Raw genomic sequence first — 43,172 nt, 5'->3', positions numbered from 1 at the left:
TGAGTTTTTCAGAACTTTATACGATAAAGGTGATTTTATTGAGGAAGTTACGGAGCAATTGTATGATGCAAAAGCGGATCAATTCTTGGCAGACCGCTTTGTTGTTGGGACTTGCCCGAAATGTGGAAATGAAGAGGCTTATGGTGACCAATGCGAAAAATGTGGTTCAACATTAAACGCTACGGATTTGATTAATCCAAAATCGACAATTACGGGAGAAACGCCTATTTTGAAATCAACTAAACACTGGTTTTTACCTTTGGATCGTTATGACGAATTCTTGAAAGAATGGATTCTTGTAGGACATAAAAATGACTGGAAACCGAATGTTTACGGACAAGTAAAATCTTGGATTGACGGCGGATTAGAGCCTCGTGCGGTAACTCGTGACTTGGATTGGGGAATTGATGTCCCAGTTGAAGGTGCCGAAGGAAAAAAATTATACGTGTGGTTTGATGCACCAATTGGCTATATTTCTTCTACCAAAGAATGGGCTCAAAGAGAAGGAAAAGATTGGGAACCATACTGGAAAGATCAGGATACAAAACTGGTTCACTTCATTGGGAAAGACAATATTGTTTTTCATTGTATCATTTTTCCTGCAATGTTGAAAGCGGAAGGAAGTTATATTTTGCCGGATAATGTTCCTGCAAATGAGTTTTTGAATTTGGAAGGAAACAAACTTTCTACGTCAAAAAATTGGGCAGTTTGGTTGCACGAATATTTAGAAGAATTTCCGAATCAGCAAGATGTTTTGCGTTATGCTTTAACATCGAATGCTCCAGAAACAAAGGATAATGATTTTACTTGGAAAGATTTTCAGGCGAGAAACAACAATGAATTGGTAGCGATTTTTGGAAACTTCATCAATCGTGTGGTGGTTTTAACCAACAAATATTACGAAGGAATTGTTCCAAGTCCGAACGCACTTTCTGAAGTAGACGAAGCAACTTTGACCGAATTGAAAGCTTATCCAGCTGTAATTTCGAGTTCTATCGAACGATACAGATTCCGTGAAGCTTTGGGCGAATTGATGAATGTTGCCCGTTTGGGAAATAAATATCTTGCCGATGAAGAACCTTGGAAAATGATCAAAACGGATGAAGAGCGTACCAAAACCCAAATGTACGTGGCATTGCAAATTGCTGCCGCTTTGAGTGCCCTTTGCGAACCTTTCTTGCCATTTACAGCTGCCAAATTATCCCGAATTCTTAAAATTGAAAATCTAATTAATTGGGATACCGTTGCCGACAATTCTGATTTGATTCTTTCGGGACACCAAATTGGAGAAGCGGAATTGCTATTTGCTAAAATTGAAGACGAAGAAATTCAAAAACAAATAGACAAACTGGAAGCTACCAAAACCGCCAATGATGCTGAAAATAAAGTAGCAGAACCGCAAAAAGACTTAATTCAGTTTGAGGATTTTGCTAAAATGGATTTGCGTGTGGGAACGATTCTGGAAGCCGAAAAAATGCCGAAAGCCAACAAATTATTGATTTTAAAAGTGGATACTGGAATTGACGTTCGCACGATTGTTTCGGGAATTGCCGAAAGTTTTAAACCGGAAGATATTATTGGCAAACGAGTGACTGTTCTTGTAAACTTGGCTCCAAGAAACCTTCGTGGCGTGGAAAGTCAGGGAATGATTTTGATGACCAACAACGCCGAAGGAAAACTGGTTTTCGTAAATCCGGATACTTCGACTTCGCTCAGTACAGGTTCTGATGGGGTTGGAAATGGGGAAACTATAAATTAAAGAAAATTAACCGCAGATTATTTAAAAAAATTAAATTTAAAATCTGTGAATCTGCGGTAAAATATATTAAGAAATGAACCTAAAAGTAATTGCTTTCGACGCCGACGACACTTTGTTTGTAAACGAACCTTATTTTCAGGAAACGGAGGAAAAATTCTGCGCCTTGATGAGTGATTATTTGTCGCACCAAGGCATTTCGCAGGAACTTTTCAGGGTTGAAATCGATAATTTGAAAATTTACGGATACGGCATCAAGGCCTATATCCTTTCGATGATCGAGGCAGCGATGAAAATTTCGAATAACACCATTCCTGTTGAAATCATCGAGAAAATCATTGAATACGGCAAAGAATTGCTCGAAAAACCCATTGAATTACTGGACGGAGTCGAGGAAACTTTGCAAGCTTTGCACGGAAAATACAAACTCGTTGTTGCCACCAAAGGCGATTTGCTGGACCAACGCCGAAAATTGCACAACTCGGGTTTGGGAAAATATTTTCACCATATTGAAGTGATGTCGGACAAACAGGAAAGAGATTATTCTGATTTGTTGAAACGTTTGGAAATACAGCCCGAAGATTTTTTTATGATTGGCAACTCCCTAAAATCGGATGTTTTGCCGGTTTTGGCCATTGGCGGTTATGCCGTTCACGTTCCGTTTCACACGACTTGGGCACACGAAAGAATCGATTTCAAGGTGGAGCATGAAAACTTTTATGCTTTCGAAAAAATAACCGATGTCTTAAAAATAGTGTAATCGTGAAAACTTTTTTAGACATAGAAAACTGGCCCAGAAAGGAACATTTTTTGTTTTTCAAACAATTCGAGGAACCTTTTTTTGGATTGACCGTCGAAATAGATTGCACCAAGGCGTACGCAACTGCCAAGGAATTGGAAACCTCTTTTTTTGTGTATTATTTGCATAAAACGATGGTTGCGGTAAACACGATTGAACCCTTTCGATATCGCATAATTGACGATGCAGTTTGCGTTTACGACAGGATTGAAGTCTCGGCAACCATACTGCGTGCAGACAACACTTTCGGATTTTCGTTGATTGAATATGCTCCTGATTTCGATGTTTTTGCCAAAAATACGTTCGAGGAAATCGAAAGAATTCAAAACACGACCGGTCTTTTGACCCGTGAATTTCCAAACAACAATTTGATTCATTTTTCGGCAGTTCCGTGGATCAATTTTACCTCACTTTCTCACGCCAGAAGTTATACGTTTCCGGATAGTTGCCCCAAAATTTCTTTTGGAAAAATGATGGTTGGCGAAGATGGCAAAAGAACGATGTCGCTGTCAATTCACGCGCATCATGGGTTGGTGGATGGTTATCACGTGGGGCAATTTGTGGATTGTTTTCAGGAATTGATGAATAAATAGTCTGCATTTGCTTTTTGATAAATTGAATGCAAAAAATCCACTATTTTTAATTAAACAACCTTTATTTTAAAAGAATTCCTAGAAGTGAAATCTTTTCGTAAAGCCGTAGTTTGCTTTAAATTATTTTTTTTAACTTTACTAAAAACTTACAAATATGCTGTCAAAAAATATAGAAGTCGCTTTAAACAAACAAATTAGAATTGAGGCCGAGTCTTCTCAAATTTATTTATCAATGGCTTGCTGGGCCGAAGTGAATGGCCTGGAAGGAATCGCTAAGTTTATGTATGCGCAATCTGACGAAGAACGCTTGCATATGCTCAAGTTGATAAAATACGTAAACGAACGCGGAGGCCACGCCCAAATCACTGATTTGAAAGCGCCCAAAACCACCTACGAAACCTTCAAAGGAATGTTTGAAGAATTGTACAAACATGAAATTTTTGTTTCAAATTCGATTAACGAATTGGTGCACATCACTTTCGAAGAAAAAGATTATGCCACTCACAATTTCTTGCAATGGTATGTTGCCGAGCAAATCGAGGAAGAAGCCACTGCCAAAACCATTTTGGACAAAATCAACTTGATTGGCGATGACAAAGGAGGATTGTACTTGTTTGATCGTGACATTCAACAAATTGCCGTTGCCGCAAGTGCTGCCGCGCCAAAATAAATACAACTTTACAACAGAAACTAAATGCCTTAAAGAATTCATTTTCTTTAAGGCGTTTTTTTTAATAAAAAACAACGAAGCTTATTTAGAATAGATAAAAATAATATATCTTTGTATTGGTTTTTAATTCTTTACAAAGTGAGCAAGAAAGAAAAGGAAAAAAAGAAGAAAAAGAAAAAAGACAAACTTGAGAAAATCAAGAAGGCCGAAAAGTGCAAGTCTACTTGTTGCGAAAAATACAAAAAAAGCGAGAAGAAACGTTGCGACCGCTGTCCTATGTTTGATTTATTGAAAGTTGTATCCTGATACAAAACAAGAATGCCCTCCAATTAAGAGGGCATTTTTTGGTTTTAAATTATTGCAAAACGTATAAATTTGAAATTATCACAAAGCGTTTAAAAGTGAAATAATATCGTCTCCGTAATGGGCCGTCTTATTTTCACCAAAACCTTTGACAGTTTTAAAATCCTGAAGAATTTGAGGTTTTTGGACAGCAATGGAAGCCAATTCCGAATTATGACAAATCATGTAATGGGGCAACATTAATTGCTGTGCCTTGTCACTTCTCCATTTTTTCAAAGCCGCATAAATTTTCTTTTCTTCATCTGTTAATTCCCTTTCTACAACCGTGGATTTTATTTCTTTTTTAGGTTCAAAAAAAACTACGGCCGACCAAAAATCAACAGTGGTAGTGGTTACAAAATTAGTCGAAGTAAGTTTGATTTCGACAGAATCAAGAAACTGGTTCATCCTGTTTTGATCTTCCAGGCAATGCTCTTTATCGAGGCGAATATTAAAGACTTTAATGTTCATGGCTGCGATTTTTAAAAATTATTTGCTGCCCAAAAGCAAAATATCATTTGCCACGACTTCGGTAACATATCTTTTTTCTCCATTTTTGTCAAGATAATCACTGTAGGTCAGTTTTCCTTCTATACAAATTTCCTTGCCTTTGATAACATATTTTTCGATGATTTCGGCAGTTTTCCCCCAAGCTTTTACTTTGTGCCATTCGGTTTTTTCAACTTTATCTCCGTTCTCTTTGTAATAAACTTCATTGGTTGCCAATGTGATGTTGGCTACTTTTTTTCCTCCATCAAAAGTTTTGATTTCTGGCTCTTGTCCTACGTGACCGATTAACTGTACTTTGTTTTTCATTGCATTCATGGCGTGTAAAATTTAATTGTTAGTGTATAATTTGTTGAATCGTTCGTTCCATTCAACAGGGCAAAGATGCGACCGCTTTCAAAACTTATTCGGTAGATAACTGCTTACTTTCGGTTGTAACTATTTGTAACCGTTTGTAAATGGAAATTATTTGTTACATTTGATTGATTTTAAAAGATTTAATGACTATTCAATGAAAAAACATTTCGACCTAGAAAAGCTGAAATTCCCGATTGGAAAATTTCACAGACCAGACCCCATAACCGAAAATAATTTGAAAACCTGGATAGCAACCATTGAAAATTTCCCTTCCAAAATAAAAAAACTGACTCAAGAACTTTCTGTCGAAGAACTGAATTGGATTTACCGACCAAAAGGCTGGTGCATCAAACAAGTCGTGCATCATTGTGCCGACAGCCACATAAATAGTTTTATCCGATTCAAACTGGCCTTGACCGAAGATGTTCCTACCATAAAACCCTACGAAGAAGCACTCTGGGCTGAACTCGCCGATGGGAATTCGGACACTATTTTGCCATCCCTTCAAATCATCGAAGGTGTTCACGCTCGTTGGATTTTTCTTTTGAAAAGCTTTGGAGAAAAAGAATTAAAAAGACAATTTTTTCATCCAGAACACCTCAAATTAGCTAGTTTAGAGGAAACCATTGGAGTATACGCCTGGCATTGCAACCACCATTTGGCACATATTGAACAAGCCTTGTCGCACAAAGACCAATTTTAAGAAAAACGAAAAAAAATGGACAAAACCTGCCTGGAATGTGGAGACAAAATTGTGGGTCGCGAGGACAAAAAGTTTTGCAGCGATGGTTGTCGCAATGCCTACAACAACAAGATTAATAAAGACAGTACTAATTTTATGCGCAACGTGAACAATAAATTGCGCAAAAACTACCGCATTCTATCGGCATTGAACGTCGATGGAAAAGGAAAAACCACCAAATCAAAACTATTGAGCAAGGGATTCGATTTTGAATTTTTTACCAATATTTTGGAAACCAAAACTGGAAACACCTACTATTTTGTTTACGACCAAGGTTATCGTGTTCTGGAAGACGACTACTATTTACTAGTCAAAAAAGAAATTTAGACTCCCCAATCTACTATTATGAAAAAAAGTTATTCTTCTGTTTTATCCCTTTTATTTATCCTTGTCATTCTTGGATTTACATTCTTCACGATGATGCCGCAATGGACATCCGATGATGATGCGCCACTTTCGGAATTTTCGACCCAAAGAGCTTTGGAACAGGTCAAAAACATATCCCAAAAACCGCATTTTGTAGGCTCTGAAAATCACGATGTTGTGGCCAATTATTTGATAAAAGAACTGCAAAACATGGGTTTGCAAACTTCCATTCAAGAAGGATTTGCTTTTTCGGATTGGGGCACTTTGACCAAATGCAAAAATATTCTGGCTCGAATAAAAGGGACAAATAACAACAAAGCCTTGCTCCTGCTTTCGCATTATGACAGCGCGCCACATTCCTATTCAAAAGGCGCCAGCGATGCAGGTTCGGGCGTGGCGACCATTCTTGAAAGTATTCGTGCTTTTACTTACAACAAAAAACAACCCAAAAACGACATCATTATTCTATTCTCGGATGCCGAAGAATTGGGGTTGAACGGTGCGGCACTTTTTGTGACCCAGCACCATTGGGCAAAAGAAGTGGGTTTGGTCTTGAATTTTGAAGCCCGAGGAAGTTCCGGCCCAAGTTATATGTTGATGGAAACCAATGCTGGAAATGCCGGATTGGTCAACCAATTTTTGGCTGCAGGCGTCAAATATCCCGTGTCGAATTCCTTGATGTACAGCATTTACAAAATGTTGCCCAACGATACCGATTTGACCGTTTTCAGGGAACAAGGCAATATTCAGGGCTACAATTTTGCTTTTATCGACGGACATTACAATTACCACACGGCGCAAGACGACAGCAAGCATTTGAGCAAAAACACCTTGGCGCATCAAGGAAAATATATGATGCCGTTGCTGGATTATTTTTCAAATGCCGATTTGAATTCAACACAAGCCACCGAAGACGACGTTTATTTTTCGATTCCATTTAGTTTCATAAGTTATCCTTTTAGTTGGGTTTGGCCAATGGTGATTATCGCTTTTGTGTTCTTTTTGTTTTTGGTATTCATCGGAATGGGCAAACGTCTTTTGTCTTTTCCAGAAATGGTCAAAGGGTTTGTTCCGTTGTTGGGTTCAGTATTCGTTTCGGGATTCATCACGTTTTTGGGATGGAAATTATTGCTGATACTCTATCCACAATACAACGATTTGCTCAACGGGTTTACCTATAACGGCCACGATTACATTGCGGCTTTTGTCCTGTTGACTTTGTCGATTTGTTTTGCTTTTTACCAAAAATTCTCCGCCAAAAAAGTGACGATGAACCATTATGTGGCACCCTTATTCCTTTGGATTCTCATCAATGGATTACTGGCTTTCTTCCTTAAAGGTGCTGGATTTTTGATCATTCCCGTTTTTGCAGGATTGCTAGCGTTGGCTTTCTTTGTGTTGACCCAAAGGTCCAAATGGATTTTGAATCTCTTTTTGGGTATTCCCGCCTTGTTGCTTATTGCACCATTTATCCAAATGTTCCCTATTGGTTTGGGCTTGAAAGTCTTGTTCGGAAGCGCCATTTTAACGGCCTTGACTTTTGGTTTACTGCTACCGGTTTTCGGTTCGTTTATGCGAAAAGGAACGGCGTCAATGATTTTGTTGGTACTTGCCATTGGATTTTTTGCTAAAGCGCATTACAATTCCGGTTATGAATTGGGCAAAGCCAAATCCAACAGCTTGGTTTATGTTTTGGATGCCGAAAAAAACAAGGCAACTTGGGCGACTTACGACACTAATTTGGACGATTGGACCAAAACCTATTTAGGCCAAAACCCAAAAGACGCCAAAGATTTAAACAACAATCCGCTGAAAAGTAAATACAATTCCGGTTTTACTTTTATGGCTGACGCGCCCATTAAAAACCTTTCGAGACCCGTTGTCGAATTTCTAAAAGACAGCGTTGTTGGTGAAAATCGCTATTTGAAAATACGAATTACGCCAACCCGAAAAGTGAATCGTTACGATGTTTTTGCCAATGAAGCTTTGGCGATTCAAAATTTCAAGGCCAATGGCTTGTCTTTATTGGGACAAAAAGGTTCCAAATACGAGCGAAAAGGCAAGAAATTGTTGAGTTATTATGTGGTGGATCAACTTCCGCTGGAAATAGAATTCAGCATTGTCGCTTCTAGTGTTTTAGATTTGGATTTAATGGAAAGTTCCTTTGATTTGATGAACAATCCGTTATTTAAAATGGCAAAAAGAGCCGATTGGATGATGCCAACGCCTTATGTTTTGAACGATGCCGTGATAATTAAAGAGAAAATAAAACCTTCGACGAAAACGGTTAAACCAATAACTTTAAAGGTTAGAAGTGTAATTCCAGAAGATAGTTTAGCGATTGTTAAAGACACATTGATAAAATAAAAATGACACAAATTAGTATTCTGGGTTGCGGTTGGTTGGGTTTGCCTTTGGCAAAAGTTTTGCTTAAAAATGGATTTTCCGTAAAGGGTTCGACGACTTCTGTCGAAAAACTTTCAGTATTGCAAAACTTGGGAATACAGCCTTATTTAATTGCACTTTCAGAAAATGAAACAACTGGAAACCTCAGCGATTTTCTAGAAAATTCGAAGATTTTAATAATTGACATTCCTCCCAAATTGAGAGGCATTTCAAAGGAAAATTTTATTTCCAAAATCGAAAACCTGGTTCCATTTATAGAAAAATCGACAATTGAAAACGTGCTTTTCATTAGTTCGACATCGGTTTATGGCGAAGACAACTTGGTTGTGATTGAAGAAACAAAACCAAATCCCGAAACCGAAAGCGGCAAACAATTGGTGCAAGTTGAACAACTTCTGCAAAGCAATTCGAATTTTAAAACTACCATTTTGCGCTTTGGCGGATTGATTGGCGAAGACCGACATCCGATAAAATTCTTGGCAGGAAGAACAAACATTGATAATCCAAATGCTCCCATAAACCTGATTCATCAGGAGGATTGCATTGGCATAATGCTGGAGATTATTGAGTCAAATTCTTGGAACGAAACCTTCAATGCGGTGACGCCTTTTCATCCGAGTCGGAAGGAATATTACACCCAAAAAGCCATCGATTTGAATCTAGATTTGCCTGAATTTAATACAGAACATCAAGGTTTCGGCAAAATCATTTCGAGTTCAAAAATTGAAACTGTTTTGGGATATACTTTTGTAAAACCGAAATTATAGAACGCTGCTGAATGATTAGCCCAGTTTTTCCGCTTTGCCAAAATAATGTTGGAGTAAATTGGCCAATTCTTCTTTTTTAATGGGCTTCGAAATATAACCATTGCAGCCGGCTCCTATGGTTTTTGCTTTGTCTCCTTCGAGCGCAAAAGCGGTTTGAGCCAGAATGACAACCTCCGAATTGAATTTTCTAATTTCCTTGGTGGCTTCATATCCATTCATTTCGGGCATTTGAATATCCATCAAAATCAAATCGATATCTGGATTATTTCGGCAAATCTCTACTGCTTCCACGCCTGTTTGTGCCGTTAGTATTTCCTTGCTAAATAACTCAATAACTTTTAGAATAAGCATTCTGGATATTTTGTCGTCTTCGGTAACCAGTATTTTGAGATTTTTAACCTCGCAATTGGCTTGATGAATTGATATGTTGTTTTGTGTATTATCTTTTTCTTCTGGCTTGATGGTATCGGGAAGCGTAAAATAAAACGTTGATCCTTTTTCGGGTTCGCTTTCGACCCAAATTTTGCCGCCCAACAATTCTACATAAGCTTTTGCAATGGCCAAGCCCAAACCCGCTCCTTGTCGAGCCATTTTGTCGGTAAAATCAGCTTGAACAAATCGTTCAAATATGGCTTTTTGCCTGTCCTTTGAAATACCGATTCCTGAATCTTTTACAAAGAATTCAATCTGGTTGTCTTTTTTTTCATATCCAAATTCAATTGTTCCTTTGACAGTGTATTTGATGGCGTTTTTAACCAGATTGATAAGAATGGCATATAGTTTTTCGCGGTCTGACCTAATGATGGTTTCCTCTTTGTCGAAAGAATTTTTAAGTAAAAGTTGTAATCCTTTGTCTTGGGTTTCAGGTCTAAAAAAGGTGTTTATGTACTGCATTTGTTCATCAACGTTTGTTGCGGAAAGGCTGACATTCATTTGTCCGGCCTCAATTTTTGAAATATCAACAATGTCGTTGATGATGTTGAACAAACGAGTTCCACTTTTTTCGATGATTTCAATATAATTTCTCTGTTCTTCGGGACTTAAATTGTCTTCTTTCAACAATTGGGTAAAACCCATTATTCCGTTCATGGGAGTCCTTATTTCGTGGCTCATATTGGCCAGGAAAGCCGATTTTAATTTATCGCTTTCTTCCGCTTTTACAATGGCTTTCTGTAATTGTCCGTTTGTTTCTTTTAATTTTTCTTTGGAATCAATCAACTTTTTATAGTTTTTGCTGAGCGATTTGTTCATGCGTTCGTACTCCTTGTTTTTAACAGACAAGTCTTGATTTAATTGCTCGGCAATAATTCTCGCACGCTGTTTGGTTGCAAGTAATGAATAGGACAATGCATATAATAACAAACTTATTATTAAGCCGCCAATTGCTATGATTAGTGTTTTGGTCGAAAAGAAAAATGCACTTTCAACTGGCTGCGAAAAAACTAATGTCCACTTTTTATTACTAACCACAATAGGATGTATCTGCTTTCTAAGCTTTGTTTCATTGCCACTATTTACTCTATTTTTTTGGCTGTCAAACAAGAGCGTTTTTTGAGAAATGACATCACCATCATAAACTTGCAAATGAATATTTGTTTTGTCAATTAAATACCTGCTTCCCAAAATACTTTTCATTAAATCGTCCATTCGAAAAGCACTAAAGACCCAGCCAATAATAGCTCCTCGACGCTCTTCAACTGTGTTTAACGGCACATTTTTGTATACCGGAACATAAATTAATGTTCCGGCCTGGACATTTTTTTTTGTTTCTAAACGCAGCGTCACTTTTCCTGAAAACACCGGCATATTTTGATCTCGGGCTTGCTCCATCGCTTTTCGCCTAACAGAGTCCGAAAACATGTCGAAACCAAATACTGGAGCGTTTCGTGCATCAAACGGCTCAAGATATATTATGGGAGTATAAACTTCTCTTACACCCTCTGGCAAAACAGTATATTTAGGAAATCCTTCTTTTCGAATGGCTAAAATGTGTTTTTTTAGTTCTTCTTTTTTTATAATGGGGGAAAAACCAAAACCCTGAACGCCCATAAATTTTACATTTCCGCCTGAAAACTTATTGAAACGTTTCCATTCACTTCGGGTAACTGAATTAGATGCTTCAAAAAAGGAGGAACTGCTAATCAAAAATTGGTTTTGTATATTAATTCGGGTGAAAATTTTTGATTTAACCTCATTACAGATTAGGGCAAACTCATTTTGAAGCTTGATTTCTTCTTCTTGTTTGAAATAATTGGAAACACCAAAAGTTGAAGCAAGTCCAATAATCAGGACTGCAAAAGACTTCCATATAGGATTAAAATTTCTTACAGAGATTTTTTTATACATCTTGAATTTGATATTTCATTCTTTTGTCTCCAATGAATCTAAATTCTTGTTTTGAATTTGTTTGAAAGAAATAAAAGCCAATAAGACACTGTTTTAAAGACTTTTCGTCTCAAAAATAATACAAAATTTCACACGACCACTACAAAAAATCACAATATTTTTAAAAGATTTAAACCTAAGGTCTTATTCGGGAAAACAAGAAAAAGTAGCAATGTGTAATATCCTAAAAAGCCCGCAATTTGGCCTAACTTTTTCAAAAGTTTAATTATGAAATCCCTACTTTTGGAAAAACAATTTTGAGTTAAAAAAATCGAATTTATAAAGTGAAAACTAAAATAAAAAATGCTGTTTCGTCCAGGATTAATATCATTGGATTACCCGTTCTGGCATTGTGCTGGGTGAGTTTTTTTTGGGGAACCACTTGGCTTGCTTCAAAAGAAGGCGTGAAACACATGCCGGCTTTGCAACTTGCAGGAATTAGGCAATTCATAGGTGGTTTCCTTTATGTTTCTTTCTTTTTATATAAAAAAGCACCTTGGCCAAAAGGCAAACAATGGAAAGCCATTTTTATCCTGAGCATTCTTAATTTTGTGTTGAGTAACGGACTAAGCACTTGGGGCGTGAAATACATTAGCAGTGGTTTGGGTGCTATTATTGGCGCTATTTTTCCGCTGTGGATTGTATTGATTACTGTTTTTAGAGGAGAAAAAATGGCCCGATTATCAATTCTTGGATTGGTCGTGAGTTTCGGAGGAATTTGCGTCATTTTCTACGATCATCTGGCCGATTTTTTGAAACCTGATTTTAGATTTGGGATTTTTATTTCTCTGATTGCAACCTTAACTTGGGCTTTTGGAACTTTATATACTCGAAAAAAAGCAGCGAGTTTTAATCCTTATTTCAGTTTAGGATTACAGATGCTGATTTCAAGTTTTATCACTTTAGCGATTGTTGGAGCTACCGGAACGGGAGTAAACATGAGTTCAATTCCAATAAATTCTTGGTGGGCAATAGGCTATTTGGTAATCATTGGATCTGTGTTAACCTTCATTGCTTACATTTACATGATTCAAAGGCTTCCGGCAGAAATAAGCAGTATTTATGCCTATATGAACCCAATTGTTGCGATTTTATTAGGCACAATGATTTTTGGCGAACCGCTCACAATGGCGATTGCAATTGGAGGCGCCATCACATTATGTGGTTTGTATTTGGTAAATTATTCCATTCGGAAAGCTCGAATTTAATGCTATCGTAAATCAATTAATTTAAACATTATGAAAATGAAAAAAATTGTTTTAGTTCCTGCACTACTGTCTTTCTTGGTCATTTGCGCCCAAGAAAAGAAAAATGTCGTTATTCCCAATGAAAATTTGATAACCGAGAATATTGCCGAAATCCCCAAAGAACTCGCTAATCAGGTAAAAAAATATTCCGAAACCCGTGGTGCCTCTTTGGCAGAAATTCATCCAACAAAAAACGAAATTATCATCAGTACTCGTTTTGGTTCGACACCCCAGTTTCACCGTGTTTCAAAGCCAATGGGAGCCAGAACGCAAATAACTTTTTTTGACGAACCCGTCAGCGGAGCTTCTTACGAACCTTTAAAAGGTGACTATCTGGTTTATTCCAAGGATATAGGCGGCAACGAATTTGGACAATTATACAAACTCGATTTAAAAACGCTGCAATCCACGCTTTTGACCGACGGTGGTCGTTCACAAAATGGAGGCGTAACTTGGCGAAAAGACGGAAAAGGTTTCTATTATTCTTCAACCAAAAGAAATGGAGGTGACCGTGACATTTATTATATGGATCCCAATAATCCAAAATCCGATAAATTAATCTTGCAAGTAAAAGGCGGCGGATGGGGAATATCTGATGTTTCAAACGACGGCAAAAAACTTTTAATTGGCGAATATGTTTCGGCCAATGAATCACACATCTGGTTATTGGACACCGAATCCGGAAAATTATCCGAAGTTACGGATAGGAAATCAAAGGGAATCATTCAATCTGGCGCTTCGTTTTCGGATGCAACTGATGAAATATGGTTTGTAACAGACAAAGACAATGAGTTTGAACGTCTTGCCACCATGAATTTAAACACAAAAAAAGTAAACTATTACACTTCAAAAATCCCTTGGAATGTTGAAAATTACAATTTGTCAGAAGACAAAAAATCAATCGTTTTTATTACCAATGAAGCGGGATTGAACAAAATGTATTTAATGAATGCGCTTGACAAATCATACTTGGCCGTAAAAAATATTCCCATAGGATTAATTGGTGGTGCCAATTTCACAAAAGACAAACAAGCGTTGTTCTTTACCCAATCTACCGCACAATCAGCATCGGATGTTTACAAATTAACCCTTAAAACCGGAGTTATTCAACGTTGGACAGAAAGCGAATTAGGCGAGATGCAAACATCCGATATGTCTGTTCCAAAATTTATCGAATGGAAAAGCTTTGACAATCTCAAAATATCCGGGTTTTATTATCCTGCTGCTGCAAAATTCACCGGAAAAAGACCCGTTGTAATCAATATTCATGGTGGACCGGAAGGTCAGTCGATGGCTTCGTTCTTGGGTTCCAATAATTACTACACCAATGAAATGGGTGTTGCCATAATTTTTCCTAATGTGCGTGGTTCATCTGGTTTTGGAAAAACATTTATTGCCAAAGACAATGGTTTTTTAAGAGAAGATTCTGTAAAAGATATCGGCGCTTTATTAGACTGGATTGCACAACAACCCGAATTGGACAAAGATCGAATCATGATTATGGGCGGAAGTTATGGCGGTTACATGACTTTGGCAACAGCCTTTCATTATGCCGATAGAATCAAATGTTCCGTGGATATTGTTGGAATCTCCAACTTTAATACCTTTTTGAAAAACACCGAAGAATATCGAAGAGATTTAAGAAGAGTGGAATATGGCGACGAGAGAATCCCAGAAATGGCGGCCTTTTTTGACAAAATGGCTCCTTTAAACAATATTGAGAAAATCAAAAAACCAATGTTTATCATTCAAGGCACGAATGACCCTAGAGTTCCCGTAACCGAGGCCACACAAATGCGCGACAAATTAAAAGCACAGGGAAATACCGTTTGGTATCTGGAAGCTAAAGATGAAGGTCACGGATTTAAAAAGAAATCCAATGTCGATTTTCAGCGGTTGGCGGTGATTCGCTATATGCAGGAATATTTGATAAAATAATTCAAAAAAAAATCCCAAGTTCACTTGGGATTTTTTTTGTCAAACATTCTATATTACCAGATTTTTACGCGTTTATCAGCATCAAGATACATTCCGTCTCCTGATTTAATGTCGAAAGCTTTATAAAATGAATCCACGTTTTGTAAAGGAACATAAGCGCGGTACATTCCCGGTGAATGCGGATCGGTTTTTACCAGATTTTTTATGGCTTCGTCACGCATTTTGGTTCTCCAAACCGTGGCCCAAGAAATAAAGAAACGTTGTTCCGGCGTGTAACCGTCAATCAGTCCAGGGTTTCCATTCTCTTTCAAGTAGATTTGTAATCCATCGTAAGCAGCATTTATTCCACCTAAATCTCCAATGTTTTCGCCCAAAGTAAATTTTCCGTCCACGAAAGTTCCCGGCAAAGGTTGCAAAGCGCTGTATTGATCGGCAAGTGCGCCCGTCAAAGCTGCAAATTGTTTCTGGTCATCAGCCGTCCACCAATCTTTTAAGTTTCCATCGGCGTCATATCGTGCTCCAGAATCGTCAAATCCGTGAGAGATTTCGTGACCAATTACGGCTCCAATTCCTCCATAATTTATAGCTTCATCTGCTTGATAATTGTAAAATGGCGGTTGCAAAATCGCTGCTGGAAATACAATTTCGTTATAAGAAGGATTGTAGTAGGCATTTACCGTTTGTGGCGACATTCCCCACTCTGTTTTATCAACAGGTTTGTACAATTTGTCTATGTCTTCTTTAGTTCTCCAAAGGGATAAGTTTTTGGAATTCTCAAAATAAGTTCCTCCTTCTTCCGGGCTTTTTAAAGTCAAGGCCGAATAATCTTTCCATTTGTCTGGATAACCAATTTTGATTTGAGATTTGTGCAATTTTGCAATGGCGCTTGCTCTTGTTTCTGCTGACATCCAAGGCAAATTATTAATGCGGTTTTCAAAGGCAATAAAAATGTTCTTGATCATTTTTTCGGCTTTGACTTTGGCTTCGGCCGGAAATTTTTTCTCTACATATAATTTTCCCAATGCTTCTCCAGTGGCTCCATTAATGACCTGCAAAGCTCTTTCGTCGAGCGGTCTTTGTTGTGTTGCTCCAGTTAATGTTTTGCCATAAAACTCCCAGTTGGCTGTTTCAAGAGTGGTTGACAATCTTCCTGATGATCTGTTTAACAAAGTCCAACGCATGTAGGCTTTCCAGTCTTCGACTTTGTTTTCTTTGAAGATTGTTTCTAATGCGGCCATGTATTTAGGCTGCGAAACAATAAGCGAATCGGCTTTTGTCAATCCTATTTTTGTCAAATAGTTTTTCCAATCTATGGAAGGTGTTAATTTTTGCAAATCCGCAACCGTCATCGGATTATATGATTTTCTTCGGTCTCTTCTTTCCACTCTGTCAAATCTTGGTTTTGACATGTCAGTTTCCAATGCCAAAATTTTATCGGCATCTGCTTTTGCTTGGGCTGGTTTTTCGCCTAAAAACTGCAGCATTCTAGTCACGTGCAAGACATATTTATCTCTCTTTTCTTTAGAATCCTTGTCATCGGAAACATAATAATCACGGTCTGGCAAACCTACGCTTCCGGGACCAATGCCAATCACGTTCCTGTTACTGTTCTTGGCATCTGGACCAATCCCGACACCAAAAAATCCAAGACCTCCAATGGGATCCATTTCAATCAATAAAGCCTGCAAGTCCTTGGTGTTTTTCACCGCATTAATTTTTGCCAAATACGGTTTCAACGGTGACAAGCCTTGTTTGTTTCTGCCAACGGTATCCATGATGGTTTTGTACAGGTTTATGGCTTTCCCTTGGTCTGTATTTGATTTGTATTTTGGGTTTTTTGAAGCTTCTGCCAAAATTTCTAAAGCATCCTTATCTGTTTTTTGACGCAATTCATTAAAACTACCCCATGTAGTCTTGTCAGCAGGAATTTCTGTTTTATCAAGCCAACTTCCGTTTACGAATCTAAAAAAGTCGTCGTTTGGCTTAATCTTTTTATCCATGTTGGCAACATTGATTCCCGGTTCTTGCTTTACGGGAGCATTTTGTGCTTGAATAATTGTAAGTCCCATGATTGCGGGAATAACAAAAATGAATTGTTTTTTTAATTGTATTTTCATCTATTTTATGGTTTGGTTCTTGTCACAAAACTATCCATAAATTTCAACAATCGTGTTAATGTTTGTTAAAAAAAATTATTTGCCGGTTTAAAACAAGCGTCCTTTCCGTATTTTTGCCAAAATTATCTTTATGCAATCCCTTTTTTATAAATATCGAATATTCTTTGGGGTTTTATTGGTGTTTTCCATCATTGTGATTTCCTTGTTTTATTCGGCACTGAAACCCAAAAAAACACTTCCCATTTTCAATCCGTCTGACGTAAACCCAGAATTGGTGGACACTACGGTTCAATATGTAGCCAACAAACATTTCATTTCCGATTTTTCGTTCACCAATCAAAACGGGGAAACCATCACCCAAAAAGATTATGAAGGCAAAATTTATGTCGCCGATTTTTTCTTCACGACTTGCAAATCCATTTGTCCGAAAATGACGACGAATTTAGTTGACGTTCAAAAAGCTTTTCTTCATAATCCAAAAGTGAAATTACTGTCCTTTTCCGTCATGCCCGATGTAGACAGTGTTTCGGTTTTAAAGGAATATGCCAAAATAAACGGCGTGGTGGACTCCAAGTGGAACTTGGTTACCGGAGACAAAAAAGCGATTTACACTATGGCCCGAAAATCCTATTTGGCCGTAAAACAAGGGAAACCAGACGAACAATATGACATGGTTCACACCGAAAATTTTGTCCTCGTTGATTCCAAAAAACGGGTTCGCGGTTTTTATGACGGAACGAATAAAGCCGAAATTCAACGATTGATTGAAGATATTAATTGGCTCTGCGAAAACTAAAATAACCAAAATGATATTTGTCATTTATTATTCTTTTTTTTACTGTACTTTTGTAATCTAAATTCAATCTAAATAAGAATTTGAAAACTACGATTGCCAGCTTAAAAAAAGGACAAAGAGCCATCATCAAAGATTTTGATGCAGATATCATTCCGTTAAAATTATTGGAAATGGGTTGTTTGCCGGGGAATAAAGTCGAATTAATTCAAATTGCCCCGTTGGGCGATCCCTTATATTTGGACATTAATGGCTCCCATCTTGCCATTCGCATCGAAACTGCTCGTGAAATTGAAGTTGATATCATTAATAAATAACTCCAAATGAGCAAGCAAAACATCAATGTCGCCTTAATTGGAAATCCAAACGTGGGAAAAACTTCGGTTTTTAACCAGCTTACCGGCTTGAACCAACAAGTGGGGAATTATCCCGGAATTACGGTCGAAAAGAAAGTTGGTTTTTGTAAATTACCCAACAACATCAATGCAAACGTAATCGATTTGCCGGGAACCTATAGTTTGAATGCCAGTTCCGCCGACGAAAATGTGGTGATTGAACTTTTGCTCAACAAAAACGACAAACTCTATCCCGATGTAATAGTCGTAGTTTCTGAAGTGGAAAACTTGAAACGCAATTTGTTGCTTTTTACCCAAATAAAAGACTTGGAAATTCCAACCATTCTGGTCATCAACATGGTTGACAGAATGAAACACAAAGGAATTTCATTGGACATTCCGTATTTAGAATCCCAGTTGAAAACTAAAATCGTTTTGGTAAGTTCTCGAAAAGGAACTGGAATCGAAGAATTAAAAAACGCGATTACCACATACAAAACCATTTCTACAGAACCGTGTTTGAACGCTTCCTCCGTTGATGAAGAATACTTCGACACACTTCGAAAAACGTTCCCAAACCAATCTTTGTACAAACTTTGGTTAGTGATTACCCAAGACGTGAATTTTGTGGATTTGAATAGAAAAACCCTCAAAAACAATTCGTTTACAAAAACAGATTCCGAGCTAAAAAGATTGCAACAAAAAGAAACCATCAAACGCTACCAATTTATAAATGGCACGCTAAAAGTGGGTCAAAAGGTGGATTCCGCTTCGGCTACTGATTTCAGGAGTAGACTGGATTTATTGCTCACGCACAAGATTTGGGGATATCTTATATTCTTTGTGATATTGTTCGGTATTTTTCAATCCATATTTGAATGGTCAAAAATACCAATGGATTTTATTGATCAAACCTTTGCCAGTTTAAGTTCATTGGCAAATGACAACTTGCCGCCAGGAGCTTTCACCTATTTAATCGCACAAGGAATTATTCCAGGGATTGGAGGGATTTTAATTTTTATTCCCCAAATTACTTTTCTGTTTTTGTTCATTTCCATTCTTGAAGAAAGCGGTTACATGAGCCGCGTGGTCTTTTTGATGGACAAAATTATGCGCAAATTTGGGCTGTCAGGCAAAAGCGTTGTGCCACTAATTTCAGGAACCGCATGTGCCATTCCGGCGATTATGGCCACACGAAATATTGAAAACTGGAAAGAACGATTGATCACGATTTTGGTTACACCCTTTACAACTTGTTCCGCAAGATTACCGGTTTATGCCATCATTATTGGGCTGGTAATTCCGGATGAATATGTTTTCGGGATACTAAATTTGCAAGGCTTGACACTGATGTTGTTGTATCTTATTGGTTTTGGAATGGCAATATTTTCGGCTTATGTCCTCCACAAAGTGTTGCAACTGAATTGCAAGACTTTCTTTGTGGTCGAAATGCCCAATTACAAGTTGCCCATGTTCAAAAACGTGGCGATAAACGTTATCGAAAAAACCAAAGCTTTTGTTTTTGGAGCGGGGAAGATTATTCTTTCCATATCAATAATTTTATGGTTTTTGGCTTCCAATGGTCCAGGCAAAAAGTTTGGCGATGCTGAAACTATTATCAAATCGAAAACAGAAAACAGTGGTCTTTCAGAGATAGAATTGGAGAACAAAGTGGCTTCCTATAAATTAGAAAACTCCTATATCGGGCTGATGGGAAAAACTATTGAACCCTTAATTTCTCCTTTGGGTTACGATTGGAAAATAGGCGTTGCCATTATCAGTTCGTTTGCCGCGAGAGAGGTTTTTGTGGGCACATTGGCCACCATTTACAGCGTTGGCGGAAGCGACAATGAAACCACGATAAAAAACAAAATGGCCTCCGAAGTCCATCCTGAAACTGGGGAAAAAATATTTAATTTTGCTTCCGGAATTTCGCTGTTGTTGTTTTATGCTTTTGCAATGCAATGTGCGAGCACCTTGGCCGTTACCAAAAAAGAGACCAATAGCTGGAAATGGCCTTTGGGTCAATTGATTTTTATGAGCAGTTTTGCTTACTTGACAGCCTTGCTTGCCTATCAAATTTTAAAATAAACTTTATGTTACAAGAAATATTAGCATACATAACCCTTGCAATTGCCGTTGTTTTTTTATTCAAAAAATTCTTTATCAAAAAAAAGAAAAAATCGGATAAAAACTGTGGCGACGATTGCAATTGTCATTAACCCACTTTCACGAATAAGTTCCCTGCAATTTTATTGGAAATCGTCAACTCTTTGGAATCTACTTTTATTTTTAGGGACAAATCGAAACTTTCTTTTCCAATAATTTCAATTTTTGAACCCAATGCAATTTCCTGTTTGTCCAAGTATTTCAAGAAATCTGCCGACGAATCTTTAACACCAACACAAACTCCTGTTTGGTTTACCGCCAATTCGGAAAGCAAATGCTTTTCTGTTTTTATAATCTGTCCGTAAGCGTTTGGAATTGGATCACCGTGTGGATCTTCGGTAGGATTGCCTAAAAAATCATCGAGTTTGTTGATGAGTTTTTCTGATTTTATGTGTTCTAGTTCTTCGGCAATGTCATGTACTTCGTCCCAAGAAAAATCCAATTTATCGACCAAGAAAACTTCCCACAAACGGTGTTTTCTAACAATCATTTTAGCGGACAATTTACCCTTTTCGGTAAGGGAAACTCCTTGGTATTTTATGTAATTGACCAAATCTTTTTCGGCCAATTTCTTGAGCATGTCAGTCACTGAAGAAGCTTTGGTTTCCATCTTTTCGGCAATGGCATTCGTGCTCACTTCCAATTCTGAACTTGTGGTCAGGTGATATATGGTTTTGAGATAATTTTCTTCTGAAAGAGTCATTTGATGGCAGATTTAAAAAATCAAAATATAAAATAGTGATAATTAATACTTTTTTAATTTTTAACGATAAATAACGGAATGGAAATCTTGTGACGCAACTTGTCTACGGTTGTCCCAAAAATCAAGTCCTTGAAACCAGTGTGACCGTGGGTTCCCATCACCAAAACATCAAATTCTCCTTTATTGATGATTTCCGGTATGACTTTATTTGGCTTGCCAAAGCCTAATTTAGTTTTCACATTGAATCCTTTTTGCGAAAGCATTTCTTTGTATTCTTTCAATAACTTTTCGTCAATCAAGGTTTCGTGGTCATCAATATTTTTACCGTAAATCATCGCGCCAACGGTTTCCACGACGTGAATCAAAGTGTATTTCGCTTCCATTCCGCCCAACTCAAAGGCGCTGTTTATGGCAATTTCATCGGCGGAAGAAAAATCCACCGAAACGGCAATATTCTTTTTATTATAACTTCCCGATTGAGAAAATTGTAGTTTTAAACTGTGTGGCGAATGATTTTGAATGTCGTGTTTTGCCTTGGTAACAAAAGGTTTAAAAACAATATACAACAGCAAAATCAAGAATCCAATGGCCAATGGAACAACCGTAAGCCACAATACAATTGGATTTTCGGAAGTTTCCAGCCAGTCCATAATTTCATTGAACACTAATTTTACATTGAGCGAAACAATAATCAAGGCCACAACCCAAGCGATAATTTGAGTCGTTTTACTTATGTGAAAACCTTTCATTTTAGATTTGTCGCTCACAAAATGTATCAACGGAATTATGGCAAAACCCAATTGCAAACTCAAGATAACTTGGCTCAAAATCAATAGTTTTCCCGTTACGCTTTCGCCAAAAATAGAAATTACGATAACTGCGGGAACGATGGCAATCAATCGCGTGATTATTCTTCGAACCCAAGGCTGGATTCGTAAATTCAAATAGCCTTCCATGATGATTTGTCCGGCCAATGTTCCCGTGACGGTAGAACTTTGTCCGGCTGCGATCAAGGCAACTGCAAATAAAATTGGAGCCCATTTTGTGCCCAACAAAGGTTGCAAAAATTGATGCGCATCCTGGATTTCGGCAACTTCAAACATGCCGTTTTTATAAAATGTGGCTGCCGCCAAAATCAAAATGGCCGCATTTACAAAAAAAGCCAAATTTAAGGCAATGGCCGAATCAATGAAATTGTATTTTATGGCTTGCTTGATTCCTGTAGTGCTTCGGTCAAATTTTCGGGTTTGAACCAAGGAAGAATGCAGGTATAAATTGTGCGGCATTACCGTGGCTCCAATAATTCCTATGGCAATGTACAAAGCGGCTTCACTTGGCATCGAAGGAATCAAGCCATAAATCACTTTGTCCATTTCGGGTTGTGCAAAAATCATTTCGAAAATAAATGAAATCCCAATAATCGTGACCAAGACAATGATGAAAGCTTCCATTTTTCGGATTCCTTTATTAATCAGGAACAATAATAAAAACGTGTCCAAAACCGTAATCAAAACGCCTTCAACAAGTGGAATTCCAAAGAGTAAATTGATCCCGATTGCCATTCCCAAAACTTCTGCCAAATCACAAGCCGCAATGGCGATTTCAGCCAGAAAATAGAGAACATAATTGATGGGTTTTGAATACGTTTCCCTTGAAGCTTGCGCCAAATCGCGTTGGGTGACAATCCCGAGTCGAGCGCTAAAACTTTGCAGCAACAAAGCCATAATGTTGCTCATCAATAAAACCCAAAGCAGGGAATAACCAAACTGGCTTCCGCCGGCAATGTCCGTTGCCCAATTGCCTGGATCCATATAACCCACGCTTACCAAGTATGCGGGACCAAAAAATGCGAGTATTTTTCTAAAAACGGAAGTTTTATTTTGTGTCTGAACGGATTGATTTACTTCTTCTAAAGATTTGTCCATAGCTGAAATTGAATTACAAAAACAAATATAAGAATAAAAATTACACAAGGGTAATTATTTTTTTAGCTTTGTCTAAATTTTAATTTAAAGAATGAAAAATGGAAAAACTCTAATTCATAATTTCTTTCTTTGGGCTAATTCTTATCAATTTAAAATTTAATTAGAATCATTCTATAAAACTATAACAAAACTTTATAATTCAAACTTACAACTTGATTTTAAACTTTGTAACTTTGCAACTTTCGAATTTTAATCTTTAAATAAAAAAATATGTATCCAGAAGAAATGGTAAAACCAATGCAGGCTGAATTGACAGCGGTTGGTTTTCAAGATTTACATAGTGCAGAAGATGTTGATGCTGCCATAAAAGCAGAAGGAACAACATTAGTGGTGGTAAACTCTGTTTGTGGTTGTGCTGCCAGAAATGCACGTCCGGGAGCAGCAATGAGCTTGGACAATGCCAAGAAACCTGATCATTTAATCACGGTTTTTGCAGGAGTTGACAAAGATGCCGTGGCTGCCGCAAGACAACACATGTTTCCTTTTCCTCCATCTTCGCCAAGCATTGCCTTGTTCAAAAACGGAGAATTAATTCACATGTTGGAACGTCACCACATCGAAGGTCGTCCCGCTGAATTGATTGCAGACAACTTGAAAGACGCTTTCAACGAATATTGCTAAAAGCAAATTAGAATAGAACAAAAAACCACGCCGATTGCGTGGTTTTTTTATGATCACAAATAATCAAGGTTTCTTTTCTATACCGGATTTGAAGCCTATTAATTGTCTGTACTTTAATTCAGATTCTTTCAGTTCTTCTTCTAATTGTTTGTATTTGCTGATGTCTTTTATGGTTACAACGGCGGCAACTACATTATCGTTTTGGTCAACTAACGGTCTCCCGCTAATAAGCACCCGTTTCTTTTCCTGTTTGACTGGATCCCAAAGCACCACGTCAACATCATCTGTGGACTCGCCGTTAAAAGCACGTTCCATAGGCAGATTTTGAGCTGGAAAAACTGTTTTTTGGTCTGGCGAATAAACCTCAAAATGATTGACAAAGTTGGCCGAAATTTTATCGTCCTCATTGATTCCAAAAAATGCATTGGCCATGTCATTGGCCAAAATTATTTTTTTATTGGCATTGGCCACAATAATTCCCTCGCCAATGTTCTCGACTATCAATCTTAATTTTTCCTCGTTTTCGAATAACTCATTCGTTGCTGATTGCCGCTCGTTTTCTAATTGAACCATCTGGGTGACATCGCGTCCAACTGAATAAAAAAGTCCTTGTTTTGTATCAATATTACTGTTCCAATCGAGCCATTTAAAAGTGCCGTCTTTGCAAAGAAAACGCGTCCTGAAATTAACAATTGGATTGCCTTCCATATGTTTGGCCAGCACTTCGTTGGCTGCTTTCAAATCATCGGGATGAATTAAATCCATGAATTTCATTCTGTCCATGTCATTCTGGTTGTAGCCAAGTGTTTTCGTGAGAGCAGGATTAATTTTAATAAAGTGTTCCCCTTTTGCAACCGTGAGAATGTCAAATGACATATTAAAAAACATATCGGCCATTTTCAGTGATTCTTCATTTTCTTTTTGTTTGGTGATATCCTTGGCTACAGCATACAAAAGTCCTGTTGAAACATCTGGAGATGTTGACCATAAAATCCATTTCAAGGAGCCGTCTTTACAGAGGTATCTGTTTTCAAAATTAATAGTTAGAGCTCCTTTTTGAAGTTTGGCAACTTCATTCAGGGTAATTTCAACATCATCGGGATACACAAAGTCCAGAAAAGGTTTGCTCAACAATTCTTCCTCGGCATATCCAAGTGTTTTGGTAACTGACGGATTAATTTTGATAAATTTATCAGAGGCAATAATCATCATGTCCAAAGACATGTTAAAAAATTTGTCGGCTGCTTTTAATGATTCTTCCAGTTTTTTTCTTTCGGTAATGTCTGTTGAAATACCTGCAATGGCATAAACTCTTCCTTCTGCATCATACAAAGGAAATTTAACGGCAATATAAGTATGCGAACCGTCTGGTTGCTCAATTGTCTCTTCGGTTTTTAGTTCCCGTAATGCTTTTACCACTTCAAGATCGGAATTTCGATAGGCGTCAGCGACTTCTTTTGGCAAGAAATCATGATCGGTTTTGCCTATTATTTCTGAATTGGAAATATGGAATAATGATTCGTATTGTTTATTAATCAATAAATACTCTCCATTTATTTTTTTGATAAAGATGGGATTTGAGGTATTGTCAATAATGGACTGAAGCAATTGCTTGTTTTCGGAAAGCTGGTTTTGTGAAATGTTTTTGGCACGCAACTGGGCACGAATGATAAAATAAACGATGATTAACAAAATAATGGAGAGTCCAAATAAGGAAATTTCAAGCCAATCCAATTTTGCATCCAAGGTTTTATCCCTTTGCTTGTCCAAACGCGTGATAAAAATCCATCCCGAAGCAACGACAACCAATAAATTGATGATGAATCCCAGCAGTATTTTCTTTTCAAGGGAAATTTTCATGGCTTTGTGCTTTAAAACGCATTACACATCAATCATAAAGAACTTAAAGTTAGTCAATTATATTGAAATGTGTTCGAAAATTTCAAAAAATAATTTTTTCAATTCGAAAAAAATTATTTTGAATTCACTTTAAAAGCCAAAAAAAAGCCTGTTCGTTTTGAACAGGCTTTTTAAATTATAATGATTCTACCAGCACCCAAGCATCAGGATTTTCGGTTTTTTGAATTTCCTGTTTTGCTTTTTCGGCTTCGGCAAAAGTGGCGTAACTTCCGTAAAGAACTGGAAATAATCCGTGTTTATTTTGTGGAATTCTGCGTGCTTTATAACCTTGACTGGATAATTGTTCAAATTTCTTTTGAGCATTTCTTTCGTCTCTAAAAGCACCGGCCATAATGTGGTAAGACATTTTTTCTTCTTTCACCGTAAGAGTTACGGCTGGAATTGGATTTTTGATAAAGAAAGTGGCTTCTTGAATTTTGTTTTGAACTTGTTTTTGAACTGATTGCTCTACAATAATCGTTTCATTGGCAATTTGTTGTTGGTAAACCGGATAAGCAATAGCCCCTGTCAAACCTAATCCTAAAACAAAAACAGCTGCATATTTCAAATAAGCACTTGTTCTTCTTCTTTCCGGAATAAAATCGATTACTTCTTTTTCCTCGAGAGCTTCTATTTTTTGTTCAAAAATTTCTCTTTTCACCATTGGCGAAACAAAGGCGCTCAAACCAAAAGAACTAGTCAAATAATTGGTCTGGTCGTAAGGAGTGAAAATCAAATTTTTATCGGCATTCAGCGAAAAATTTCCAACGTTTTTAATGGAAAACAGACCGTTTTCCTGAAGTGCTTTTTTCCAATTGAAAACCTCATATTGAATGGCACTGATGGCGTATTCGTATGAAGTTTTTTCGGCTTGGGCAATATGATTGGCCAATAATCCATCGTTGTTTTTTAAATAAGCATTGAAAGAAATCATTTTCTTTGGAGGAAAAAATGAATTGGAACTTTCAATTAATTGTGCCGATTGAATTTCGGTCAAAAAAGCTCCGAAACCCGGAACGGTTACACACTGGTAACGGTATAAAAGTTGTGCGATGTAGGATTCGATGTTCATAGTTACAAAGTTATACATTGAGAATAGTTATCAAAATTTTATTCACAATTTTTATTAACAATCCGCCTAAATTTTTATACATTTCAGCCTCAAACGATTAGTATGACAGAGCAAGAATTATTTCATTTATTGGCCTTGCAACAAGTAGAAGGTGTGGGCGATATTATGGCCAAAAAATTAATAAATCATTGCGGAAGCGCGGAAGCAGTTTTCAACACAAAAACTTCCCAAATCGCTGCCATCGACGGAATTGGATCTGTTTTATTGCAAAAATTGAAAGACAAAACCGTTTTTGAAAAAGCCGAACAAGAGCTTCAATTTATAAAATCAAACGAAATCAACGTGGCTTATTTTCAGGACGAAAATTATCCAGACCGATTGAAACATTGCATCGACGGACCAGTTTTGTTGTTTACCTCGGGCAATATGGATTTGAAAAACAAGAAAACCATCAGCATTGTGGGAACACGACAAATCACGTCTTACGGAATGGAATTTTGTCGAAAATTGATTGAAGATTTGGCGCCACTTGACCCAGTAATCGTGAGTGGTTTTGCCTATGGTGTCGATATTTTTGCACATCAGTTGGCGATGGAACACGATTTGCAAACCATTGGAGTTGTGGCACACGGTTTAAACCAAATTTATCCCAAAAACCACAAGAAATATGTGGCCAAAGTAGAACAAAACGGCGGTTTTATGACAGAATTTTGGAGCTCGTCCAATCCTGAAAAGGAAAATTTTGTCCGCAGAAACCGCATTGTTGCCGGAATTTCCGAAGCCACGATTGTTATCGAATCTGCCGAAAGAGGCGGTTCATTAATCACTGCCAATATCGCCAATGATTACAACCGCGATGTTTTTGCCGTTCCAGGTCGAACAACCGACAAATACAGTCAAGGCTGCAACAACTTGATCAAAACCCAAAAAGCAAATGTGCTAACGAGCGCTGCTGATTTAATTTATATCCTGAATTGGGACATTGAAAGCAAAACAAAAACCGTACAAAAACAACTCTTTGTCACGCTCGAAAACGATGAACAAAAAGTGTATGATTACCTCCTCAAAAACGGAAAAGAATTGATGGATATCATTGCCTTGAGATGTGATTTTCCTATTTATAAAATCTCGGGAATGTTGCTGAACATGGAACTCAAAGGCGTAATTAGACCTTTGCCCGGAAAATTGTTTGAGGCGATATAAACCACAGATTTGCTGATGACGAACAATTTTTAATCTTCAAAACTGCGGTAATTTTTTATTAATATTGAAATTCAAAAAATTTAAACACCATATTTTTTTACTTTTCGAAAAAAGTTTGTGGTTAAAAAAAGTAAATTTGGCACTATGAGAGGAATAAAAATTATTTTTTGGGCGATTTGGCGCGTTTGGTTTTATGTCTTGATGGCCATTCCCATTCTAGTCATGTTTCCTTTTTTGGTGTTATCCATTCTGACCGAAAGCGGCTATCCTTACTTTTTTAAAATGGCGAGAATTTGGGCAAAATTCATTCTTTTGGGAATGGGTTTTTATTATAAAATTGACAAAGAACAAGAATTGGAGTCCGACAAAAGCTATATGTTTATTGCCAATCACACTTCGATGGCCGATATCATGTTGATGCTTGTCACGACACGAAAACCTTTTGTTTTTGTGGGAAAAAAAGAATTGGTAAAAATCCCCTTGTTCGGATTTTTCTACAAACGCACCTGTATTTTGGTTGATAGAGATTCATCAAGAAGTAGAGGCGAGGTTTTTGAAAGAGCCCAAAAAAGAATCAATCAAGGGTTGAGTATTTGTATTTTTCCAGAAGGAAAAGTCCCTGATGATGAATCAATAGTGTTGGATGAATTTAAAAATGGCGCTTTTCGATTGGCGATTGAACACCAATTGACGGTTGTTCCAATCGCATTTTTAGACAACAAAAAAAGGTATTCTTATACTATTTTTAGTGGAAAACCAGGACTCTTAAGAGTAAAAATCCTTTCCTTTATAGAAACTAATGCTAAAACAAAAACCGATATAAACGAAATTAGAGAAAGTTCCTGGAGTGTAATTCACAAGGAATTAATAGCGTTTCAAAAATAGAAACAAAAAAAAGAGTTCACCACGGTGAACTCTTTTCTAATTTTTAAGCATTATTTTCTTTAATCAAAGCCTTGATTTTTTCTTCCAATTCATCGGCTAATTCTGGATTGTCCTTGATTAAAGCTTTTACCGCATCACGACCTTGACCTAATTTGGTGTCGCCATAACTGAACCAAGAACCTGCTTTTTTGATGATTTCGAATTCAACGGCTAAATCTAATATTTCAACTAAACCAATTTGGCATTCCTATATGGGTTTGAACCCATTTGCCATTTTTCTTTTTATATATTATAATATTTGAACTACCGCTCAAACCGGAAAGATCGCCTTTAGAAAAAGTAAAAATCAGACACTCTCTATTTTGATAATAGATAGGCTCCGAGAATAAATAAAACTCATAATGAGTAGTACAATCAAGATTCTTTTCGAAAGGTGTTATTTTGCTAGGTATATACTTTTCGATAAAAGCTTTAGAGCCAGGTTGTAATTCTTCAAAAATTACATTTTTATAATTAAAATTTTCTGCAACCCAGCAACATTCTCCCCCGCTATCGGTAGCGTTTTCTATTTCTGTTACAGAGTTTTTGCTGTATTTTTTTCTTGCTATTTCCCAGTCTGCTTCTTTATAGAATGTTTTATCTTCATAATTTTTTTTGCTATCTATGGAATCCAAAGCGTAAATCTCATTTAATCTAAGAATCTTTAAGGTCATATTCGTATTGATTTTTCTGCTATGAATCATAATTTTTTTAGAACGATCTTTAATTTTTGTGTCTAAAAAATCACTGACTACTGCATATTTTTCGCTGAGTGTGTCATTAATCTTACCGATAGGATTAGTGGATACAACTCTACTTTTATCAGATCTAGATGCACAACCTAACATAAGAATTACAACAATGACTGTAAAATTTATATATTTCATTTGTTATATATTTACTTGTTATGTTTTCCTAAAAATGTCTATAATTAATGTCGAATTTGACTAAAATGAAATAATAGGCATCCCATTTTATTTAATTACACTGTTTTCCAACCGCATATTGCCCTTGAGAATAAACACCGTTAATTTCCGCACCAATTCTAGCGGTTATTCTTGTGTTGTCTATAATTCCTTCCTGACATTTTTTATTATATACATCAGTACCTTGCAAACCACTCCAAGCCATATCCAAAAAAACTTGCTTGTCTGATACAGAACTTGGAATTCCAGTATCATTCAATTGATATTGTTCTAATGCCGATGCAATTGCATTGACATATTTGTTTGCCATATCTTCGTGTTGGGCATAATTAGAATTGGTTGTAGAATTTGTTTTGTTTACATATATATTGAATAATTCGGGAAAATCTGTAAACGGGGCATTTGTCGGATAGGTATTGTAATCATCTACTACACTCAACATAAATGCGTGTATCGTTTCATGTAATAAAGCTGTGGCTTTATACAATTTTGATGCGGTGGTAAAATCATTTTGTGTTACAGTAACTAAGTAGTTGTTTTTTGAGACTTTAATTGTTTCGGCGTAATTCCCAGGTTTTTGCATAGTTCCCATTTTCATTGTCACAATATAATCATTTTTTGCCCCTAGTTTTGTCATAACATTTGCTATATCAGCGTTTGTGGCGTTTTTTAGTTGCTCCATTATCTCTTTGAGACAAGGGTCTAATTGTGTGTCATCAATATTATTCTCGATGGATACCGATACATTCTCGACAATTTCCTGTCTAATGGTTACGTATTTATAGGTTTCATATGAACTCTCAGATTCACCACAAGGCACACTCATAGGTTCATCGACTGTGTAGGTTGTAATTGTGGTGTAAGAGTAGGTTTTTTCAGTGCTATTCCCAACGGAAATATAATAATAATGATCCGTGTAGATTGAATAAGTAACATAGATGTGCTCTGACAGATAACATTCAGGCACACGACTTGTTTTCTTGTTTTCTAAATAAAACAAACCAACAACCTCATTTAAAGGAATTAACGCTTTATTTCCAGATGGATTTATACTTTTTCCGTTATTCACCACTAGTTGGTCTATTTGCTTTCCAGATAATTCATAAACATTGAGAGTACCAGTAAAAGAACCTATTTCTTGAATAGAATTAACATATAAAGAATATTTTAAACCAGAATAGATTTCAATTAAATAGGAGTAACTCTGATTTTCTTTCTTAATGCTAATCAACTCGTACTTTAATTTGCTTTGAAATAAATTAGATTTGATTATGGTTGGATTTTTTTCTTTGACCTCAATTTCATAAATTTCAATTCCATCCTTCTCCGTTCTCTTCATGCTTTCCCAATTTACAACCAAATTCTTAGCAAAAGTTTGATTTTTAAATTGATCCAGTTTCAATTCTTTTTTTAGTTGATTTGTAATGGCATCGGTTGGATTTATTAATATAGTATCTTCAGGACTACAAGAGTAAAACAATAAAACCAAAGCAACTAAACAAAACTTAAAGTTTAAATTTTGGAATTTGGAATTTGGAATTTGGAATTTTTCATAATTTAGTAAGATTAAAATTTTAGTTCTAAATTAAAAATAAATTCTCACAAAAATCACCTTTTTATTAAACAATTTTACCAGTTTTGGTGTTTTTCAGAAAGTTGCATTTAAAAATAAACAAAAAAAAGAGTTCACCATAGTGAACTCTTTTCTAATTTTAAGCGTTATTTTCTTTTATCTTGGCCTTGATTTTTTCTTCCAATTCGTCGGCTAATTCTGGATTGTCCTTGATTAAAGCTTTTACCGCATCACGACCTTGACCTAATTTGGTGTCGCCATAACTGAACCAAGAACCTGATTTTTTGACAATTTCGAATTCAACGGCCAAATCCAAGATTTCTCCCGTTTTTGAAACACCTTCGCCGTACATAATGTCAAATTCGGCCACTTTGAAAGGTGGAGCCACCTTGTTTTTCACGATTTTCACCTTGGTCCGGTTTCCAATCACGTTTTCGCCATCCTTGATTTGCGTGGAACGACGAATGTCCAAACGAACCGAAGCGTAGAACTTCAATGCATTTCCACCCGTTGTCGTTTCCGGATTTCCAAACATTACGCCAATTTTCTCTCTCAACTGGTTGATGAAGAAAACGGTACAATGCGTTTTGCTGATGGTTCCGGTCAATTTTCTCAAGGCTTGCGACATCAAACGGGCATGAAGACCCATTTTGGAATCTCCCATTTCGCCTTCGATTTCACTTTTTGGAGTCAAGGCAGCAACCGAGTCAATCACGACGATATCAATTGCTCCTGAACGAATCAAGTTTTCGGCAATTTCCAAGGCTTGTTCTCCGTTGTCCGGTTGCGATATGATTAGGTTTTCGATGTCAACGCCCAATTTTTCGGCATAATTTCTGTCGAAAGCGTGTTCAGCATCTATAAAAGCGGCGATTCCTCCTGCTTTTTGGGCTTCGGCGATGGCATGAAGCGTCAAAGTGGTTTTTCCCGAGGATTCCGGTCCGTATATTTCGATAATTCTTCCTTTTGGATAGCCACCAACTCCCAAGGCTAAATCAATTCCCAAAGATCCAGACGAAATAGTTTCCACTTCTTCGATGGCTTTGTCGCCCATTTTCATCACGGTTCCTTTTCCGTAGGTTTTATCCAGTTTATCAAGGGTAAGTTGTAGTGCTTTTAATTTGGCTTCTTTCTCTGAACTCATCTTTTCTTTCATTTATTTTGGTACTTATCTTTTTGTAAAAATACTTCTTTTTTTGGAAGAAGCAAGGAGAATGTTTTTGTGGAAAAAAAACCTCATTCTATACAAACAACGCCTTCAATTCCGTGGCATCGTGAGGATTTAATTTTCCAGCCAAGACCAAACTCAATTGTTTTCTTCTCAAGGCGTCATCATAACGGTGCTCTTCGAGTTTGGTTTCAGGTATTATTTGTGGGACTTCAACGGGCCTTCCGTTTTCATCCACGGCCACGAAAGTATAAATGGCTTCGTTGGACTTGGTTCTTTCTCCAGATTTTCTGTCTTCGATCCAAACATCGAGGTAAATTTCCATCGAAGTCTTGAAAGCCCTGGATACTTTTGCTTCAATAATAACAACGCTTCCCAAAGGAATGGCTTTGTTGAATGCCACGTGGTTTACGGAAACCGTTACGGAAATTCTGCGAGAATGTCTGCTGGCGGCAATACTTGCGGCACGATCCATACGAGCCAATAATTCGCCACCAAAAAGGTTGTTTAACGGATTTGTTTCGCTTGGCAAAACCAAATCAGTCAATATGGTCAACGATTCAGAAGGATGTTTTGAAGTCATTTTTTATGAGATTTTTAAACCTTATAAGACCTATAAGGTGAACTTGTTAAAAGGTTTTCTAACTCAACAATAAAACCGCCATCACGGACGGAATGAAGTAAATGACAATTGTCCTGGCGCCGTCATAATCTTTGGCCAATCGTTGTCCAAACAACAGCATAAGTAAAGTGATGCTCGAAAAAACAGCTCCATACAACCCAAAGGTTCTTCCGTTGCTCACGAACAATTCTATGCCGCCCACAACACACAAAATCCCCGAAATTAATTCCAAAACCAGAATGTTCAGCAAGGCTAAATGGACTAGGTTTCTCAATTGGGTTTTAGCAAAATGTTCTTTTAACCAATCCAGATTGTCTTTCCAATAAAACAATTTGTCATAACCGGATTGAATAAATGTGATGGCCAAAAAAGCCAAAAGCAAAATAGAGGCAGCATTGTTCATAAACCTATTTTTTATGTATTAAACGAGTCAATTTTATGGATAAATCAGTCAGGATTATTTTGGCATTTCCGTTGCGTTCAATATGATAAATCGCATCGGACAATTCCTGGAATATTTCGTGAATGTTGTTTCCGTTGACAAAAGGTGCAAATTTCGCAATCGTGAAATTCTCGACCGTGGGTTCCATGTAAACCAAACTCGGCGTCTCGTAATTGTGCAGCAAAGCTTGGCGAAAAATATCGATGCAAAACTGCAGAAATTTCTTTTGGGTTTCTCTTCCCAAAGCGGCAATTTGTTCGCTCCATTGAATTAAATCAGCAATTACGGCAGCATTTCCCTTGGCCTTGAAAGCCGCACGAACCCATACCACAAACCACTGTTCAAACGGAAATTCGTCGGTGTCGTCTTTGAGCAAATGCAAGGCTTTGTTGTAATTTCCTTGTGCTTGATGGGCAATTTTAGTGGCTAGTTTCGGGTCGATATTTTCGGTTGAAATTAACGCATCGGCAATGACTTTTTCGCTCAATCCGTTGAAATGCAAAACTTGGCAACGGGAACGTATCGTTTGGATAATGTCTTCCTCGCTTTCGGAAATCAGGATAAAAACAGTTTTTTCTGGTGGCTCTTCCAGTAATTTCAACAATTTGTTTGAGGCGGCGGTATTCATTTTGTCGGCCATCCAAACAATCATGATTTTATAACCGCCCTCGTAGGATTTTAACGATAGTGATTTCAATATTTCCTGGGCATCGTCCACCCGAATTTCGCCCTGTTTGTTTTGCACGCCCAAAACGGAATACCAATCGAACAATCCTCCGTAAGGATTTTGGGCAACAAATTGTCTCCAATCGGCGATAAAATCAATGCTTTTGGGTTTTGTTTTCACGTCTTCAGTGCTTACCGTTGGATAGACGAAATGCAAATCGGGATGGGATATTTTTTGGAATTTGAGGTTGCAACTTTCGTTGGCTCCGAAATTTTCTCCATTTTGATTGTTGCACAAAATATATTGCGCATAGGCGATGGCCATTGGCAAAGTGCCACTTCCTTCGGGACCTACAAATAATTGTGCGTGAGGAATTCGGCCCAAATCGGCACTTCGTGTCAAATGATTTTTGATGTAATCTTGCCCTAAAATTTCTGAAAACTGCATAGGGCAAATATAGAATAAAAAGTCTCAAAACCGCAAAAGTTTGTAGCACCGAAACCTTCTAAAAACAGATTATTTTTGATTCGGTTTTGCATTCTGCAATTTCAGTGTACATTTTAATTCATCCACTTTTGAACGGCGTCCATTTAAAGCAATAAAAAAACAGACACGGCTGCAAGCATAAAAACAAAATGATTTTGAGCAAATAGAAAGAACTCTTTTTAAATTAAATTTTAACAAAACAATTAATTTCGTTTAATTATAACGTTTTCGTTAACAGATTGCCATAATTTTAGAACTATTCTTATTTTTAAGTTATCGAAAAGTCTTATATTTGTTTTTCTTTCAAAAAACTAAAAAAAACATACAATGAAAACGATAAACGATTTTGATTTCAAAAACAAAAAAGCCATTATTCGCGTTGATTTTAACGTGCCATTAGACGAAAATTTTAATGTGACCGATGCCACTCGAATTGAAGCGGCAAAACCTACAATCGACAAAATTCTTGCCGATGGCGGAAGCGTGATTTTGATGTCACACTTGGGAAGACCAAAAGGAGTGGAAAGAAAATATTCATTGGGACATATTGTAAAAAAGGCTTCAGAAATTCTTGGGGAAACCGTTTATTTTTCACCTGATTGTATCGGAAGTGAAGCAGTTAAAGCTGTAGCAAATTTACAACCGGGACAAATTTTATTGTTGGAAAACCTACGTTTTTATTCTCAAGAAGAAGCTGGAGACGTTGATTTTGCAAAACAATTGGCTTCTCTTGGCGACATTTACGTGAACGACGCTTTTGGAACTGCCCACAGAGCACATGCTTCAACAACCATAATTGCACAATTTTTTCCAAATGAAAAATGTTTCGGATTATTATTGGCAAAAGAAATCGAAAGCTTGAACAAAGTTTTAAAAGATTCCCAAAAACCAGTAACGGCAGTTCTTGGAGGTTCAAAAGTGTCATCGAAAATTACGGTTATCGAAAATATTTTGGACAAAGTAGACCACATGATCATTGGTGGTGGAATGACTTTTACTTTCGTGAAAGCTTTGGGAGGAAAAGTTGGAAATTCAATTTGCGAGGATGACAAACAAGAATTAGCCTTGGAAATCTTGAGATTGGCCAAAGAAAAAGGCGTTCAAATCCACATTCCCGTTGATGTTGTTGCCGGTGATGATTTTTCCAATACGGCCAATACCCAAGTTGTTGATGTAAGAGAAATTCCTGATGGATGGGAAGGATTAGATGCTGGACCAAAATCTTTGGAAAACTTCAAAAATGTGATTTTACAATCAAAAACCATACTTTGGAACGGACCTTTGGGCGTTTTTGAAATGCCAACTTTTGCAAAAGGAACCATAGAATTAGGAAACTTTATTGCCGAAGCTACTGCAAACGGAGCGTTCTCCCTAGTGGGTGGTGGTGATTCTGTTGCAGCCGTAAAACAATTTGGTTTTGAAAACAAAGTGAGTTATGTTTCAACTGGTGGAGGAGCAATGCTCGAAATGCTTGAAGGTAGGATTTTACCGGGAATCGCCGCTATTTTAGACTAAAAAATGCATTTTTAACAATTTTTACTGAAATTTTTAGTTATAACCTATTAAGTTTGCAAAAGGCGATTTTTATTTAATCGTTTGAAGTTTAGTATGTTGATTAAAAAGTATGACTATAAAAAACACCGCTCTATCGTTTTTTCTATTATTGTCAATCACTCTGTTTTCACAAAAAGTTGTTGAAAACAGAGGGTTTACAAAAACCGAAACGAATAATTCCTATTTAGATTCCATTAAAAAAACCTTCGTAAAAGACGACATGGCTTCTTGCGTTGACAGCTTATGGATGAAGGAATTGACAAATCTGGACATATACAATGACATTTCCGATGATATAAAAAACATTAATATCGATGAAAAAGTAGACTATGAATTGTCGACGGAATTGTTGAAATCTAGACTGGCGGCAATGGACGCGAAATCGCCATTCAACATCGAATACAATCCAGGTCTGGAAAACATCATCAAGTCATTTCTGAAAAACCGAAAAAAATCTTTTGAACGGTTAATGGCCATTTCAGAATATTATTTTCCGTTGTTTGAAGAGGCTTTAGCCAAACAAAATGTGCCGCTGGAAATTAAATATTTGGCAGTTGTGGAATCAGCCTTGAATCCAAAAGCGGTTTCTAGAATGGGCGCAACGGGACTTTGGCAGTTTATGTATCATACCGGAAAGCAATACAATTTAAAGATTGATTCCTATGTAGACGAACGAAGCGACCCGCTAAAATCAAGCGAAGCTGCCTCTCAATATATGACAAACATGTATGCTATTTTTGGCGACTGGGATTTGGTTTTGGCATCTTATAATTCAGGACCCGGAAATGTTGCCAAAGCGATTCGTCGTTCTGGAGGACAGCAAAACTATTGGAACATCCGGAAAAATTTACCCAAAGAAACGCAAGGATATGTGCCCGCTTTTTTAGCGACAATGTACATTTACGAATACCACAAAGAACACGGAATCGTTCCCAATAGAGCCGCAATAAAACATTTTGCCACAGACACGATAATGATTAAAAAGCAAATGTCGTTCAAACAAATATCAGACTTGCTTGATGTTCCGGTAGCGCAATTGCAATTGTTAAATCCCTCCTACAAACTAAACGTGGTTCCTTTTTATCACGACCAAGCTCATTTTTTGAGATTGCCTATGGATAAAATGGCTGTTTTCGCCTCAAACGAAGACAAAATTTATGCGTATGCAGAGCGCGAAATGAACCTTCGAGAAAGACCTTTCCAGATTAGGAAAGCAATTGTTGCAACAGACACTTTAAATTATACCCAACAACGAATTACACTTCCGAAAACAAAATATTACATCGTAAAAAGAGGTGATAACCTTAGTGAAATTGCCAATAAATATGGTGTTTCCGTTTCCGAAATAAAAAAGTGGAATGCCCTAAAAAGCAACATGGTGTCCAGTGGCAAAAGCTTGAAAATCATCACTAACGAAAGTGTGGTTAAAACGGTGAGAAAAGAACTGAAAACTGACAATATTTTACCAGAAATCAAAGCCCAAAACAAACAAATTGCGGTTTCTGACACTAAAATCATCAAGGAAGAAAAAGCGAACAAAACTATAAAAACAGATACTTTGTCGTCCAATATTACTGCATTTTATGTAGTTCAAAAAGGAGACAACTTAAGTAGTATTGCCAAGAAAAACAATGTTTCGGTCGAGGAAATTAAAGAATGGAATCATCTTTCCGGGACTTCAATTCAATTAGGAGCTTCATTGCAAATTTCTAAAAATGAAGCTGTCGAAAACGAACAAATAGCATTGGTTCCAAAGATGGAAAACGTGGAATACATCGTTAAAAAGGGAGACAATCTTGGGACTATTTCCAAAAAATTTGGAAGCTCTTTGGACGATTTAAAACAATGGAACAATTTGCAAGACAACACTATTACTTTGGGAAGTAGTTTAATTGTTGCCAAAAGTGAAATGGCAATTGAAAACAAAGAACCATCCGAAACGTTCAAGAAAAAAGACAATTTGGCTTCTGTTTCAAAAAGTAAAGACATCAACTATTACGTTAAAAAAGGAGATTCTTTATACAGCATCGCCAAAAAATATCCGGGAGTATCCATTTCTGATATCAAAAAATGGAATGATTTACGTGCCGAAGACCTTAAACCGGGAATGAAATTAAAAATAAACGGATAAGTTTTGTTTTAAAATTTCATCGATGCTCAAACAAACAGCTTTTGTTTTTACCTTTTTTTTCTCTTAAATTCATAAGCCGTACACCAAAAAAGTTTATCCAAGAATGATTGGGAATGTGTCGAAACCTCATCTACAGAGGTCAAAATTTCTTTAAATTATGAAGGTTCGCCCATAGATTTCAAAAAATTTCAATTAAAAAAACTTTCTAAAGAGTAAAACAAAAGTTCCCGGAAAATTCTTTTGTTCTTTTTTCTATAAAAACGGCTGTCTTTTTCTATAAATTTGAGGTCTATTTCATAATTGAAATTCTAATGAATAAAGCCCATTTTTTATTGTTTCTAATTGCCTTGTTGTTTTTTTCATGTAAAAAGCAAGAAGAGGATTTGCCAAGAAAAGCAACAGGCAAAATCAACACTATTTCGGTTATAATTGACGACCAATTATGGAATGGCGAGGTTGGCGACCGCATTCGAAACAAATTTGCATCACCCGTGATAGGATTGCCGCAAGAAGAACCTCTTTTTACCATAAACCAATATCCCGCGAAACTTATGGAGGGGTTTATGACGGACAGCAGGACGATTATTGTGGTGAAAAAAGAAAATAAAAATCAATTTGTAATCAAGAAAGACCAATATGCATCACCACAAAACGTGTTCCATATTTCCGGTAAAACAAGCGATGCCATTTTGGAAATTATCGAAAAAAATACGCCCAAAATAATCAAAATCATAAAAGAAACCGAGATTGCCGAAAGCCAAAGAATCAACAATCAATCCTTAATCAATCCCATAATAATCAAGAATAAATTCCAGATTTCTTTGCAAGTTCCTTCCGGCTATTTGTATGCACGTCAAAACAGTAATTTTCTTTGGTTGAAAAAAGAAATCATCAGCGGGAATACCAACCTTTTGATTTATCAGGTTCCAATAAGTTCCATAAAAAAAGCCTCCAACCAGATTGCAAACATTGTCAAAATGCGCGATTCTATTGGTAATTTATACATTCGAGGCACAGAACCGGATACGCAAATGATTACCGAGGACGGCTACGCACCCTATCTTTTCAAAACGAAACTAAACAACAAAGAAGCCTACGAAACAAGAGGAACATGGGAACTAAAAAACGATTTTATGTCGGGACCTTTTGTCAATTATGCAATTGTCGACAAGGAACATTACAGAATCTTGGTTTTGGAGGGATTTTGTTATTCTCCTTCTAAAGAAGAGCGAGATTTGATGCACGAATTAGAGTCAATCATAAAATCAATTGTTATTTTAAATAAGTAATATAGAATGGGAATACACTGGAAAATAAAGTCTTTTGAAGCACTTTCGACACACGAGCTTTATGATATCATGAAATTAAGAAGCACCATTTTTGTGGTCGAACAAAACTGCGTTTATCTCGATCTTGACGGGAAAGACAAAGTGGCCTTGCATCTTTATGGCGAATTCGAAGGCAAAATTGTTGCCTATTCACGTCTTTTCAAACCAGGAATTTCTTTCGAAAATGCCTCCATCGGCAGAGTGGTTGTCGATGCCAATTATCGCGAAAGGAAATGGGGACATGATTTAATGCGTGAAGCAATTGCCGGAATCAAAACTCATTTTGGCGAAAGCAAAATCACCATTGGAGCACAATTGTACCTCAAAAAATTCTACGAAAGCCACGGATTTGTCCAAACAAGCGAAATGTATTTAGAAGACGATATTCCGCATATTGAAATGAAAAGGGAATCATGCTAAAATCAATTGATTCATAATCACGGAATTGAAACAGGTTTTTATCTCAAATTCCAGTATTTGAAACAAAGTTCCGGAAAGACATGTCTACCAAATTTTTTAAATAATTTTCACTATTTTTGAAAGAACTATTTAATTTTTTTTAGGTTTCAAAACAGTGTGTTTTAGAATTTTGATTCCTGTTTACGACACTATTTTTAGCTAAAAACAATTGCATCCAACGGTTTAAAAAACATAAAACTATGTCAAAAAACAATAAAAAAGACTCAGACGATTCAAATTTAAACCCATTGGATTTAAGCAAATTAAGCAAAAAATCAATTATCGATCGTGCCAAAAAATTCTCAAAACAATATTGTGTCGGCAATGGAAATGATTTTCGTCTGAAAGATTATGAGACTAAAGCCAGTTTTAATTTGGGTTCTGAAGAAAAATCTCAGGTAAAAGACACCTTGGAAATAGGCATCAATGCATTGGCCGCCATGCAAGATATTTTGTATGCCCAGGACAAATGGTCGCTCTTGATTATTTTTCAAGCCATGGATGCCGCCGGAAAAGACGGTGCCATCAAACATGTAATGTCGGGAATAAACCCACAAGGTTGCCAAGTTTCCTCATTTAAAGCACCAAGTTCAGAAGAGCTGGACCACGACTTTTTGTGGCGCTGCCAAAAACATTTGCCCGAACGAGGACGCATCGGTATTTTTAATCGCTCTTATTATGAAGAAGTGCTTGTTGTACGAGTGCATGAAGCGATTTTGAAAGGTCAAAAACTTCCAGAAAAATTGGTAACCAAAGACATTTGGGAAGATCGTTTTCAAGACATTCGCAACTTCGAAAAATATTTGAACCGAAATGGTACCATCGTTATCAAATTTTTCCTGAACGTTTCCAAAGAAGAACAAAAAGAACGTTTCATCGAACGCATTGAAGACTCGGAAAAAAATTGGAAATTTAGCGCTGGAGATGTCAATGAAAGAGGCTACTGGAACGACTATATGCATGCTTACGAAGAATTAATCAAAAATACCTCAACCGAAAAATCGCCTTGGTACGTGATTCCTGCCGATAATAAATCTTATGCACGAATCGCAATCGCCTCGGCAATTATTCACGCCTTGGACGAAATGGAATTAGAATATCCAACCGTAAGCCCAGAGAAAATAGAAGAATTAAACGCCATAAAAAAAGTACTACTAGAAGAAAAATAAACCACAAGAATTTCTAAATTAATAAACTATGTGGCATAAATTATTCCCATGCTTTTTATGGATTAAAGACTACAATAAAAAAACTTTAAAAGGCGATTTTATAGCCGGAATAACTTTGGCTGCTTATGGAATTCCGGTTTCATTGGCTTATGCAACCTTGGCGGGATTACCGCCTGAATACGGGATTTACGGCTATCTCATCGGCGGATTTTTCTATGCACTGTTGGGTTCTAGCAAACAATTGGCCATTGGTCCCACATCGGCCATATCATTACTTATTGGAACCTCAATTGCCGATATGGCCAACGGAGACGTGCAGCGATGGGCTGACATTGCTTCCCTCACCGCATTGGTATTTGCAGCTTTGGCAATTCTCGCTTATTTGTTGCGATTGAGCGGTATCATCAATTTTATCAGCGAAACGGTTTTGGTTGGTTTCAAGGCCGGTGCCGCCCTGACCATTGGCTTGACCCAATTGCCGAAATTATTTGGTGTAAATGGTGGTGGCGAAAATTTCTTGGAACGCATAATTGTCTTAATACAACAACTTCCGGAAACCAACACGGCCGTTTTAATTTTTGGAATTGCCGCCATTGCAATCCTTATTTTTGGCGAAAAAATGGCTCCTGGAAAACCTGTTGCCATAATAATCGTAATCATTTCCATTTTTTTAATTACCACAACTTCACTGGGACTGCAAGGCTTTTCAACCGTTGGAATAATCCCTTCAGGCCTACCCGAATTCCATTTTCCTTCCCTTCGTTTTCGCGATATTGATGACGTGTTTCCACTGGCAATGGCGTGTTTTTTATTATCATATATCGAAAGTGTTTCGGCAGCAAGATCATTGGCACAAAAAAACGGTTATTTTATTGACCCACGTCAAGAATTACTGGCACTTGGAATTGCAAATGCGGCCGTTGCCTTGGGCCAGGGTTATCCTGTTGCGGGCGGCTTGTCACAATCTGCCGTCAATGATACTGCTGGTGCAAAAACACCTTTGTCATTGGTATTCGCCTCGGCGGCAATTGCATTTTGTCTTTTATTTTTAACCGATATGCTTCAATATTTGCCCACGGTAATTTTGGCGGCAATAGTCTTGGTGGCCATTAGCGGACTTTTTGACCTAAAAGAAATGAAACATCTTTACCGAATCAACAAACAAGAATTTTATGTTGTTATGATTGCCCTTGTTGGCGTGCTCATTTGGGGAATTCTGATTGGCGTTTTGCTGGCAGCCATCGTCACTTTGTTGCTAATGATAAAAGCCACTTCAAATCCCAATGTGGCCTTTTTGGGAAGAATTCCGGGAACCAAACGTTACACTGATTTAGAACGCCATCCCGATAACGAAATCATCGAAGGAGTCCTAATCGTCCGGGTTGAATCGGCCATCTTGTATTTCAATGTCGAAAATATCAAGGAAGAAATTTGGAAAAAAATCAATCATGGAACTCATCCCATAAAAACGGTAATCCTGGATTTGAATTCCTCTCCAAATGTCGATATTGCGGGAGCACGATTTTTAAAACAATTGTTCATCGATTTGAAAAAAAAGAAGATTGCCTTAAAAATTGCCGAAGCTCGTTCCGAAGTGCGCGATACCTTGCGTTCCGAAAATTTGGAGGATCTTTTAGGACACATCAGTCGTTTTGTTTCCGTAGATGACTTGGTGGTGGAAGCCACACGAAAAAACTCTTGAAAACCTAGTTTTTAATCTAAAAATAAACCCTAAATTTGCACCCGAATTCTTCCATTTAGAATTCACCACATATTTCTCACTTAAACGTTTATAGCATGCAACTGTATAACACCTTAAGCGCAGAAGAAAGAGCCGAGCTTATTGACCAAGCCGGCAAACAACGTCTTACGTTGTCTTTCTATGCGTATGCCAAAATTGAAGATCCCAAAAAATTTCGCGACGATTTATTTGTAGCCTGGAACGCACTCG

At 37.1% G+C, this 43,172-nt stretch carries 37 protein-coding genes and 1 pseudogene (1 of these 38 only partly in view); 23 read left to right on the top strand and 15 right to left on the bottom strand.

Going from position 1 to position 43,172, the window contains the following annotated elements; genetic code table 11:
- The 4 genes from metG to C0430_RS08725 form a co-directional block, all read left to right on the top strand.
- The coding region (gene metG / locus C0430_RS08740; protein WP_290868300.1) for a methionine--tRNA ligase at positions 1 to 1,759 on the top strand (1,759 nt) is incomplete at its 5' end.
- A gap of 73 nt (positions 1,760 to 1,832) precedes the next feature.
- Entirely contained in the window at positions 1,833 to 2,516 is a 684-nt protein-coding gene (locus C0430_RS08735) for an HAD family hydrolase (protein WP_290868298.1), read from the top strand.
- A 2-nt stretch (positions 2,517 to 2,518) separates the two neighbouring features.
- Positions 2,519 to 3,148, top strand: coding sequence for a chloramphenicol acetyltransferase (locus C0430_RS08730; protein ID WP_290868296.1), 630 nt, complete (start codon positions 2,519 to 2,521; stop codon positions 3,146 to 3,148).
- 154 nt (positions 3,149 to 3,302) lie between these two features.
- A complete protein-coding gene (locus C0430_RS08725) occupies positions 3,303 to 3,818 on the top strand; it encodes a ferritin (protein ID WP_290868293.1) in 516 nt (171 codons plus the stop codon).
- A gap of 384 nt (positions 3,819 to 4,202) precedes the next feature.
- On the opposite strand, the gene C0430_RS08720 is transcribed toward C0430_RS08725, so the two are convergent.
- Positions 4,203 to 4,631: an HRDC domain-containing protein gene (locus C0430_RS08720; RefSeq protein WP_290868291.1), complete on the bottom strand. Its 429-nt coding sequence runs from the start codon at positions 4,629 to 4,631 to the stop codon at positions 4,203 to 4,205.
- 18 nt (positions 4,632 to 4,649) lie between these two features.
- Positions 4,650 to 4,985 carry a single-stranded DNA-binding protein gene (gene ssb, locus C0430_RS08715; protein ID WP_290868289.1) on the bottom strand — a complete coding sequence of 112 codons (336 nt, stop codon included), beginning with the start codon at positions 4,983 to 4,985 and terminating at the stop codon, positions 4,650 to 4,652.
- Positions 4,986 to 5,178: 193 nt separating this feature from the next.
- Here ssb and C0430_RS08710 point away from each other — a divergent pair, with 193 nt between their 5' ends.
- From C0430_RS08710 to C0430_RS08695, 4 genes are read left to right on the top strand one after another with little or no spacing between them, the layout of a single operon-like run.
- The gene (locus tag C0430_RS08710) at positions 5,179 to 5,727 is read left to right on the top strand and encodes a YfiT family bacillithiol transferase (RefSeq protein ID WP_290868287.1); all 549 of its coding nucleotides are present in this window, start codon (positions 5,179 to 5,181) and stop codon (positions 5,725 to 5,727) included.
- Between the two features lie 15 nt (positions 5,728 to 5,742).
- Positions 5,743 to 6,093, top strand: coding sequence for a hypothetical protein (locus C0430_RS08705; RefSeq protein WP_290868285.1), 351 nt, complete (start codon positions 5,743 to 5,745; stop codon positions 6,091 to 6,093).
- A gap of 18 nt (positions 6,094 to 6,111) precedes the next feature.
- Positions 6,112 to 8,499, top strand: coding sequence for a M28 family peptidase (locus C0430_RS08700; protein ID WP_290868282.1), 2,388 nt, complete (start codon positions 6,112 to 6,114; stop codon positions 8,497 to 8,499).
- A 2-nt stretch (positions 8,500 to 8,501) separates the two neighbouring features.
- Positions 8,502 to 9,305 (top strand): SDR family oxidoreductase, encoded by an 804-nt coding sequence (locus C0430_RS08695; protein WP_290868280.1) that lies wholly within the window; start codon positions 8,502 to 8,504, stop codon positions 9,303 to 9,305.
- Positions 9,306 to 9,320: 15 nt separating this feature from the next.
- Here the strand turns inward: C0430_RS08695 and C0430_RS08690 are convergent, their stop codons facing one another.
- Positions 9,321 to 11,651 (bottom strand): CHASE domain-containing protein, encoded by a 2,331-nt coding sequence (locus C0430_RS08690; RefSeq protein WP_290868278.1) that lies wholly within the window; start codon positions 11,649 to 11,651, stop codon positions 9,321 to 9,323.
- 323 nt (positions 11,652 to 11,974) lie between these two features.
- Between C0430_RS08690 and C0430_RS08685 the strand changes: the two genes are divergently transcribed.
- Together C0430_RS08685 and C0430_RS08680 are read left to right on the top strand one after the other, a co-directional pair.
- Positions 11,975 to 12,898 (top strand): EamA family transporter, encoded by a 924-nt coding sequence (locus C0430_RS08685; protein WP_290868276.1) that lies wholly within the window; start codon positions 11,975 to 11,977, stop codon positions 12,896 to 12,898.
- A gap of 36 nt (positions 12,899 to 12,934) precedes the next feature.
- Positions 12,935 to 14,875: an alpha/beta fold hydrolase gene (locus C0430_RS08680; protein WP_290868273.1), complete on the top strand. Its 1,941-nt coding sequence runs from the start codon at positions 12,935 to 12,937 to the stop codon at positions 14,873 to 14,875.
- Positions 14,876 to 14,928: 53 nt separating this feature from the next.
- Here the strand turns inward: C0430_RS08680 and C0430_RS08675 are convergent, their stop codons facing one another.
- The gene (locus C0430_RS08675) at positions 14,929 to 16,992 is read right to left on the bottom strand and encodes a M13 family metallopeptidase (protein WP_290868268.1); all 2,064 of its coding nucleotides are present in this window, start codon (positions 16,990 to 16,992) and stop codon (positions 14,929 to 14,931) included.
- Positions 16,993 to 17,122: 130 nt separating this feature from the next.
- Here C0430_RS08675 and C0430_RS08670 point away from each other — a divergent pair, with 130 nt between their 5' ends.
- The 3 genes from C0430_RS08670 to feoB all read left to right on the top strand — a co-directional run bounded on the left by C0430_RS08670 (position 17,123) and on the right by feoB (position 20,211).
- Positions 17,123 to 17,788, top strand: coding sequence for an SCO family protein (locus C0430_RS08670; RefSeq protein ID WP_290868265.1), 666 nt, complete (start codon positions 17,123 to 17,125; stop codon positions 17,786 to 17,788).
- A gap of 80 nt (positions 17,789 to 17,868) precedes the next feature.
- Positions 17,869 to 18,102: a FeoA family protein gene (locus tag C0430_RS08665; protein ID WP_290868260.1), complete on the top strand. Its 234-nt coding sequence runs from the start codon at positions 17,869 to 17,871 to the stop codon at positions 18,100 to 18,102.
- A 6-nt stretch (positions 18,103 to 18,108) separates the two neighbouring features.
- Complete coding sequence (feoB, locus tag C0430_RS08660) at positions 18,109 to 20,211, top strand: ferrous iron transport protein B (RefSeq protein WP_290868257.1); 2,103 nt, start codon at positions 18,109 to 18,111, stop codon at positions 20,209 to 20,211.
- A gap of 127 nt (positions 20,212 to 20,338) precedes the next feature.
- On the opposite strand, the gene C0430_RS08650 is transcribed toward feoB, so the two are convergent.
- A complete protein-coding gene (locus C0430_RS08650) occupies positions 20,339 to 20,992 on the bottom strand; it encodes a metal-dependent transcriptional regulator (RefSeq protein ID WP_290868251.1) in 654 nt (217 codons plus the stop codon).
- Positions 20,993 to 21,045: 53 nt separating this feature from the next.
- On the bottom strand, positions 21,046 to 22,917 hold the full coding sequence (locus C0430_RS08645) for an Nramp family divalent metal transporter (RefSeq protein ID WP_290868248.1): 1,872 nt from the start codon (positions 22,915 to 22,917) through the stop codon (positions 21,046 to 21,048).
- 270 nt (positions 22,918 to 23,187) lie between these two features.
- On the opposite strand from C0430_RS08645, the gene C0430_RS08640 reads away from it, so the two are divergent.
- Positions 23,188 to 23,598 carry a BrxA/BrxB family bacilliredoxin gene (locus C0430_RS08640; RefSeq protein WP_290868245.1) on the top strand — a complete coding sequence of 137 codons (411 nt, stop codon included), beginning with the start codon at positions 23,188 to 23,190 and terminating at the stop codon, positions 23,596 to 23,598.
- Between the two features lie 63 nt (positions 23,599 to 23,661).
- On the opposite strand, the gene C0430_RS08635 is transcribed toward C0430_RS08640, so the two are convergent.
- Positions 23,662 to 25,458 carry a PAS domain S-box protein gene (locus tag C0430_RS08635; protein ID WP_290868241.1) on the bottom strand — a complete coding sequence of 599 codons (1,797 nt, stop codon included), beginning with the start codon at positions 25,456 to 25,458 and terminating at the stop codon, positions 23,662 to 23,664.
- A 175-nt stretch (positions 25,459 to 25,633) separates the two neighbouring features.
- Positions 25,634 to 26,569 (bottom strand): SPOR domain-containing protein, encoded by a 936-nt coding sequence (locus C0430_RS08630; RefSeq protein ID WP_290868237.1) that lies wholly within the window; start codon positions 26,567 to 26,569, stop codon positions 25,634 to 25,636.
- 102 nt (positions 26,570 to 26,671) lie between these two features.
- On the opposite strand from C0430_RS08630, the gene dprA reads away from it, so the two are divergent.
- Both dprA and C0430_RS08620 read left to right on the top strand, forming a co-directional pair.
- On the top strand, positions 26,672 to 27,772 hold the full coding sequence (gene dprA / locus C0430_RS08625; protein WP_290868234.1) for a DNA-processing protein DprA: 1,101 nt from the start codon (positions 26,672 to 26,674) through the stop codon (positions 27,770 to 27,772).
- A gap of 144 nt (positions 27,773 to 27,916) precedes the next feature.
- Positions 27,917 to 28,657, top strand: a complete 741-nt coding sequence (locus C0430_RS08620; protein ID WP_290868230.1) for a lysophospholipid acyltransferase family protein — start codon at positions 27,917 to 27,919, stop codon at positions 28,655 to 28,657.
- 43 nt (positions 28,658 to 28,700) lie between these two features.
- On the opposite strand, the pseudogene C0430_RS08615 reads toward C0430_RS08620, so the two are convergent.
- From C0430_RS08615 to C0430_RS08585, 7 genes and pseudogenes are all read right to left on the bottom strand, one after another.
- Positions 28,701 to 28,961, bottom strand: a pseudogene (locus tag C0430_RS08615) (hypothetical protein); the annotation flags it as partial.
- Entirely contained in the window at positions 28,882 to 29,583 is a 702-nt protein-coding gene (locus C0430_RS08610) for a hypothetical protein (protein WP_290868305.1), read from the bottom strand. The gene C0430_RS08610 and the pseudogene C0430_RS08615, both read right to left, overlap by 80 nt.
- 91 nt (positions 29,584 to 29,674) lie before the next feature.
- Entirely contained in the window at positions 29,675 to 31,024 is a 1,350-nt protein-coding gene (locus C0430_RS08605) for a hypothetical protein (protein ID WP_290868225.1), read from the bottom strand.
- Between the two features lie 310 nt (positions 31,025 to 31,334).
- A complete protein-coding gene (gene recA, locus C0430_RS08600) occupies positions 31,335 to 32,339 on the bottom strand; it encodes a recombinase RecA (protein ID WP_290868302.1) in 1,005 nt (334 codons plus the stop codon).
- A gap of 97 nt (positions 32,340 to 32,436) precedes the next feature.
- Positions 32,437 to 32,946 carry an acyl-CoA thioesterase gene (locus tag C0430_RS08595; protein WP_290868216.1) on the bottom strand — a complete coding sequence of 170 codons (510 nt, stop codon included), beginning with the start codon at positions 32,944 to 32,946 and terminating at the stop codon, positions 32,437 to 32,439.
- A 58-nt stretch (positions 32,947 to 33,004) separates the two neighbouring features.
- The gene (locus C0430_RS08590) at positions 33,005 to 33,388 is read right to left on the bottom strand and encodes a DoxX family membrane protein (RefSeq protein WP_290868213.1); all 384 of its coding nucleotides are present in this window, start codon (positions 33,386 to 33,388) and stop codon (positions 33,005 to 33,007) included.
- A gap of 4 nt (positions 33,389 to 33,392) precedes the next feature.
- On the bottom strand, positions 33,393 to 34,541 hold the full coding sequence (locus tag C0430_RS08585) for a DNA polymerase III subunit delta' (protein ID WP_290868210.1): 1,149 nt from the start codon (positions 34,539 to 34,541) through the stop codon (positions 33,393 to 33,395).
- Positions 34,542 to 34,907: 366 nt separating this feature from the next.
- Between C0430_RS08585 and C0430_RS08580 the strand changes: the two genes are divergently transcribed.
- The 7 genes from C0430_RS08580 to C0430_RS08550 all read left to right on the top strand — a co-directional run.
- Positions 34,908 to 36,095 (top strand): phosphoglycerate kinase, encoded by a 1,188-nt coding sequence (locus C0430_RS08580; protein ID WP_290868208.1) that lies wholly within the window; start codon positions 34,908 to 34,910, stop codon positions 36,093 to 36,095.
- A 109-nt stretch (positions 36,096 to 36,204) separates the two neighbouring features.
- Positions 36,205 to 38,265, top strand: a complete 2,061-nt coding sequence (locus C0430_RS08575) for a LysM peptidoglycan-binding domain-containing protein (protein ID WP_290868205.1) — start codon at positions 36,205 to 36,207, stop codon at positions 38,263 to 38,265.
- Between the two features lie 311 nt (positions 38,266 to 38,576).
- On the top strand, positions 38,577 to 39,554 hold the full coding sequence (locus tag C0430_RS08570) for a DUF4837 family protein (protein WP_290868202.1): 978 nt from the start codon (positions 38,577 to 38,579) through the stop codon (positions 39,552 to 39,554).
- A gap of 6 nt (positions 39,555 to 39,560) precedes the next feature.
- Positions 39,561 to 40,013, top strand: a complete 453-nt coding sequence (locus tag C0430_RS08565) for a GNAT family N-acetyltransferase (RefSeq protein ID WP_290868199.1) — start codon at positions 39,561 to 39,563, stop codon at positions 40,011 to 40,013.
- A gap of 239 nt (positions 40,014 to 40,252) precedes the next feature.
- Positions 40,253 to 41,221, top strand: coding sequence for a polyphosphate kinase 2 family protein (locus C0430_RS08560; RefSeq protein WP_290868196.1), 969 nt, complete (start codon positions 40,253 to 40,255; stop codon positions 41,219 to 41,221).
- Positions 41,222 to 41,249: 28 nt separating this feature from the next.
- On the top strand, positions 41,250 to 42,923 hold the full coding sequence (locus C0430_RS08555) for a SulP family inorganic anion transporter (RefSeq protein WP_290868192.1): 1,674 nt from the start codon (positions 41,250 to 41,252) through the stop codon (positions 42,921 to 42,923).
- Between the two features lie 95 nt (positions 42,924 to 43,018).
- Positions 43,019 to 43,172 carry the start of a rhodanese-related sulfurtransferase gene (locus tag C0430_RS08550; protein WP_290868189.1) on the top strand. The gene runs 1,205 nt beyond the window's last position, so 154 of the gene's 1,359 nt are visible here — the first part of the coding sequence; the start codon lies at positions 43,019 to 43,021; the stop codon falls past the right edge of the window.

This window comes from Flavobacterium sp. (assembly GCF_013823965.1).
GTDB lineage: Bacteria > Bacteroidota > Bacteroidia > Flavobacteriales > Flavobacteriaceae > Flavobacterium.
Note: the sequence above shows the minus strand (reverse complement) of the source record. Positions and strands in the feature narration are given on the sequence as shown.

Coding starts and splice junctions, on each gene's coding strand:
- C0430_RS08705 (WP_290868285.1), top strand. CDS start 5,743: ATGGACAAAACCTGCCTGGAATGTGGAGACAAAATTGTGGGTCGCGAG.
- C0430_RS08680 (WP_290868273.1), top strand. CDS start 12,935: ATGAAAAAAATTGTTTTAGTTCCTGCACTACTGTCTTTCTTGGTCATT.
- C0430_RS08725 (WP_290868293.1), top strand. CDS start 3,303: ATGCTGTCAAAAAATATAGAAGTCGCTTTAAACAAACAAATTAGAATT.
- C0430_RS08640 (WP_290868245.1), top strand. CDS start 23,188: ATGTATCCAGAAGAAATGGTAAAACCAATGCAGGCTGAATTGACAGCG.
- feoB (WP_290868257.1), top strand. CDS start 18,109: ATGAGCAAGCAAAACATCAATGTCGCCTTAATTGGAAATCCAAACGTG.
- C0430_RS08645 (WP_290868248.1), bottom strand. CDS start 22,917: ATGGACAAATCTTTAGAAGAAGTAAATCAATCCGTTCAGACACAAAAT.
- C0430_RS08575 (WP_290868205.1), top strand. CDS start 36,205: ATGACTATAAAAAACACCGCTCTATCGTTTTTTCTATTATTGTCAATC.
- C0430_RS08590 (WP_290868213.1), bottom strand. CDS start 33,388: ATGAACAATGCTGCCTCTATTTTGCTTTTGGCTTTTTTGGCCATCACA.
- C0430_RS08595 (WP_290868216.1), bottom strand. CDS start 32,946: ATGACTTCAAAACATCCTTCTGAATCGTTGACCATATTGACTGATTTG.
- C0430_RS08555 (WP_290868192.1), top strand. CDS start 41,250: ATGTGGCATAAATTATTCCCATGCTTTTTATGGATTAAAGACTACAAT.
- C0430_RS08650 (WP_290868251.1), bottom strand. CDS start 20,992: ATGACTCTTTCAGAAGAAAATTATCTCAAAACCATATATCACCTGACC.
- C0430_RS08630 (WP_290868237.1), bottom strand. CDS start 26,569: ATGAACATCGAATCCTACATCGCACAACTTTTATACCGTTACCAGTGT.
- C0430_RS08635 (WP_290868241.1), bottom strand. CDS start 25,458: ATGAAAATTTCCCTTGAAAAGAAAATACTGCTGGGATTCATCATCAAT.
- C0430_RS08670 (WP_290868265.1), top strand. CDS start 17,123: ATGCAATCCCTTTTTTATAAATATCGAATATTCTTTGGGGTTTTATTG.
- C0430_RS08695 (WP_290868280.1), top strand. CDS start 8,502: ATGACACAAATTAGTATTCTGGGTTGCGGTTGGTTGGGTTTGCCTTTG.
- C0430_RS08700 (WP_290868282.1), top strand. CDS start 6,112: ATGAAAAAAAGTTATTCTTCTGTTTTATCCCTTTTATTTATCCTTGTC.
- C0430_RS08620 (WP_290868230.1), top strand. CDS start 27,917: ATGAGAGGAATAAAAATTATTTTTTGGGCGATTTGGCGCGTTTGGTTT.
- C0430_RS08735 (WP_290868298.1), top strand. CDS start 1,833: ATGAACCTAAAAGTAATTGCTTTCGACGCCGACGACACTTTGTTTGTA.
- recA (WP_290868302.1), bottom strand. CDS start 32,339: ATGAGTTCAGAGAAAGAAGCCAAATTAAAAGCACTACAACTTACCCTT.
- C0430_RS08565 (WP_290868199.1), top strand. CDS start 39,561: ATGGGAATACACTGGAAAATAAAGTCTTTTGAAGCACTTTCGACACAC.
- C0430_RS08710 (WP_290868287.1), top strand. CDS start 5,179: ATGAAAAAACATTTCGACCTAGAAAAGCTGAAATTCCCGATTGGAAAA.
- C0430_RS08675 (WP_290868268.1), bottom strand. CDS start 16,992: ATGAAAATACAATTAAAAAAACAATTCATTTTTGTTATTCCCGCAATC.
- C0430_RS08580 (WP_290868208.1), top strand. CDS start 34,908: ATGAAAACGATAAACGATTTTGATTTCAAAAACAAAAAAGCCATTATT.
- C0430_RS08610 (WP_290868305.1), bottom strand. CDS start 29,583: ATGAAATATATAAATTTTACAGTCATTGTTGTAATTCTTATGTTAGGT.
- C0430_RS08585 (WP_290868210.1), bottom strand. CDS start 34,541: ATGCAGTTTTCAGAAATTTTAGGGCAAGATTACATCAAAAATCATTTG.
- C0430_RS08560 (WP_290868196.1), top strand. CDS start 40,253: ATGTCAAAAAACAATAAAAAAGACTCAGACGATTCAAATTTAAACCCA.
- C0430_RS08720 (WP_290868291.1), bottom strand. CDS start 4,631: ATGAACATTAAAGTCTTTAATATTCGCCTCGATAAAGAGCATTGCCTG.
- C0430_RS08690 (WP_290868278.1), bottom strand. CDS start 11,651: ATGTATAAAAAAATCTCTGTAAGAAATTTTAATCCTATATGGAAGTCT.
- dprA (WP_290868234.1), top strand. CDS start 26,672: ATGACAGAGCAAGAATTATTTCATTTATTGGCCTTGCAACAAGTAGAA.
- C0430_RS08570 (WP_290868202.1), top strand. CDS start 38,577: ATGAATAAAGCCCATTTTTTATTGTTTCTAATTGCCTTGTTGTTTTTT.
- ssb (WP_290868289.1), bottom strand. CDS start 4,985: ATGAATGCAATGAAAAACAAAGTACAGTTAATCGGTCACGTAGGACAA.